The organism is Variovorax beijingensis, from assembly GCF_003951285.1.
Lineage (GTDB): Bacteria > Pseudomonadota > Gammaproteobacteria > Burkholderiales > Burkholderiaceae_C > Variovorax > Variovorax beijingensis.
Genome location: NZ_RXFQ01000018.1, coordinates 1 through 56,061, shown reverse-complemented (window position 1 = coordinate 56,061; position 56,061 = coordinate 1). Strand labels below are relative to the sequence as shown.

The 56,061-nt window shown below is 68.8% G+C and carries 51 protein-coding genes and 2 pseudogenes (1 of these 53 only partly in view); 24 read left to right on the top strand and 29 right to left on the bottom strand.

Annotated features, from left to right (window positions below; translation table 11 throughout):
• The 3 genes from EJO66_RS25440 to EJO66_RS25430 form a co-directional block, all read right to left on the bottom strand.
• Positions 1-528, bottom strand: partial view of a carboxymuconolactone decarboxylase family protein gene (locus EJO66_RS25440; protein ID WP_124960644.1) — the 5' portion only. The gene continues 48 nt to the left of window position 1, outside the view; only the first 528 of its 576 coding nucleotides appear in the window; its start codon is at positions 526-528; its stop codon lies off the left edge, out of view.
• Positions 529-553: 25 nt separating this feature from the next.
• Complete coding sequence (locus EJO66_RS25435; protein WP_125966462.1) at positions 554-1,435, bottom strand: alpha/beta fold hydrolase; 882 nt, start codon at positions 1,433-1,435, stop codon at positions 554-556.
• A gap of 148 nt (positions 1,436-1,583) precedes the next feature.
• The gene (locus EJO66_RS25430) at positions 1,584-2,555 is read right to left on the bottom strand and encodes a LysR family transcriptional regulator (protein WP_124960642.1); all 972 of its coding nucleotides are present in this window, start codon (positions 2,553-2,555) and stop codon (positions 1,584-1,586) included.
• A 194-nt stretch (positions 2,556-2,749) separates the two neighbouring features.
• Here EJO66_RS25430 and EJO66_RS25425 point away from each other — a divergent pair, with 194 nt between their 5' ends.
• Together EJO66_RS25425 and EJO66_RS25420 are read left to right on the top strand one after the other, a co-directional pair.
• A complete protein-coding gene (locus EJO66_RS25425) occupies positions 2,750-3,430 on the top strand; it encodes a Crp/Fnr family transcriptional regulator (RefSeq protein WP_124960641.1) in 681 nt (226 codons plus the stop codon).
• Positions 3,431-3,596: 166 nt separating this feature from the next.
• Positions 3,597-5,237, top strand: a complete 1,641-nt coding sequence (locus EJO66_RS25420; RefSeq protein ID WP_125966461.1) for a tannase/feruloyl esterase family alpha/beta hydrolase — start codon at positions 3,597-3,599, stop codon at positions 5,235-5,237.
• On the opposite strand, the gene EJO66_RS25415 is transcribed toward EJO66_RS25420, so the two are convergent.
• The 15 genes from EJO66_RS25415 to EJO66_RS25345 all read right to left on the bottom strand — a co-directional run bounded on the left by EJO66_RS25415 (position 5,219) and on the right by EJO66_RS25345 (position 21,576).
• A complete protein-coding gene (locus EJO66_RS25415) occupies positions 5,219-6,241 on the bottom strand; it encodes a branched-chain amino acid ABC transporter permease (protein ID WP_240648770.1) in 1,023 nt (340 codons plus the stop codon). The genes EJO66_RS25420 and EJO66_RS25415 overlap by 19 nt on opposite strands.
• A gap of 14 nt (positions 6,242-6,255) precedes the next feature.
• Positions 6,256-7,128: a branched-chain amino acid ABC transporter permease gene (locus EJO66_RS25410; protein ID WP_124960638.1), complete on the bottom strand. Its 873-nt coding sequence runs from the start codon at positions 7,126-7,128 to the stop codon at positions 6,256-6,258.
• The gene (locus EJO66_RS25405; RefSeq protein ID WP_124960637.1) at positions 7,121-7,837 is read right to left on the bottom strand and encodes an ABC transporter ATP-binding protein; all 717 of its coding nucleotides are present in this window, start codon (positions 7,835-7,837) and stop codon (positions 7,121-7,123) included. Before EJO66_RS25405 ends, EJO66_RS25410 begins: the two co-directional genes overlap by 8 nt.
• Entirely contained in the window at positions 7,834-8,553 is a 720-nt protein-coding gene (locus EJO66_RS25400; RefSeq protein ID WP_124960636.1) for an ABC transporter ATP-binding protein, read from the bottom strand. The genes EJO66_RS25405 and EJO66_RS25400 overlap by 4 nt, the downstream gene beginning before the upstream one ends.
• An 8-nt stretch (positions 8,554-8,561) precedes the next feature.
• On the bottom strand, positions 8,562-9,815 hold the full coding sequence (locus EJO66_RS25395) for an ABC transporter substrate-binding protein (protein WP_125966459.1): 1,254 nt from the start codon (positions 9,813-9,815) through the stop codon (positions 8,562-8,564).
• Between the two features lie 55 nt (positions 9,816-9,870).
• The gene (locus EJO66_RS25390) at positions 9,871-10,938 is read right to left on the bottom strand and encodes a maleylacetate reductase (protein WP_125966458.1); all 1,068 of its coding nucleotides are present in this window, start codon (positions 10,936-10,938) and stop codon (positions 9,871-9,873) included.
• A gap of 20 nt (positions 10,939-10,958) precedes the next feature.
• Complete coding sequence (locus EJO66_RS25385) at positions 10,959-11,936, bottom strand: tripartite tricarboxylate transporter substrate binding protein (protein WP_240648767.1); 978 nt, start codon at positions 11,934-11,936, stop codon at positions 10,959-10,961.
• A gap of 32 nt (positions 11,937-11,968) precedes the next feature.
• Positions 11,969-13,432 (bottom strand): aldehyde dehydrogenase family protein, encoded by a 1,464-nt coding sequence (locus tag EJO66_RS25380; RefSeq protein ID WP_124960672.1) that lies wholly within the window; start codon positions 13,430-13,432, stop codon positions 11,969-11,971.
• A 131-nt stretch (positions 13,433-13,563) separates the two neighbouring features.
• Positions 13,564-14,571 (bottom strand): hydroxyquinol 1,2-dioxygenase, encoded by a 1,008-nt coding sequence (locus EJO66_RS25375; RefSeq protein ID WP_125966456.1) that lies wholly within the window; start codon positions 14,569-14,571, stop codon positions 13,564-13,566.
• Between the two features lie 23 nt (positions 14,572-14,594).
• A complete protein-coding gene (locus EJO66_RS25370; RefSeq protein WP_125966455.1) occupies positions 14,595-15,104 on the bottom strand; it encodes a cupin domain-containing protein in 510 nt (169 codons plus the stop codon).
• 157 nt (positions 15,105-15,261) lie between these two features.
• Positions 15,262-16,212, bottom strand: coding sequence for a LysR family transcriptional regulator (locus tag EJO66_RS25365; protein WP_124960630.1), 951 nt, complete (start codon positions 16,210-16,212; stop codon positions 15,262-15,264).
• 88 nt (positions 16,213-16,300) lie between these two features.
• Entirely contained in the window at positions 16,301-17,638 is a 1,338-nt protein-coding gene (locus EJO66_RS25360) for an MmgE/PrpD family protein (RefSeq protein ID WP_125966454.1), read from the bottom strand.
• A 29-nt stretch (positions 17,639-17,667) separates the two neighbouring features.
• Positions 17,668-19,761, bottom strand: coding sequence for an acetate--CoA ligase family protein (locus EJO66_RS25355; RefSeq protein ID WP_125966453.1), 2,094 nt, complete (start codon positions 19,759-19,761; stop codon positions 17,668-17,670).
• Positions 19,758-20,564, bottom strand: coding sequence for an enoyl-CoA hydratase/isomerase family protein (locus EJO66_RS25350; protein WP_125966452.1), 807 nt, complete (start codon positions 20,562-20,564; stop codon positions 19,758-19,760). The genes EJO66_RS25355 and EJO66_RS25350 overlap by 4 nt, the downstream gene beginning before the upstream one ends.
• 13 nt (positions 20,565-20,577) lie before the next feature.
• Positions 20,578-21,576, bottom strand: coding sequence for a Bug family tripartite tricarboxylate transporter substrate binding protein (locus tag EJO66_RS25345; RefSeq protein ID WP_125966451.1), 999 nt, complete (start codon positions 21,574-21,576; stop codon positions 20,578-20,580).
• A gap of 168 nt (positions 21,577-21,744) precedes the next feature.
• Here EJO66_RS25345 and EJO66_RS25340 point away from each other — a divergent pair, with 168 nt between their 5' ends.
• Entirely contained in the window at positions 21,745-22,563 is an 819-nt protein-coding gene (locus EJO66_RS25340) for an IclR family transcriptional regulator (protein ID WP_125966450.1), read from the top strand.
• On the opposite strand, the gene EJO66_RS25335 is transcribed toward EJO66_RS25340, so the two are convergent.
• The 3 genes from EJO66_RS25335 to EJO66_RS25325 form a co-directional block, all read right to left on the bottom strand.
• Positions 22,560-23,540, bottom strand: coding sequence for a Bug family tripartite tricarboxylate transporter substrate binding protein (locus EJO66_RS25335; RefSeq protein ID WP_240648763.1), 981 nt, complete (start codon positions 23,538-23,540; stop codon positions 22,560-22,562). The genes EJO66_RS25340 and EJO66_RS25335 overlap by 4 nt on opposite strands.
• A 29-nt stretch (positions 23,541-23,569) precedes the next feature.
• Complete coding sequence (locus tag EJO66_RS25330; protein WP_125966449.1) at positions 23,570-24,418, bottom strand: alpha/beta fold hydrolase; 849 nt, start codon at positions 24,416-24,418, stop codon at positions 23,570-23,572.
• A 69-nt stretch (positions 24,419-24,487) separates the two neighbouring features.
• On the bottom strand, positions 24,488-25,381 hold the full coding sequence (locus EJO66_RS25325; protein ID WP_125966448.1) for a LysR substrate-binding domain-containing protein: 894 nt from the start codon (positions 25,379-25,381) through the stop codon (positions 24,488-24,490).
• Positions 25,382-25,451: 70 nt separating this feature from the next.
• On the opposite strand from EJO66_RS25325, the gene EJO66_RS25320 reads away from it, so the two are divergent.
• Genes EJO66_RS25320 through EJO66_RS25300 form a run of 5 tightly spaced genes read left to right on the top strand, consistent with a single transcriptional unit; the run spans position 25,452 to position 29,162 of the window.
• Complete coding sequence (locus EJO66_RS25320) at positions 25,452-26,291, top strand: amidohydrolase family protein (protein ID WP_125966447.1); 840 nt, start codon at positions 25,452-25,454, stop codon at positions 26,289-26,291.
• Entirely contained in the window at positions 26,288-27,088 is an 801-nt protein-coding gene (locus EJO66_RS25315) for an SDR family NAD(P)-dependent oxidoreductase (RefSeq protein WP_125966446.1), read from the top strand. The genes EJO66_RS25320 and EJO66_RS25315 overlap by 4 nt, the downstream gene beginning before the upstream one ends.
• Positions 27,089-27,123: 35 nt before the next feature.
• Positions 27,124-28,080: a Bug family tripartite tricarboxylate transporter substrate binding protein gene (locus EJO66_RS25310; protein WP_125966445.1), complete on the top strand. Its 957-nt coding sequence runs from the start codon at positions 27,124-27,126 to the stop codon at positions 28,078-28,080.
• Positions 28,077-28,616, top strand: coding sequence for a carboxymuconolactone decarboxylase family protein (locus EJO66_RS25305; RefSeq protein WP_240648761.1), 540 nt, complete (start codon positions 28,077-28,079; stop codon positions 28,614-28,616). Before EJO66_RS25310 ends, EJO66_RS25305 begins: the two co-directional genes overlap by 4 nt.
• A gap of 15 nt (positions 28,617-28,631) precedes the next feature.
• On the top strand, positions 28,632-29,162 hold the full coding sequence (locus tag EJO66_RS25300) for a DUF4286 family protein (protein WP_125966444.1): 531 nt from the start codon (positions 28,632-28,634) through the stop codon (positions 29,160-29,162).
• Between the two features lie 94 nt (positions 29,163-29,256).
• On the opposite strand, the gene EJO66_RS25295 is transcribed toward EJO66_RS25300, so the two are convergent.
• A complete protein-coding gene (locus tag EJO66_RS25295) occupies positions 29,257-29,559 on the bottom strand; it encodes a DUF5676 family membrane protein (RefSeq protein WP_125966443.1) in 303 nt (100 codons plus the stop codon).
• 133 nt (positions 29,560-29,692) lie between these two features.
• On the opposite strand from EJO66_RS25295, the gene EJO66_RS25290 reads away from it, so the two are divergent.
• Positions 29,693-29,947: a DUF2933 domain-containing protein gene (locus EJO66_RS25290; protein ID WP_125966442.1), complete on the top strand. Its 255-nt coding sequence runs from the start codon at positions 29,693-29,695 to the stop codon at positions 29,945-29,947.
• Complete coding sequence (locus EJO66_RS25285; RefSeq protein ID WP_125966441.1) at positions 29,928-30,593, top strand: methyltransferase family protein; 666 nt, start codon at positions 29,928-29,930, stop codon at positions 30,591-30,593. Before EJO66_RS25290 ends, EJO66_RS25285 begins: the two co-directional genes overlap by 20 nt.
• Before the next feature lie 24 nt (positions 30,594-30,617).
• On the opposite strand, the gene EJO66_RS25280 is transcribed toward EJO66_RS25285, so the two are convergent.
• Both EJO66_RS25280 and EJO66_RS25275 read right to left on the bottom strand, forming a co-directional pair.
• Positions 30,618-32,228 carry a phospholipase D family protein gene (locus tag EJO66_RS25280; RefSeq protein ID WP_164547898.1) on the bottom strand — a complete coding sequence of 537 codons (1,611 nt, stop codon included), beginning with the start codon at positions 32,226-32,228 and terminating at the stop codon, positions 30,618-30,620.
• Positions 32,221-33,942, bottom strand: a complete 1,722-nt coding sequence (locus EJO66_RS25275; RefSeq protein WP_240648757.1) for a hypothetical protein — start codon at positions 33,940-33,942, stop codon at positions 32,221-32,223. Before EJO66_RS25275 ends, EJO66_RS25280 begins: the two co-directional genes overlap by 8 nt.
• A gap of 497 nt (positions 33,943-34,439) precedes the next feature.
• Between EJO66_RS25275 and EJO66_RS33090 the strand changes: the two genes are divergently transcribed.
• Positions 34,440-34,790, top strand: coding sequence for a DUF3606 domain-containing protein (locus EJO66_RS33090; RefSeq protein ID WP_240648751.1), 351 nt, complete (start codon positions 34,440-34,442; stop codon positions 34,788-34,790).
• Positions 34,791-35,066: 276 nt separating this feature from the next.
• Here the strand turns inward: EJO66_RS33090 and EJO66_RS25265 are convergent, their stop codons facing one another.
• Positions 35,067-36,467 (bottom strand): MmgE/PrpD family protein, encoded by a 1,401-nt coding sequence (locus EJO66_RS25265; RefSeq protein WP_125966439.1) that lies wholly within the window; start codon positions 36,465-36,467, stop codon positions 35,067-35,069.
• 72 nt (positions 36,468-36,539) lie between these two features.
• On the opposite strand from EJO66_RS25265, the gene EJO66_RS25260 reads away from it, so the two are divergent.
• Positions 36,540-37,412: an MBL fold metallo-hydrolase gene (locus tag EJO66_RS25260; protein ID WP_125966438.1), complete on the top strand. Its 873-nt coding sequence runs from the start codon at positions 36,540-36,542 to the stop codon at positions 37,410-37,412.
• Positions 37,413-37,433: 21 nt separating this feature from the next.
• On the opposite strand, the gene EJO66_RS25255 is transcribed toward EJO66_RS25260, so the two are convergent.
• Complete coding sequence (locus tag EJO66_RS25255) at positions 37,434-38,255, bottom strand: IclR family transcriptional regulator (protein ID WP_240648748.1); 822 nt, start codon at positions 38,253-38,255, stop codon at positions 37,434-37,436.
• 174 nt (positions 38,256-38,429) lie between these two features.
• Here EJO66_RS25255 and EJO66_RS25250 point away from each other — a divergent pair, with 174 nt between their 5' ends.
• The 9 genes from EJO66_RS25250 (at position 38,430) to EJO66_RS25210 (ending at position 51,585) form a co-directional block, all read left to right on the top strand.
• Positions 38,430-39,911, top strand: a complete 1,482-nt coding sequence (locus EJO66_RS25250) for an FAD-binding oxidoreductase (protein WP_125966437.1) — start codon at positions 38,430-38,432, stop codon at positions 39,909-39,911.
• A 15-nt stretch (positions 39,912-39,926) separates the two neighbouring features.
• The gene (gene purB / locus EJO66_RS25245) at positions 39,927-41,285 is read left to right on the top strand and encodes an adenylosuccinate lyase (RefSeq protein ID WP_124960611.1); all 1,359 of its coding nucleotides are present in this window, start codon (positions 39,927-39,929) and stop codon (positions 41,283-41,285) included.
• Between the two features lie 71 nt (positions 41,286-41,356).
• The gene (locus EJO66_RS25240; protein ID WP_125966436.1) at positions 41,357-42,361 is read left to right on the top strand and encodes a Bug family tripartite tricarboxylate transporter substrate binding protein; all 1,005 of its coding nucleotides are present in this window, start codon (positions 41,357-41,359) and stop codon (positions 42,359-42,361) included.
• Positions 42,358-43,227, top strand: coding sequence for a sulfurtransferase (locus EJO66_RS25235; RefSeq protein WP_125966435.1), 870 nt, complete (start codon positions 42,358-42,360; stop codon positions 43,225-43,227). Before EJO66_RS25240 ends, EJO66_RS25235 begins: the two co-directional genes overlap by 4 nt.
• 35 nt (positions 43,228-43,262) lie before the next feature.
• Positions 43,263-45,605: a molybdopterin guanine dinucleotide-containing S/N-oxide reductase gene (locus EJO66_RS25230; RefSeq protein WP_125966434.1), complete on the top strand. Its 2,343-nt coding sequence runs from the start codon at positions 43,263-43,265 to the stop codon at positions 45,603-45,605.
• Between the two features lie 184 nt (positions 45,606-45,789).
• Entirely contained in the window at positions 45,790-47,637 is a 1,848-nt protein-coding gene (locus EJO66_RS25225) for an ATP-binding response regulator (RefSeq protein WP_125966433.1), read from the top strand.
• A gap of 185 nt (positions 47,638-47,822) precedes the next feature.
• Positions 47,823-48,536, top strand: a complete 714-nt coding sequence (locus EJO66_RS25220) for a response regulator (protein WP_125966432.1) — start codon at positions 47,823-47,825, stop codon at positions 48,534-48,536.
• A gap of 55 nt (positions 48,537-48,591) precedes the next feature.
• Entirely contained in the window at positions 48,592-50,415 is a 1,824-nt protein-coding gene (locus EJO66_RS25215; protein ID WP_125966431.1) for an ATP-binding response regulator, read from the top strand.
• A gap of 231 nt (positions 50,416-50,646) precedes the next feature.
• Positions 50,647-51,585, top strand: coding sequence for a peptidoglycan-binding protein (locus tag EJO66_RS25210; protein WP_240648742.1), 939 nt, complete (start codon positions 50,647-50,649; stop codon positions 51,583-51,585).
• On the opposite strand, the gene EJO66_RS25205 is transcribed toward EJO66_RS25210, so the two are convergent.
• On the bottom strand, positions 51,565-52,317 hold the full coding sequence (locus EJO66_RS25205) for a hypothetical protein (RefSeq protein ID WP_125966430.1): 753 nt from the start codon (positions 52,315-52,317) through the stop codon (positions 51,565-51,567). The genes EJO66_RS25210 and EJO66_RS25205 overlap by 21 nt on opposite strands.
• 211 nt (positions 52,318-52,528) lie before the next feature.
• Between EJO66_RS25205 and EJO66_RS25200 the strand changes: the two genes are divergently transcribed.
• On the top strand, positions 52,529-53,563 hold the full coding sequence (locus tag EJO66_RS25200) for a porin (RefSeq protein WP_125966429.1): 1,035 nt from the start codon (positions 52,529-52,531) through the stop codon (positions 53,561-53,563).
• Positions 53,564-53,602: 39 nt separating this feature from the next.
• A complete protein-coding gene (locus EJO66_RS25195; protein WP_164547897.1) occupies positions 53,603-54,598 on the top strand; it encodes a tripartite tricarboxylate transporter substrate binding protein in 996 nt (331 codons plus the stop codon).
• Positions 54,599-54,754: 156 nt separating this feature from the next.
• Here EJO66_RS25195 and EJO66_RS25190 read toward each other — a convergent pair.
• Positions 54,755-55,075, bottom strand: a pseudogene (locus EJO66_RS25190) (TolC family protein); the annotation flags it as partial.
• Between the two features lie 225 nt (positions 55,076-55,300).
• On the opposite strand from EJO66_RS25190, the gene EJO66_RS25185 reads away from it, so the two are divergent.
• On the top strand, positions 55,301-55,411 hold the full coding sequence (locus EJO66_RS25185; RefSeq protein WP_223262379.1) for an SDR family oxidoreductase: 111 nt from the start codon (positions 55,301-55,303) through the stop codon (positions 55,409-55,411).
• Positions 55,412-55,427: 16 nt separating this feature from the next.
• Here EJO66_RS25185 and EJO66_RS25180 read toward each other — a convergent pair.
• A pseudogene (locus EJO66_RS25180) lies at positions 55,428-56,061 on the bottom strand (hypothetical protein); the annotation flags it as partial.

The window sequence follows — 56,061 nt, the reverse complement described above, 5'->3', positions numbered from 1 at the left end:
GCCTTCGGGCAGCGGAATCTCGTGGCAGTTGAGCGTCATCGCGACCATGGTGTAGTAGCCGACCAGCGCCGTCAGCTCCACCACGGTGCGCGCGCCAAGGCGCACCAGTGCCATGTTGTACGTGGCATCCGAGACCGAGTTGTGGCGGTTGAGTTCGACGGCGTAGCGGTAGACGGCGGCATCGTCCGCCGACAGGCCGGGCGGCTCGCTGCCGGCCAGGATGGCTTCGATGACGGGCTGCTCGATGCCCGCCTTCTCGGCCTCCGCGCGGTGCGCATACCACTCGAAGGGCGAGTTGCAGGCGCGTCCGGTGACCAGGATCGCGATCTCCGACAGCCGCGGCGGCAGGCTTGTGCCGTAGCGCAGCAGCGCGCCGAGCGCCTGCCACTTGTCGGCCAGCTCCGGGTTGTGCAGCGCGGCCCGCAGCGGGCCCTGGATCCTGCCGCGCGGGCCGGAGACGATCCTGTCGTGGACCGCGCGCTGCTCGGGGCTCATGGTGTCGGTCGGAAAAAGAGGTATGCGTGGCATGGGTGCTTCCTTGAAGGGGTACGGTTCAGGGCGGCAGCGTGCCGATCCAGTCGGCAATCGCCTGGGCCACCGCCGCCGGCTGTTCGGGGATCAGTGCATGGCTGGCGCGCGGCACGATCTTCACCTGCACCTTGTCGCCCAGCACGTCCTTGAGTTCGTTGCGCGTGGCCGGCGGGCGCCACGGGTCCTCGGCGCCTTGCAGATCGAGGATCGGCGCGTTGCTCACCGGCCACCATACCTCCTTGGCCGGCGTGCGGCCGGCGCGGCTGTAGACCTCGCGCAAGGCCGGATGCCAGCCCTCGAGCCAGGGCGTGGGGTCGTTGCCGGGCGCGAAGAAGCCTTCGCGCAGGCCGCGCAGCCGCGTGTCGCGCGCCTGGGCCGGATCGCTGGCGACCGCGAGCGACCGGGGCACGCCGGGCGGGAAGGTACGCGCCGCGCCGGCCGCGACAACCACGCCGCGCACGAGGCCCGGATGGTCGAGGTCCGCGACCCGCGCCACGAAGTGGCCATAGGCGTGGCCGACCAGCACGGCGCGGCCGCCGCCGAGTTGCCGCACCGTCGTCGCGACGTCGCCGGCAAGCACATGCAACGTGAGATCGTTCATCGGCCCGGCCGATGCGCCCATGCCGCGTGGCTGCGGACGCAGCACCCTGAAGCCGAAGGCGGCCAGGCGTTCGGCAAGGTCGTCGAAATCTTCCGAATCGCGCTGCGAGGACGGCAGCAGCACCAGGGCAGGCCCCTGGCCCTCGACGATGACATCGATGCGGACGGCGCCTTCGCTCAGCAGCACGCGCCGGCGCGCGGTGGGCGCCGGTGCGAAAGGCGCGCAGGCGCCCACTGCGAAGGCGCCGGCCAGCGCGCCCAGGGCGGTGCGGCGCCGGCACGATGCGGGCAGATCAAATGGCATGGCCTGTGGTCTCCTCGGCCGCTCGCCTCCAGCCCTCCACGCGGGGCTGCGGCGCGGCCTGTGCATGGAGGGTAGGCCAGGATGCGCGTGCGACCTATGCCCCGGCAAGGAAGGCTGGTATGCACGCCAGCGCACGGCCGGTGGTTCTTCAGGCGCTCTCCGCGCCCGGGCGCCAGAGCCCCTGCCGCGTGCTTTCTTCCACCGCCTGCACGATCTGCGCGGCCACGGACTGGACCGCCTTGCCGGGCCCCTTGCTGCGCGCGAGGATCATCGAGACGATGCGCTGCAGGCCGGGCGAGACGATCTTCGCCGCCTGCAGGCGTCCCTCCTTCACCTCAGCCCAGACCGCGTGCAGCGGCAGCACCGTGTAGAGCCGCTCCTGCGCCACGACCGAACGCATCAGCGGCAGCGAGTCGGCTTCGAGCACGGGCGACAGGGCGATGTGCTGCTGGCGGGCAAGCGCGTCGAGCGCGCTGCGCAGTCCGTTGGGTGCGCTCGGAAGGATGAACGGGAGCCCGTCGAGTGCGCTGAAGGGCAGCTCCGGCTTGGCGGTCAGGCGGTCGCCCGCGGCGCCGACCAGGTAGCTGTCCACCGTGGCGAGCGCCTGCTCCTGCTCCGGCAGCGCGGCGCCGTAGCGATAGAGGATGGCGATGTCCACCCGCGCGTCCGCCAGCCACTCTTCCACCTGCCCGCTCGATCCCTCGAGGATCTTGAGCTGGATGCCGGGATGGCGCGCCTGCAGCCGATTGAACAGCTTGCCGACGATCGGATTGGTGACCGAAGGCAGCGAGCCGATGGTGACGCGGCCGGCCGGCTCGCGCGCCTCGCCGCGAATCTCCAGCTGGAGCTGCTCGGCATCCGAGAGCAGCGCCTTGACATGCGGAAAGAGCCGCTGGCCCACCTCCGACAGCTGCACGCCGCGGCCCGTGCGATTGAACAGGCGCGCGTTGCATTCGCGTTCCAGGGCGTTGAGGTGGCGGCTCAGCAGCGACTGGCTGCTGTCCAGGAACAGCGCGGCGCGCGTCAGGCTTCCCAGTTCGGCAATGGCGAGGAAGGCGCGCCACTTTTGCAGGTCCGAGGCAATGTCGAGCTGGATGTTCGTGGCTTTGCTGGGCTGCATCTCGGCATTCTGCCTTTGCCTGCCCGCCCCAGGGTTTGTCCCGACGATGCAGGAACGCAAATGTCGTCCGCGCTACAAACTCCACAAGCCCCTGTGCCATAGGATTCGCCAGCCCAAGGAAATTCGCCATGCGCGCTCGATCCGGTTTGTTCTTCGCCCGCGCCGAGGCCTCCAACCCATTACGGCGCTGACGCATGCTGCCCCTCAAGGATCTCAACGCCTTCTTCGAGCGCTGCATCTGGCCGCGCGCGCTGACGCAGGCCGAGCGAACGAAGGCGTTCGAAGCCCTGTACGTTCGCCGCCATGAAGCGCACTCCTATGTATGCCAGCGCGACGAGATCGCCGACAGCTGGATCGGCGTGCTGGAAGGTTTTCTGCGTGTGCAGGACACCACGGTGGACGGCCGCCTGATCATGTTCACCGGGGTTGCGTCCAGCGGATGGATCGGCGAGGGATCGCTGCTCAAGCCCGAGCAGCGCAGGTACGAGGTCATGGCGACGCGGCCCACCGTCACGGTGCATCTGCCGAGGGCCACGTTCTCCTGGCTGCTCGATCGAAGCATTCCGTTCAACCACTTCATGCTCTCCCATCTGAACGAGCGCCTCGGGCAGTTCATCGCCATGGTGAAGTTCGACCGGCTGCTCGAACCGACGGCGCGCGTGGCGCGGGGGATCTCCAGCCTCTTCCATCCGGTGCTCTATCCGAACACCGACTCCACGCTGCGGATCAACCAGGAAGAGATCGGTTCGCTCGTCGGCATCTCGCGCCAGCGCGTCAACGCCGCGCTGACCGAACTGGAAACCGCCGGCCTCATCCGGCGGGGCTACGGCTACATCACGGTGATGGATCGGCAGGCACTTGCCAGGTATCCCTGACCCGCCTGCCGTGCATCGAAGGAAACCGAAGGGTTTCTCCTTAGAAATCAGTGACCCGAATGTCCGTCCCGGAACAGTTGCCCGAGGTCTCGCCTTTCAGAATCGTGCAGGCATCGCTCCATGTCGTTGCGGTGCAGAGGCTGACAACCGACAAAGGAATCGAGACATGCACTTCTTCTCCTCCTCCAAGGATTCACGGGCCCGCACCAAGCTCCACGCCGTTGCCGTGGCTGCTGCCGGCGCAGCGATGCTGGCGGCTTGCGGCGGCGGCTCCGATCACCACGGCGCGGTCCCTGTGCTGCTTCCGGTCCCGCCTGCCGCGCAGCCCGAAACCCCGCCACCCGCACCGGCCGTGACGGCCCAAAAGGCCTGCGGCGAGCTGAACGGAAAAACCGTGGCGGGCGCTGCGCTCACGGCCGCCATGCAGGACGCGGCCGCCAGCGTGCCCGCCCACTGCAAGGTCACCGGCACGATCGCGCCGGCGCTCAACTTCCAGGTCTCCCTGCCGGAGGCATGGAACGGAAAGCTCTACTACCAGGGCGGCGGCGGCTACAACGGCGCGATCTCGCCGCCTTCGGTGCCGGCACTGGACCAGGGCTACGCCGTGGTCGCAAGCGACTCGGGACACCAGGGCAATGTCCTGAGCGCGGACTTCGCGTTGACCGACACTTTTGCCGCCCAGCTGTTCGGCAGCCTCTCGGTGCCCACCGTGATGTCGACGGCGACCGAGACCCTGGCGGCGGCCTATGGGGCCCTGCCGGCCAAGTCGTACTTCGAAGGCTGCTCGAACGGCGGCCGCGAAGCCTTGATGGCGGTGCAGCGCTCGCCGAACCTCTTCGATGGCGTGATCGCGCGCGCCCCTGCCTACAACTGGGTCGGTTTCATGGGCGCGTTCAACCGGAACTCCAGGGCACTGGCCGCGCCCGGCGGTGCCTTCAGCGCCGCGAAGACGGCCCTCCTGAGCAAGCATGTGCGGGACGCCTGCGATGGGCTCGACGGGCTTGTCGACGGCGTGGTGTCGAACCAGGCCGCCTGCACGCCGGCGCTCGCCGACGTGGCCGTCCTTCGCTGCGCCGGGGGAACCGACACCGGCGACACGTGCCTGTCGGACGCGCAGCTCGACGTGGTCGCGTCCTGGACCACGCAGGCCGCCTTCACGGGCAGCCCCACCTTCCGCAACGCGGGCTGGAACCTGACAGGCAACGAGGACGATCCCGGCGCCTGGAGGACCTGGGTCACGGGCGACGGCAATGTCTCCACGGCGCTGCAGTTCCTGTTCCAGGACACGACGGTCAAGAACTACCTGGCCCGCGACAGGACCGCGGACTCGCTGGCCTACACGCCCTGGGACCAGAACCAGAATGCCCTCTATGCCATGGCCGCGCTCAATGACGCGACCAACGCCGACATCCGCCCGTTCATCCACAGCGGCGGCAAGCTGATCCTGTGGCACGGCGGGAATGATTCCGCGCTCAGCGCGAGATCGACCGTCGAGTACCACGGAAACATGCGAAGCGCCATCGGCGCCGCAACCGCGGACGCATCGACGCGCTTTTATGTCGCGCCGGGCGTGAACCACTGCGCCGGAGGACCGGGCGCCGATTCATCGGATCTGCTGACGGCCCTGGACCAGTGGGTGACCAGGAGCGAGGCACCTGCCACGCTGCTCGCGCAGAAGCGCGATGCGCAAGGCGCGGTGCTGCTGAGCCGGCCGCTGTGCCAGTACCCGCAATATCCGCGCTACACCGGCCCGGCCAACGATGCGGAGGCTTCGAAGCTGGCTGCCAACTACGCCTGCAGCTCCTGAGTCGATTGCGGCGCAGCCAGCAGCCGCCGCTGCGTCGGGAACAGGGACCAGGCCCAGCGCTGCTGCGCCCAGCCCCACAGCCCCTGCTTGAAGAAGAGCGTGACACCGATGGCCAGCAGCCCGAGCCCGAGCAGGTACCAGGTGCCATAGTCGCTGAAGAACTTGTTCAGGGCCCAGAAGACGAGTGCACCCACCAGCGGCCCCTCGATGCGGCCGATGCCGCCGATCACCACCATGAAGATGGCGAACGCCGTCCAGTTGACGCTGAAGGCCGCGTCGGGGCTGATGCGCAGGTTGCCGACGAAGTACAGCGCGCCCGCGAGCCCCGCACCGAAGGCCGCGACCACGTACACCGCAAGCTTCATGCGCGCCACCGGAATGCCCTGCGACTCCGCGGCCACCTCGTTGTCGCGGATCGCCAGCAGCGCGAGCCCGCGCTTGCTGCGCAGGAACAGGTAGACCAGCGCAATGGCCGCGGCCACGCAGGCCAGCGCCATCCAGTAGGTGGTTCTTTCGCGCGTGGCGCGCTCGATGCCGCGCAGCGCCGTGAGCGTGGTGCCCGAGCCGCCGCCCACTGCCGACACGTTGGCGAAGCTCAGGCGGAACACCTCGGCGATCACCCAGGTGCCGATGGCGAAGTAGCCGCCCGACAGACGGAACGCGACGAAGGACACGGGCACGGCGATGAGCCCGGCCGCCAGCGCGCCCAGCGGCACCGCCACGAAGGGGTTGATGTCCGCGAAGTTGCCGAGCATCAGCATCACGTAGCCGCCGAAGCCGAAGAAGGCCTGCTGCCCGATGCTCACCATGCCGCCATAGCCCGCGAGCAGGTTCCACATCATCGCGAAGATGAAGTAGCAGGCGATCTCGACGAACTCTCGCATCCAGCTCGGCTCGCCCCAGAAGGGCAGGCTGGCGGCGATCAGCACGAGCGCGATGCCGAAAGCGAGCGCGACACGGCTCGCGGCGGTGGCGCGCTCGACGGCGATGAGTGGTGGGGGCATGTTCGTCATCCGCTTCATCCACGTGTCTTCGGAAAAAGGCCTTGCGGCCGCAGCACCAGCACGATCAGGAACACGATGTGGCCGAACCAGATGCCCCAGCCCGGATCGAGCCGGAAGCCGATCTGCTGCGTGATGCCCAGGATCATCGCGCCGGACAGCGTGCCCCAGAACGAGCCCATGCCGCCGATGATCACGGCCTCGAAGGCGAACAGCAGCAGCAGCGGACCGTCCGACGGCGACACCGTGGTGCGCATGCCCTGCAGCGCACCGGCAATGGCGATCAGCACGAAGGCGATGGCGGTCGCGAATGCGTAGACCTTCTTCGCGTCCAGGCCCATGAGTTCTGCGATCTCGCGGTCGTCGGACACTGCGCGGAAGGAGCGGCCCAGCGCCGTGCGCGCGAAGAGCCATTGCAGCGCGGCGGTCGCAACGAGCGCGACGGCCAGCACGATCAGCGGCAGCACGCCGAGCGAGAGCGTGTCGCCCAGCGCCACGCCCTGCGTGCTGAGCCCGCCGGTCTCGATGGCGCGCGGGTCGGCCGAGAACAGTTCGAGCAGCAGGTTCTGGATGACGATCGACAAGCCGAAGGTGACGACGAGCGAGGGCAGCGGGTCCTTGCCGAGCGTGCCGTTGAGCACGTAGCGCTGCAGCGCATAGCCGAACACGAAGGCCACGGGCAGCACCGCGAGCGCGACCATGGCAACGAGCCCCGGCGTGGCATCGCCCGCCACCGACACACCCGCGATGACGGCGAAGGCGCCGAGGATGATGAAGTCGCCCTGCGCCGTGTTGGTGAGCCGCATGACGCCGAACATCAGCGACTGGCCGAGCGCGAACAGCGTGTAGAGGCCGCCGAGCAGCACGCCCTGGATGACGGTCTCAAGCATGGGCGGCCTCGATGCCGAAGTAGGCCTGCGAGATCTGCTCGCGCGTGAGTTCGCCCGACTTTCCTTCGAGCGACACGCGGCCTTCCTGGAAGCAGTAGATGCGCTGCGAGACCTGCCGCGCCATCGTCACGTCCTGCTCGACGATGACGACGGTCATGCCCTCGCCCGTGATGGTGGGCATGGCCGCATAGATCTCGCGAATGACAATGGGCGCGAGGCCGAGCGAGAGTTCGTCGCACAGCAGCACCTCGGGGTTGCTCATGAGCGCGCGGCCGAGCGCGACCATCTGCTGCTGGCCGCCGGACAGCGAGGTGCCGGGCGCATGGCGCTTCTCGGCGAGGATGGGAAACAGGGCGTACAGGCGCTGCAGGCTCCACGGACCCTTGCGGGCCGCGGTGGCGCCCATGAGCAGGTTCTCCTCGACGCTCAGGCTCGGAAAGAGGCGGCGGCCCTCCGGAACCATGGCAAGGCCACGCCGCACGATCTCGCCGGGAGGAAGCCCGCCGACAGGTTCGCCCTTGAATCGAATCGCGTCGCGCGGCGCACGCACCAGGCCGGCGAGGCTCTTGAGGAAGGTGGATTTGCCCGCGCCGTTGGCGCCGATGATGGCGACGAGCTCGCCGGCGGCCAGCGAGAAGTCGATGCCGAACAGGGCCTGGGCGTCGCCGTAGAAGGCCTTCAATGCGCGGGTTTCGAGCAGGGCGTTCATGCTTCCATCCCCATGTACACCCGACGCACCTCGGCATCGTTCATCACCGCGAGGGGCGCCCCTTCCGCCAGCTTCTGCCCGAAGTTGATGACGAACAGCCGGTCCGCCAGCGACAGCAGCGCATGCACCACGTGCTCGATCCAGATCATGGTCACGCCGCGCGCCTTGATGCGCTTGAGTTCCGCCACCAGCACCGCGGCCTCGGGCTCGGTGAGCCCGCCCGCGATCTCGTCGAGCAGCAGCAGGCGCGGCTTCGTCGCGAGTGCACGCGCGAGCTCCAGCCGCTTGCGGTCGAGCAGCGTGAGCCCGCCCGCCGGCTTGTTCGCATGCGGCATCAGCCCCGTCTGCGCCAGCACCTCCTGCGCCGTGCGCCACGCCTCGCGCTCGGTCTGCTGCCCGCCGAAGCAGGCCGCGGTCACGAGGTTCTCGAACACGCTCATGTTGCCGAAGGGCTGCGGCACCTGGTAGCTGCGCCCGATGCCTGCATGGCAGCGCTGGTGCGGCTTGAGCCGCGTCACATCGCGCCCCGCGTATTCCACGCGCCCCGCATCGACGCGCGCGTCGCCCGAGATCAGGTTGAACAGCGTGGTCTTGCCCGCGCCGTTGGGGCCGAGAATGCCCAGCGTCTCGCCCTCGGCCACTTCGAGCGAGATGCCGTCGGTGACCCGCAGCGCACCGTACGACTTGCTCACCGCATGCAATGCCAGCAATGCCATGGCGTTCTTCAGAGCAGCCGCAACGCGCCGCCGGCGGGAATGCCCTTGGCCGCTTCGTTGTTCACGATGCCGAGCTCGTACCTGTACTTCTTGCCCTTGCCCCACTGGCCAAGCACCAGCGGCGTCTTGCTGACGTTCCTGAACGGGCCCTGCCCGCCCCACTTCACCGGACCGACCACGGAATCGATGGAGGTCGATGCGACCGCATCGCGCACGTCGGTCGCCTTCAGCGACTTCGACCGCGACAGGGCATTGGCCGCCACCTCGAACAGCGCATGCGCGAAACCGATGGGCTGCGTCCACTGCTTCTTCGCGCCGGCCTCGTAGGCCTCGGCCAGCGCCTTCGCGCTTTGCCGGGTGAGGCTCGACGTGAACGGATGCGACGGACTCCACCACACCTCGGTCGACAGGCCGTCGCCCAGGTCGCCCAGCGCCTCGATCGCGCCGGGGAACAGCAGCGCCTTGCCCAGCGTGATCACCTTGGGCCGGAAGCCCTGCTGCCGCGCCTGTGTGAGGAAGGTCTTGGCATCGGGCGGGATCACCACGCCGGTGACGATCTCGACGTTGTCGCGCTTGAAGGCGGCGATCTGCGCGCTGAAGTCCTGCGTGCCGTTCTGGAAGCGGCCGGGGTCGGTGAGCGTGAAGCCCATCTGCGCGAGCGGCTTCGGAAAGCCCAGCTCCCTGTCACCCCAGGCGTTGCCGTCGCCGTCGTTGGGGAACAGGCCGCCGACCTTCCTGTTGGTGGCCACGGTCTTCCAGCCGCTGGTGAAGTTGGCGATGACGTCCTCCAGCCCCCAGAACAGGTGGTAGGTCCAGTCGAAGCCCTTCGCGGGATCGCCCTTGCGGCCGAAGAACCAGGGCTGCCACGGCACCACGCTGGAGATGCACGGCACTTCGTTGAGTTCGCAGGCGTCGCTCACCGGGTTGGCGGTCTCGGGCGTGCCGGCGGTGAGCACGAGCGCGACCTTGTCCTTCAGGATCAGGTCGTTGGCGACCTCGCCCGCGCGGTTGGGGTTCGACTGGCTGTCCTTGAGCACGATCTGCACGGCGTATTTCCTGCCGCCGACGGCAAGGCCGTCCTTGAAGGCGGCCTTCATCTGCTCGATCACCCACTTGTCGGCCTCGCCGAAGGGCGCGAGCGGCCCGGTCTGGGGCGACACGTAGCCGATCTTGAGCGTGTCGGCGGCGAACACCCGTGGCGTGGCGCCCGTGGCGGCAAGTGCGGCGGCGGCCTGCGTGAACTGTCTGCGGTTGAATGTCATGGCTGTCTCCTTCGTTGTTCGTCTGTGTCTGTGCCTGCCCGTGCGTGCGCCGCGTCTATCCCGGCGGCTCGCCGTCGAAGGCGCGCTGCAGCAGTGCGCGGATCTCGCCGCGTTCGGCCGGGCCGAAGGGCCGCGGGTTCCAGTACGGGTTGGCGACGGCGATGTCGGCCGCGCGGTCGAGGTCGGCGGCGCGCATGCCGATGTCCTTGAGCGCCACCGGCGCGCCGTTGCCCTGCGCCAGCGCGTAGACCGCCGCCGGCGCCGACACACCGCCGAGTGCGCGCGCGATGCGCGCCATGGCGCGCGGCGCGGCCTGCGCGTTGAATGCGAGCGCGTGCGGCAGCACCACCGTGTGCACTTCGGCATGCGGCAGGTTGAAGCTGCCGCCCAGCGTGTGGCACAGCTTGTGGTGCAGGGCCATGCCCACCGCGCCGAGCACGCTGCCGCAGAGCCAGGCGCCGTAGAGCGCGTCCGAGCGCGCGGCCAGGTCGTCGGGCTGCACGCGGATCGCCGGCAGCGCGCGCGCCAGCGCGGCGATGCCCTCCTCGGCCATCAGGTCCATCACCGGATTGCCGTCCTGCGCGTAGAGGCCTTCGGCCGCGTGCGCGATGGCGTTGATGCCGCTGGTCACGCTCAGGCCCACGGGCAGCGTGCGCGACAGCTCGGGGTCGTAGATCACGGTGCGCGGCAGCACCCGCGGGTCCTTGCCGGTCTTCTTCAGGCCGTTCTCGGTGAGGCCGTAGATCGGCGTCATCTCGCTGCCCGCGTAGGTGGTGGGAATCGCGACGATCGGCAGCCCGGACTCCAGCGCGATGGCCTTGCCCAGCCCGGTGGTGGAGCCGCCGCCGAGCGCCACGGCGCAGTCGGCGCCGAGCCGGCGCGCCAGCTCGCGCGCCTCGCGCGCGGTCTCGACGGGCACATGCATCACGGCGCGGTCGAACAGGCCGGCCGCCTGCGTGCCGAGCGAGGCCGCCACGCGCTCGGCCTGCGGCCGCTGCTCGGGCGTGCAGAGCACCAGCGCCCTCTTCGCGCCCAGTGCATCGATCTCGCGCGCCAGGTGGCGCAGCGAACCGGCGCCGAACACCACGCGCTGCGGATGGGTGGTGTGGGTGAAGTCGTGCATGGCGCGCTCCTGCCGTCCGTCTATTCCAGGCTCAGGCGGCGCTCGCGCACCAGGCGGGCCCACTTGTCCTGCTCGGTGCGCAGCACGGCGGCGAACTGCTCGGGCGTGTTGGCGATGCCCGTCAGGCCCTGTTCGCGCAGCCGCTGCTGGAAGGCCGGCTCGGTCACCGCCTTGCGCACCTCGGCCTGCAGCCGGTCGACCACGGCGCGCGGCGTGCCGGCCGGGGCGAGCAGGCCGACCCAGGAGTTCACCTCGAAGCCCGGATAGCCGCTCTCGGCCACGGTCGGCACCTCGGCATAGGCGGGCGCGCGCTGGGCGCCGGTCTGCGCCAGGGCGCGCAGCCGGCCGGCGTTGACGTGCGGCTGGGCCAGCACGGCCGAAAGGAACATCATCTCGACCTGTCCGCCCAGCAGGTCCTGCTGGGCCGGGCCGCCGCCGCGGTAGGGAATGTGCGTGACGAAGGTGCCGCTCACGGCCTTGAAGTATTCGGCCGTGAGATGGTTGCTCGACCCGGGGCCGACGCTGGCGTAGTTGAGGCCGCCCGGCTGCGCCTTGAGCAGGCCGACGAAGCGCTGGAAATCCTTGGCCTGCACCTTCGGGTTGACCACCAGCACCAGCGGGTTGCTCGCGACCTGGGTCACGGGCTGCAGGTCCTTCGCGATGTCGAAGCTCAGCTTCGGATAGACCAGCGGATAGGTGGCGTAGTTGTCGAACACCATCAGCAGCGTGTGGCCGTCGGGTGCCGCGCGCGCCACCTCGGCCGCCGCCAGCGTGCCGCCGGCGCCGCTGCGGTTGTCGACGATCACGGTCTGGCCGAGCGCGGCCTGCAGGCGCGGCTGCAGCTGGCGCGCGACGGTGTCGACGATGCCGCCCGGCGGGAAGCCCACGACCAGCCGCACGGGCTTGGCGGGCCAGGCCGACGCCTGGGCCTGGGCCGCGGCGCCGAGCAGCAGCAGCATGCAGGCGGCCAGCGCCCGGGAAAGGATCGGAAAGGACATCGTGTGCATCCGGTGGGTTGAAAGGAAAGAAGTCAGCGCACGAAGTGCGGCGGGATCTGCGCGTCGACGTTGACCCACACGCTCTTGACCTGCGTGTATTCGCGCATCGCGTCGAAGCCCATCTCGCGGCCGTAGCCGCTCTGGCCCACGCCGCCGAAGGGCGAGCCGGGGTTCACGCGCTTGTAGCTGTTGATCCAGACCATGCCGGCGTGCAGGTCGCGCGCCACCTTGTGGGCGCGCTGCAGGTCGCGGGTCCACAGGCCGCTGCCCAGGCCGTAGTCGGTGCCGTTGGCGATCTGCATCGCCTCCTCGTCGCTCTTGAAGGTGAGCACGGTGACGAAGGGGCCGAACACCTCCTCCTGCGCCACGCGGTCCTGGTACGACCGGGCGTGCACCACGGTCGGCTGCACATAACAGCCCTGCGCCAGGTCGCCGCCGGGCGAGCCGCCGCCCGCCAGCACTTCGCCGCCCTGCGCCTGCGCGACCTCGACGTAGCTCAGCACGCGGTCGCGGTGCTGGGCGCTGGTGAGCGGGCCCATCTCGGTCTGCTCGTCGAGCGGATTGCCCAGGCGGATCGATCTGGCGAGCGGAATGAACTGTTCGAGGAAAGCGTCGGCGATCTTCTCGTGCAGCATCAGCCGCGAGCCCGCGATGCAGGCCTGCCCCTGGTTGTGGAAGATGGCCCAGGCGCTGCCGTTCACGGCGGCCTGCAGGTTCGCATCCTCGAACACGATGTTGGGGCCCTTGCCGCCCAGCTCGAGCTGCACCTTCTTGAGGTTGCCGGCGCTCGCCTGCACGATGCGCCGGCCGGTGGCGGTGCTGCCGGTGAAGGCGATCTTGGCGATCTCGGGGTGCTCGGCGATGTACTGGCCCGCCACGCTGCCCAGGCCCGGCAGCATGTTGACCACGCCCGGCGGCAAGCCGGCCTCGGCCATCAGCTCGGCGATGCGCAGCGAGCTGAGCGGCGTGATCTCGGCCGGCTTCATCACGATGCAGTTGCCGGCCGCGAGCGCGGGCGCCATCTTCCAGCTCGTGAACATGAGCGGGAAGTTCCACGGCACCACCTGCCCGACGATGCCGACCGGCTCGCGCAGCGTGTAGTTGAGGAAGCCCTCTTCCACCGGAATCGTCTCGCCCTGGAACTTGTCGGCCATGCCGCCGAAGTAGCGAAAGCACGCGGCGGTGCGAGGCACGTCGAGGCGGCGCGAATCGCGGATCGGGTGGCCGGTGTCGAGCGACTCGAGCCGCGCGAGCTCTTCGCCGTTGGCCTCGATCAGGTCGGCGAGCTTCAGCAGGATGCGGCCGCGGTCGGCGGCGGCCATGCGGCGCCACGCCGGGAACGCACGCTTGGCGGCGGCCACGGCCTTGTCGACATCGGCCTTGCCGGCCAGCGCGACATGGGCGATGGGCGTGTTGTCGTGCGGGTTGAGCGTGGCCAGGGTCTCGCCGGATTCGGCGTCGACGAAGCGGCCGTCGATGAAGAGCTGGTGGCGGATGGAAGAAAAAGGCATGGGCATTCCTCTCCCTCCCCTTTCGGGGAGGGTTGGGGTGGGGGCATCTTCGAAGAGGGCGCGGGCTCGGAGAGTCCCCACCCCGGCCCTCCCCGGAAGGGGAGGGAGAAGTCAGTTCAGAACTCGACCGGAATCTCGGGGCTCTCGCCCTTCTGGATCTCGTAGACCAGGCTCGGCGAGCCGTTCTCCCACACCAGCAGCATCGAGCGCTTCGGGCTGAAGCCCTGGTGGCGGCAGTACGCGGGCATGGCGGCCATGTCGCCGGCCTTCATGATCACGCGGGCCATGGGACGGCCGGTGTTCTTGTCGCCGCAGTCCCAGTGGATCTCGTCGGTCATCTGGAAGAACCACTCGACGCGGTCGTTGCCGTGGATGATCGGCAGGATGTGCTCCTCGGTCGTCGGACACATGTAGCTGTGCTTGACCACCGAGGTGAAGCTCGGGTTCCACGTCACCTGCGAGCGGCTCAGGAAGCCGAAGAGGTTGAAGGCGTGCACCTCGTTCTCGAAGCCGGGCTCGGGGTGCAGCTCGGGCTGCGCCTGGGGCACGTCGGCGAAGGCGCGGTTGACCGGTGCGCCGCGCGCGTCGCTGCGCAAATCGAGGTCGCCCTTCAGGCCCACGCAGCGCTTGGCCAGCTCGCGTGCCCGCGTGATCTTGGCGGTGTTGTTGCCGCTCTTGCGACCATAGGGCGAGCCGGTTTCCTGCGGCGCGGCGAAGGGGTCGAAGCTCTCGTTGGTCCAGTCGTCGAGCATGGCCTCGAAGGTGGCGCGGATCTGCGCCGTGGGGAAGTTCTCGAGCAGGTCGATGCCCGCGTCCTTCATCGTGCCGTTGAAGCTGCCGGCGTACAGGTCGACCGAGTCGTAGTGGTTGATGGTGCCGAACACGTCGTCGAAGTTGACCCAGCCGTAGAAGAAGCCCCAGGCCACGTCGCGCATCAGCGCACGCAGGTAGCTGCCGGCGTCCATGGTGTGGCTCATGGGGCGTCCGTCGCGCGTCTTCCAGGTGATGTGGGCGAAGTACTCGTCCCGGCGGAAGCCGAAGCTGCCGAGCGAAAAATCCTTGTAGCCGAGCGTGGCGCCGGGCTGCGACGCGATGACCTTGGCGAGTTCTGCGGGTGCGTTCATGGTGTGGCTCCTGGATGGCTTGTTCAGTGCGTCTGGCAGATGTCGGCCCACTTCTCCACGGAGAGGTCGCCCTTGCAGGTCTGCAGCACGATCACGCCCGGGTCGCCGGCGACGCGGAACTGGTAGGCCGCGTTCTTCGGCAGCAGGCCCTGGTGGCCGCGCGAGAGCTTCATCCAGCCCATCTTCCTGCCCTTGGGCTCGCCCTGCACGAGCACGGCGCCGTTCTTCTCGGTGTCGGCCACCGTCTGGGCCGCATCGAGCTGCACGAGGTGCACCTCGACCTCGCCGTCCATCACCAGCGCGAATTCGTCGTGCGCGCTGGTGTACCAGGGCGAGGTGCCCTCGGCGCGCAGCGTCTCCAGCACGTAGATCTGGTTCTGGCCGAACACGACCTTCTCGTAGGGCCGGCTGATGCTGGCGATCTCGAAGCAGTTGGAGAACGCGTAGTGGCGCACGTCGTCGTCGATCGGCTCGACGTGGCCCTTCTCGAAGTGCTTGAGCGACCCGAAGCGGGTCTGGTAGGCAACGGTCATGGATGTCTCCTCTGGTGCGGGGCGATGCAGCGTGACGCTGCGATGTACGCACTGTAGGAAACGCGCGGCACCGGCGGTAGGCCCGAAACGCGGGCCGCATTGTTCGGCAAATCCGTTCAATGCGCAGGGTTTACCCCTGGAACAGGCCGCGCTCGCCTCAGGCGTCCCAGATCAGGCCGGGCGGCAGCAGGCCCCGTTCGATCATGGCCGCGTCCCATGGCGGCACCCTGGAGAAGGCGTGGGTCAGGTGCTCGATGAAGAGCCGCAGCTTGAACGCATTGCGCGAGGTGCCCGCATACACCGCGCTCAGCGAGAACGACGAGAGCTGGTGCGCCGGCAGCACCACTTCCAGGTCGCCGCGCAGGATCGCCTCGCCGGCCACCAGCGTCGGCAGGCAGACGATGCCGGCATGCTCCATGGCGTATTCGCGCAGCAGGTGGACGCTGTTCGTGAGCAGCGCGGCGCTCATGTACATCGTCACCTGCTCGCCGCCGTGGTGGAAGGTCCAGCGGTCGCGCGTCGGGTAGCCCGAGTACAGGCCCAGCGTGTGCTTGTGCAGCTCGCGCGGGCTCGCGGGCCTGCCGTGCGCGCGCAGGTAGTCGGGCGTGGCGCAGAACACCCGGCGCACCGGAAACAGCGGCCGCGAGACCAGCTCGGTCGACGCCGCCGGAAAGATCTGCAGCGCGCAGTCCACCCCCGCCTTCACCGGATCGACCACCGCATCGCTCACGATGAGTTCGAGGTGGATGTCGGGAAAGCTCGACTGGAAGGCCCGCAGCAGCGTGGCGAAATGGCCGAGCACGAAGCCGGTGAGCGCATGCACGCGCAAGGTGCCGGTGGGCCCGTCCTTGGCATCGCGCATCTGGTCCAGGATGTCGTTGGCGCGGCCGACCAGCTCGACGCAGTCGCGCAGGAAGGCCTGCCCGACATCGCTGAGCCGCACCACGCGCGTGCTGCGGTGGAACAGCGGCGCGCCGACGTGGTCTTCCAGCTGCTTCACGCGGCTGGTCACCACGGATTTCGACAGTCGCAGCTGGCGCGCGGCCTCGGCGAAGCTCTGGGTCTGCGCGACCCGTACGAAGGTCTCAATGTTTTCGAGGCGGTCCATGGCGCATGCAATGTAGCGCTTCTGCGGCGAGGCCGGCGCCTTCGTCCCATGCGTGCAAGCGCGGCGGGGCCCGTGCGCAAGTACGGACTCAGGCGCCCAGTCCCTGCAGGTCGCCAGCCTGGTCCAGGCCCCACAGGCGCTGCAGCAGCCCCTGTGCGCGCCCGGCGCCGATCACCGGCGACGCCAGTTCCAGGAACTTGTCCTCCAGTTCGGCGTCCGACAGCGGCAGCTCGGGATCGCCCTTGCGGTCGGGCTGCAGCCAGGCGTGGCGACGGCCGTCGGCGGTCTCGATCTCCACGCGGGCCGAGCGGCGGCCCGGAAAAGCCGCATCGAGCTGCGGATCGACCACGGCCGTGATGCGGGCCATCATGGCGCGCGTGTCGGCATCGGCCAGCCGCTCGGGCGTGTAGGCCGTCAAGCGCACACTGCCATGCACCAGTGCCGTGGCCACGACGAAGCGCAGGCTGAAGCGGGCTTCGTTCACGGTGCGCGGATCTTCGTAGCAGGCGATGTCGAGCGCGGGGCCGTAGGTCGCCACGTGGACATGGCGGATGTCCGACGCGCGCAGGCCGTGCCGGCGCACCAGTTCGAGGGCGCCGTCGATGGCGGCAAAGGTGTGGCCGCAGCCGACGTGGTTCTTGAAAGTCAGCCGCGTGATGTGGAAGTCGCGCCCCAGCGTGTCGCCCACCTTCGACCAGTCCGGCCCGTCGCCCATGGCGCGGCCGAAGCCGGCTTCGCCGTCGAGCACGTCCAGCGAGCCCGTCACGCCCCGCGCCGCCAGCTGGGCGGCGAGCACGCCGCTCTCCGCGGCGCGGCCCGCATGCAGCGGCTTGGACATCGAGTCCATGCGGAAGGCCTGTTGCAGGCCGGCAGCGAAGGTCGCGGCCGTGGCCAGCGCATGGGCGAAGGACTCCCCTTGCAGTCCCAGCAGTCCCGCAGCGGCGCTGGCGGCCCCGAAGGTGCCCACCGTGCCCGTGTTGTGCCAGTGGCGGTAGTGCGGCCGCCCCATCACCACGCCGATGCGGGTCGAGACCTCGTAGCCGAGCACCACGCCGCGCAGGAAGTCCAGGCCGCTCGCGCGGCCGTCCTGTGCGATCGCCAGCGCCGCCGCCACGGTGGCCGCACCCGGGTGGTACATGGCCTCGCGGAAGCTGTCATCCACCTCGGCTGCATGGGCTGCCGTGCCGTTGAGCAGTGCGGCGGCGCGAGGCGCCGCGCAACGGCCGTCGGGCAGGCGCGCACGGCCGCGGTCCAGATCGTCCGCCAGCAGGGCGCGAAGCTGCGGCATCGGCGCCACCGACAGGCCCGGGAACAGCGCGGCGTACCAGTCGATCACGGCGCGTTTCGCGTGATGCAGTACTTCGTCATCCAGCCGGGCCTGGCGGAATTCGGTGGCATGGCCGGCAAACACTTCAGTGGCATGCATGACAGGTCCGATCAATTCAGCTTCAACATTCAGGCAAGCACGACGACGCCGTCAGCGGCACGCACGCCCTGCCCCTTCGGCAACACGAAAACCGGATTGATCTCGGCCTCGAGCAGGCGCTCGCCGAGCCGCGCCACCATGTCCGAGAAGGCGACGATGGCATCGACCAGCGCCTCGACGTCGGCCTTGGGGCGACCACGGAAGCCGTCCAGCAGCGGCCAGGTCTTGAGCTCGCGCGCCATGGAGAGCGCATCCTCGCGGCCCAGGCCGCCCTGGAGCGGCAGCAGCCGCATCGTGGTGTCCTTGAGCAATTCGGCCGTGATGCCGCCCATGCCCAGCAGGATGGCGGTTCCCAGCGGGTCGCGGTGCATGCCCAGGATCAGCTCGGTGCCGCCGCCCACCATTTCCTGCACCAGGAAGCGCCGGGGCCGCATGCCGGCCTTGCTCTCGACCTCCGAGGCCATCGCCTGCAGGCGCGCGCCCACCGTCTCGGCCGTCAGGTTCACCGCGACGCCGCCGACATCGCTCTTGTGCGTGATCTCGGCCGACAGGATCTTGAGCACGACGCGTCCGCCCAGTTCGCGCGCCGCGGCCTCGGCCTGGGCCGGCGTGGCCACCACCACCTCGCGCGCGCACGGTACGCCGAAGCGGGTGAACAGCTGCTTGGCCTGGGCTTCGTCCAGGGAGCCTGTCGGCAGGTCGTCGATGGGCACGGCGGCGACAGGCGCGCTGGACGGCCTGGGCTCTTGCCAGCGGCCGGCATTGAGCATGGCGCCCAGTGCGCTGGTGCAGCTCTCGGCCGCGGCAAAGGCGGGCACGCCGCGCTGCGTGAGCAAGGCCGCGACTTCGGGCGCGTGCGGGCTCACGTAGGCGATCACCGGCTTGTCCGAGCGGGGCAGGCAGTCCTGGATGGCGCCTGCCATCAGCTCCGGCATGGCCAGGCTGGACGAGCCGACGATGATCGCCAGCGCGTCGTAGCTGGGGCTCCCGAGCAGGATGTCGATGGCGCCGCGCAGCAGGTCGGGCTGCAGGCCCGCCAGGGTCACGTCGATGGGATTGCGGTCGAGCACCGCGTGATCGCCGGTCTGCAGCGCGCGCAAAGCTTCGGCCGTCGCAGCATCCGGCGCCGGCGTCTCGAATCCCTGCATGCCCAGGTCGTCCGACACCAGCGTGCCGGCGCCGCCCGTCGAGGTCAGGATGGCCACGCGCTTGCCGCGCAGCCTGCGGCCCGTGGCCAGTGCGACCGGAATGTCGAGCAGGTCGCCAAAGGTCTGGGCGCGAATCACGCCGACCTGCCTGAACAGCGCGTCGTACATGCGGTCGGCGCCCGCCAATGCACCGGTGTGCGACACGGCCGCCTTCGCGCCGGCTTCCGAGCGGCCGATCTTGAACGCGACGACCGGCTTGCCCGCGCGCGCCGCCTTCAGCGCGGCAGCGCGAAACTTCCCGGGATTGCGCACGCTCTCCACGTAGAGCGCGATGACCTTGGTGTCCGCGTCGTCAGCCAGATGATCGACAAAATCCGCCAGGTCCAGGTCCACTTCGTTGCTGGTCGAGATCAGCTTCGACAGGCCGATGCCGCGCGCCGCGGCGCGCGACAGCAGCGCACCGAGGATGCCCCCGCTCTGCGAGACCACGCCGATCCCGCCGACCGGAAAGTGCTCCATCTCGAGTGCCCCGCTGGCGGAGAGCACGATGTTGTCGCTCAGGTTGACAAGCCCGATCGTGTTGGGGCCGAGGATCCGCATGCGGCCGGCCGCCTCGACGAGCTGCTGCTGGCGGCGCGCGCCTTCCTCTCCGGTCTCCGTGTAGCCGCTGGCGAGCACGATCGCCGCAGCGGTCCCCTTGGCCGCGAGTTCGCGCACGGCCTGGTGCGCACGCTCGGCGCCCAGCAGCACGATGCCCACATCGGGCGTGCCGGGAATCGAGGCGATGTCCGGATAGCAGGCCAGTCCGCCGATGGCATCGACACGCGGATTGACCGGGTAGATCTCGCCCGTGAATCCGTGCTTGCGCAGGTAGGCCACGGGCCGGCCGGCCGTCTTGGCCGCATCGGCCGAAGCGCCGATCACCGCGACGCTGCGCGGCTTGAGCAGCCTGGCGATGGCGTTCATTTCGGTCATTTCGTCGTCCCGTTCTTCGTGCTGCCCTTGGCCAGGAAGGCCATCACCGACTCGCGATGCTCGGTGCTGGTGTAGCAGATGCCCTGCGCCTGGCTGCCCTGCGCGAACACCTGGTGCGCGGACAGCTCGAAGCTCTGGTTGAGGATCGTCTTGCCAAGGGCCAATGCGGTGGCCGAACCCTGGCTCATCTCGGCCGCCCAGCGTTGCGCATCGGCAACCAGGCTCCCGGCATCCGACCGGCGATCGGCAATGCCCAGGCGCAGGGCCTCTTCGAGCTCGACCTTGCGGCCGCTGAAGATCAGCTCCTTGGCCCTGGAGAGTCCGACCCGGCGCGGCAGGAAGTACATGCCGCCGCCATCGGGAACGATGCCGCGATGGATGTAGGACCAGGTGAAGCTCGCGGCATCCGAAGCGATGATGAAGTCGCAGGCCAGCGCCGTGTCGGCCCCCAGGCCCGAGGCGGCGCCATTGACGGCAGCGATCGTCGGCTTGGGCATGGTGTGCAGCAGCGATTGGGTGTGGTGCACGCGCTGCTGGCGGCTCCAGCCGTTGAAGCCGACCTCGCCCGCGGGCGCCTGCATCCGCCGTTCCATGCCGGCGACATCGCCGCCGGCGCAGAAACCCTTGCCGCGCCCGGTGAGCACCAATGCGCGGATCGCCTTGTCGTTGGCCACATGCTCCAGCGCGGCGATGAATTCAGTGCGCATGTCGTCGCTCATCGCGTTGCGCTTTTCGGGGCGGTTCAGCCACAAGGTGGCGATGCCGTCCGCGACTTCCAGTTCGATCAGGCTGCTGCTGTTCATTCGATTTCTCCGTTCATTCGGCCGTGATGTTGTTTTCCTTGACCACCTTGCGCCAGCGCGCCTCCTCACCCTTGGCGTACCTGTCGAAGTCCTGCGGCGAGCCGCCGTTGATCACGAGGCCCTCGGACTCCACCCGCTTGCGGAAGGCATCCGTCTGCACGGCCTTCTTCGCCGCGGCATTCAGGCGCGCAATCGCGTCGGCCGGGGTGCCGGCGGGCGCGTACAGGCCATACCAGCTGTCGGCGACATAGCCCGGCACGCCGCTCTCCGCGATCGTCGGCACCTTCGCCAGCGAGTGGGCTGCGGACCGCGTGGCGGTCGTCACGGCCAGCGCACGCAGCTTGCCGCTTTCGACGAAGCTGCCCACCGCCGCGGCCGTCGCGAACATCACGTCGACCTGTCCGCCCAGCAGGTCGGTGATGGCGGGGCCGGCACCGCGGTAGGGGATGTGGGTGAGCTGGGTCTTGGTCAGGTTCTTGAAGAGCTCGCCGGCCAGGTGGGCCGAGGTGCCCGCGCCCTGCGACGCGAAGGACAGCTTGCCCGGGTTGGCCCTGGCTGCGTCGATCAGGTCCTTCACCGACTTGAGCGGGCTGTCGGCGCGAACCACCAGCACGTTCGGCGAAATGCCCACCAGCATGACCGGCGAAAAGGCCTTGTCGTGGTTGTACGGAAGCTTGGGCTGGATGCTCGGGTTCACGACATGCGCCACGGTTGCCATCACCATCGTGTAGCCATCGGGTGCGCTCTTGGCCACCGCGTCCGTGCCGATGATCGTGCCCGCGCCGGGCTTGTTGTCGATGATCACGGGCTGTCCCAGTTCCTGCCCCATCGTGATGGCCATGGTGCGGGCCACCAGGTCGGTGCCGCCGCCGGGTGCGAACGGCACCACGAGCTTGATCGGCTTGTCGGGAAACGCGGCGCGCGCCGGCATCGCAACGAGTCCGCCGACCGCGCAGGCCAGCGAAAGAAGGATGGCATGCCTGGCGCGTGCCAGCGTCATGGGGTTCTGCATGGTTTGTCTCCGTCAAAAGGGAATGTGAGAAAGCAGGCATCGAGGGCGGCGCGGCGGCTCTTCTCGTCGACGGGTCCAAGCTTAGGGACACGGGCCCCGCCGCGCATCCCCATATTTCCATTGGCTGGAATTTGGGATAGGCTTTGCCGGCACACCTCCCCACACTCCATGCACGCTCCTGCCGACCCCGCGCCACGGCGCCAGCACCACGAAGACCCGCTGCTGAACCGATCGCTGGCCCGGGGCATCGAGATCCTGAGGGCCTTCCGGCCCGGTGCCGACCTGCTGGGCAACGGCGAGATCGCGGAGCGCACCGGCCTCTCGCGCGCGACGGTCAGCCGCCTCGCGCAAACGCTGGTCGAGACGGGCCTGCTCGAACACGACCGCAGCCGACGGGCCTACCGGCTGGCAGCGCCGGTGCTGAGCCTGGGCCACGCCATGCGCTCGGGCTCGCCCGTGCTGAACGCGGTGGCGCCGCTGATGCGGGCGCTGGCGGAAAAGATGCGCATCAACGTCGGCCTGGCCGCGCCGGACCGCGACGAGATGGTCTACCTGGAGTCCGTGCGCTACAACCGGAAAGTCGCACTGCGCAACGTGGTCGCGGGCCAGCGCGTGCCGATGGAGCTCACCTCGCTCGGCAGGGCCTACCTGGCCGTGGCGCCGCAGGAAGAGCGCCGTGCGCTGCTGGCAAGGTTCAGGGCGGGTCGGCGTTCCGAATGGGGCCGGATACGCGACGAGATCAGGGCCGCGATCTCGAGTGTCGAACGGCGCGGCTATTGCGTGGCGTCATGGCAGCCGGAAGTCGTCGCCATGGCGGCGCCGCTTGTCATGGCGCAGCGGCCCATCTATGTCTTCAATGTCAGCGTCACCACGGCGGCCAGCATCCAGGACACCGAAGCGGAATTGAAAGGGCCGCTGCTGGCCCTGCGCGACAGGGCAAGGGCGGTGCTGCTCGCAGCCGAGCCGCCACCCTCGCGCGCCGGCTAGAAGTCGATCCGGATGTTGGCTTCCTTGACCGCCTTGCCGATCTTCGACAGGTCCTCGCGGATCAGCTGGCGAAACTGCGCGGGATCCGACCTGGCCGGAATGAAGGACAGCTCGGCAAACCTCGCCTTGAGCGCCGGCGCGTCGACGGCCTTGGCAATCTCCGCGTTCAGGCGGTCGGTCACGGCCGCAGGCATGTCGGCGGGCCCCCAGATGCCGTACCACGAGAGAAGCTCGAAGCCCGGGATGCCGCTTTCCGCGACCGTCGGAACCTCGGGCATGCCGGGCACCCGCGTCTTGCTCGTGACAGCCAGTGCGCGCAGGCGGCCGGCCTGCACGAAGGGGTGGACGCCGGGCATCGGAGACACCGCCGCCGAGACGTGCCCGCCGACGACGTCGGTCAGCTGCGGCACGGCGCCCTTGTACGCAATGATCTCCATCTTGAGCTTCAGCGCGCGATTGATCATTTCCTCGCTGAGATGGCTCGTGGTCCCGAGGCCCGAAGTCGCCCAGGTGTACTTGTCGGGGTTCGCCTTGGCCAGCGCCGCGAATTCGGCCAGGTTCTTCGCCGGAACATCGTTGTTGACCGCCACCACCAGCGGCACGTAGCCGATCTGCCCTACCGGGGTGAAGTCCTTCTCCGCGTCATAGCTCTTCCTGGCCAGCACGAGCGGCAGGTACACCTGGCTCGATGCATTGAACAGCAAGGTGTAGCCATCGGCCTTGGCCTTCCTGACGTTCAGCGACCCGAGCACCCCGGAGGCGCCGGGCGTGTTCTCGATGATGATGGGCTGGCCCAGCTGCCGCTGCAGCTGGTCGGCCACCATGCGGCCCACGGTGTCGATCGAGCCTCCCGGCGTGTAGGGAATGACCATCCGGATGGGCTTGCTCGGATAGTCGTCCGCACTGCTGAGTTGGGCGCCGGCGACGGCAGCGCCCAGCAGCGCGAATCTGGACAGCGAGATGATCTTCTTCAGCACGTTGTGTCTCCTTGGGTTTTTGTAGATTTCTAGAGGCCGCGCGCGAACTCGGCGATCGCCGCGCTCATGGCTTGCGGCTGCTCGGGCGCCATCGCGTGCCCCGCGTCGCGGATGACCCGGACCGTGACCCGCCGCTCGCCCAACAGGGGCTGCATGACGTTGGGGATGACCACGGCGTCGTGCTCGGCCTGCAGGTCCAGGATCGGCGCCGTCTTTCCACCCGAGAAATAGTCGTCGATCGGCGTGTTCTCGCGCGCGCGGCCCTGCGCTTCGTGCGCGGCCGGAAACCAGCCGTCGAGCCACACACTGGGGTCGTGCCCCGGCGCGAAGAAGGCCTTGCGCAGGCACGCGAGGCGTTCGGCCTGCGACAGGGACGGATCCCCGGCGCCGTCGATCGCGTCGCGCAGGCGGCTGTACGGCTTCTCGGTGGAGCCCGGCGGAAGCTTCCCCGCCGACGCCGCGGCCATGACGATGCCGCGCACCAGGTCCGGACGATCGGCGGCCAGCGCACGCGCCGGCTGGCTGCCCCAGGCATGGCCGACGATGACGACGGGCCCGGTGTGCTCGTGGTCGAGAACGGCGGCCACGTCGGCCGCGAAATCGTGCATGTCGAGGTTCTCCATCGGCCCGCGGCTGCGGCCGACGCCCCTCGGCTCGGGCCGCAGCACACGGAAGCCGGCCTCGCACAGCAGCTTCGCGACCACGTCGTAGTCCCTCCCCGAGCGCGCGAGCGAAGGCAGGATGCAGATGACCGGGCCTGCGCCCTGGTCGTGGAACTCGATCTGCACCGTCCCGTTCGAATCTCGGGGCCGGTACGAGAGCAGCTTGCTTGCCGGCGGCTCGCGCCTGGCGGGATGGGGAGGGGCGTCGGTGGGCATGGCCGGGAGTCTCGGCGGGGCCGTCTCAGCCCGTAAGCGGCCCGTTCCTATACCAGCTATGCCTGTTGGCTATTCGACGTGGGGGCGCCGGAAATCCAGTTCCTGGAGAAGCTGCGCCGTGCCGCGCACGAGCCGGGTGGCCGGGCGCGCCGTGGGCGTCGCGAGGACCAGCGCATTCCAGATGGCGGGCGGCCCGATCGGCGCGCGCGGCAGTGCCTCGTCGTCGTCGGCGCCCAATGCGCTCTCCGGAAGGATCGTGCACCCGACGCCGGTCGCGACAAGCGCCAGGACGGTGCGCACCGCACCGACCTCCGCGAGCACCTGGAGCTCGATGCGGCGCGGACCCAGCACCGAGTCGAGCAGATGCCGGATCGCGTTCGGCGCACTGGGCAGCACCATGGGGTAGCTGGCGAGCGCCGGCAAGCCGACGCGGGCCGGCAGCTTGCTCCTGGGCGGCGCCACCAGCAGGAGCTTCTCGCGCATCAGCGGCTGGAACGAAAGCTGGGCCGAGGGTGCGGGATCGAAGAGCAGCGCCAGGTCCAGCCGCCCGGCGACGAGCGATTCGCGCAGCGCGACGCTCAGGCCTTCGAGCACGGTGATGACGGCGCGTGGAAACCTCTGCCTGAACCGCCGGATGAGGGGCGCGCTCAAGCCCAGGGCCACCCGCGGCGGCATGCCGACCACGATCCGGCCGCCAGGGCTTTCCTCCATCTCGCCCAGTTCGTCGCGCGCGCGGCGGGAAATCTCGAGCATGGCGCGCGCATGGACCAGCAGGGCATCCCCCGCATCCGTGGTGGCCACGCCGCGCCCGGTTCTCACCAGCAGCCGTTGCCCGAGGTCCGCCTCCAGCAGCGCGATCTGCCTGCTCAGGCTGGGCTGCGCCAGGTCGAGCACCACGGCCGCGCGGCTGAAGCTCCCCGCATCGACCACCGCGACGAAATACTGAAGCTGGCGAAGTTCCATAGCCAGGCAGCATAGCTGATATAGGAAGGGTGTCCTTACATACGCCGCGCGCGGCCGGGAAACTGCATGCATGACTTCCACCCTCCCCCCCGGAGCCTGCAATGCCCATTGCCATGTGTTCGGGCCCCGCACGCGCTTTCCCTACGCCGACGGCGCCAGCTTCGTTCCCGAGGCCGACGCGCCGAAGGAAGCCCTCTACGCGCTGAACGACCGGCTCGGCCTGCAGCGCTGCGTGGTCGTGCAATCGGCCTGCCACGGCTTCGACAACCGCGCCGCCGAGGATGCCGTCGCATCGCGGCCTTCGAGCTACCGCGGCATCGCGCTGCTGCCGACCCACGTCGGCGACGCGGAACTCCGGCGCCTGGATGCCGCGGGCTTTCGCGGCGTCCGGTTCAACTTCATGGGCCACCTTGGCCGGCACACCCCCATCGAGGAGGTGCTGTCGCTCGCGGGCCGCTTTGCGCCGCTCGGCTGGCATCTGCAGATCCACGGCGATCCGGCCCTGCTCACGGACCTGGCGCCCGCGCTGCGCCGTTCGCCGACGCCGGTGGTGATCGACCACATCGGGCGCATCGATGCGTCGCAGGGCCTGGACCAGCCCGACTTCCGCGCGCTGCTCGGGCTGATGGCGCACGAGCGCTTCTGGGTCAAGGTGAGCGGCATGGACCGCATCACGCGGCAAGGACCGCCCTATGCGGATGCCCAGCCCTTCGCGCGGAAGCTGGTCGCGGAATTCGGTGACCGGGTGGTGTGGGGCAACGACTGGCCGCATCCCAACCATGCAGGCCCCGTGCCCGACGAGCAGCAGCTCGTCGACCTCATTGCCGAGATGGCCCCGGGCGAGTCCGCGCGCCATGCACTGCTGGTCGGCAACCCGCAACGCCTTTACCGATTTGGAGACCAGCCATGAGCCCGCGCTTCGAGAACAAGGTGGCCATCGTGACCGGTGCCGGCTGCGTCGGTGCCGGCTGGGGGAATGGCCGCGCGATTGCCGTGCGCCTTGCCGAGGAAGGCGCCAGGGTGCTGGCGGTGGACCGCGACCGCGCCCGGCTCGAGGAAACGCTCGAGCTGGCCGGCGAGGCCCGCGCATCGATCACGCCGTGGCTGTGCGACGTCACGGGCAGCGAGAGCGTCGCGGCCATGGCGGCCGCCTGCCTGGAAACCTACGGAACCATCGACATCCTCGTCAACAACGTGGGCGGGTCGGCCGCGGGCGGACCGGTGGAACTGGCCGAGGAGACATGGAACCTGCAGGTCGACGTGAACCTCAAGAGCGTGTTCCTCACCTGCAAGCATGTGCTTCCCACGATGCTTGCGAAGGGCGCGGGGGCGATCGTCAACATCTCCTCGACCTCGGGCCTGCGCTGGACCGGCAGTGCGCAGGTGGCCTACGCGGCAACCAAGGCCGGCGTCATCCAGATGTCGCGGGTGATGGCGGTCCAGCATGCGGCGCAGGGCGTGCGGGTCAACAGCGTCGTGCCGGGGCAGCTGCACACGCCGATGGTCGAGACGCGGCTGGCGAAGCAGCGCGCCGGCGGCAACGTGGACGCCCTGCTGGCCCAGCGCCAGAAGCGCATTCCGCTCGGTTTCATGGGCGACGGCCGCGACACGGCAAGCGCGGTGCTGTTCCTCGCGAGCGACGAGGCCCGGTTCATCACCGGCACCGAACTGATCGTCGACGGCGGCATGACCGCGCGCTGCGACTGAAATTCGAGAATCCATACAAGAAGACGGAGACATCCATGATCAAGCGCTACCTGCTCGCGGCCGCATTCGCCGCGCTGCTGATGCCCGCCGTGCACGCACAGCCGAAGACGACGCGGATCGTCGTTTCCTTCACTTCGGGCGGCCCCGTCGACGCGGTTGCACGGACCCTGTCCGAACCGCTCGGCAAGGAACTGGGCCGCACGGTCATCATCGACAACAAGCCGGGCGCCAATGGCGCGATCGGCGCCGTCGATGTCATGAAATCGGCCCCGGACGGCAGCACGCTGTGGTTCACCAGCGTGGGTGCGGCGGCGATCAACTCCTCGCTCTACGAGAAACTCCCCTACGACATGCAGCGCGACTTCGTGCCGGTCTCGCTGGTGGTCAACAACGTCGAGCTGCTGGTGGCGCAGCAGGGCAACCCGGCCCGGGACGCGGCCGAGTTCGTGGCGGCAACGAAGAAGCAGGCCGAGCCCACGCCGATGGGCTCCTCCGGCACCGGGAGCATTCCGCACCTGGCGATCGAGCAATTGGCCGACTCGAGCGGCGCCAAGCTGCTTCATGTGCCCTACAAGGGCGCCGCTCCCGCCATCACGGACCTGATGGGCGGCCAGATCAGCGGCTTCTTCGGCGATGTGCCGGGGCTGCTCGGGCACCTGCAGGGCGGACGGCTCAAGGCGCTCGGCGTGGCGTCGGTCAAGCGGCATCCTTCGCTGCCCGACGTCAAGACACTGGAAGAGCAAGGCATCAGGGGCGTCGACACCAACAACTGGTATGCGCTGTTCGCGCCTGCGAAGACGCCGCCCGAGACCGTCGCGGCCATCAACAAGGCCCTGCGCAGCACGCTGGCCGATCCGGCGGTGCGCGAGAAGCTGCTGAAGACCGGCACGGAGCCGGTCGGCTCCACCCCGCAGGAACTCGCAGCCATCCAGAAGCGCGACACCGAGAAGTGGGCGAAACTGATCCGCGCCAAGAACATCAGGGCCGAATGATGACGACGACCATCACCCCATCCATCCGCGTTCCCCTCGTGCAGCCCGGCACCCATCCGGAGCTGGCCGAGGTCGAGTCCCGCATCATGGCCGAGCGCGGCCGCGTGTCGCTGCTCTACCAGGTGCTGCTGAACAGCGGGCCGATCGCATCGGGCTGGGAACGCATGCTCACGGCGGTGCGCAACCAGACCGGCGTCCCTGCCGACCTGCGCGAACTGATGATCCTGCGGGTCGCGGTGCTCAACGGCGCAAGCTTCGAGTACGACGCGCACGTGCCCCATGCGCAGAAGGCGGGCGTGAGCGCCGGGAAGATCGACGCGGTGCGCCAGGACGTGCTGTCCGGCGTGTTCGCGCCGCTCGAGCGCCTGGTGCTGGAGCTGACCGATGCCATGACCCGCCAGATCGTGGTGCCGGACGAACTCATGGGCCGCGTCCAGCAGCACTTCGACCCCAAGGGCGTGGTGGAAGTGGTGGCGACCGTGGCGGCCTACAACATGGTCTCGCGCCTGCTTGTCGCGCTGAATGTCGCGCATTGAACGAGGTCCCCTGAAATGCAAGACCTCTGGCTTCTCAAGCACGACGCATCCGTGGCGGGCCCGCTGGCAGGTCCGTGGCTGCGCGAAGCGCGATCGTGGCAGGCCGTGGAGGGGGCGCTGGCTTACTTCTACGTGTCGAGCTCCACGCCGCCTGCCGAAGAAGGTGCTGCCGGCGAATGGCGGCGGCTCGCCTGCCTGCAGGAGGTGCCGGGTGCGTCGGCCGGCCGCGTCGCAACGCACCACTACGTCGTGGAGACGGACGTGCTGCCCGGCTTCGAGGACGAGCTCAACGCCTGGTATGCGCGGGAGCATCTGCCCGGCCTCGCCGCCGTGCCGGGGACCGTCCGGGCCGCGCGCTACATCGACCTCGCCGGATCGCCGCGCTACTACGCCTGCTACGACCTCGCGGATCCCCAAGCCCTGGGCAGCCCCGAGTGGCTGGCCGTGCGCGCCACAGCCTGGAGCGCGCGCGTGCGGCCCGCATTTCGCAACACGAGGCGGACCATGTTCGCCTCGTGGCACGCGCGGCCCCGTCCACGCCCCTGAGAACAAACTCGCTGATCGTGTGGAACAGCGAGGCCTCGACCCGCCGGCGTGTCACTGTCCGTCACGGAACCGGGTCGCCAGCCCGAAGAGGGACTCAGCGGCCAAGACGCCAGCGCAGCCACCCAAAGAACGAGCCCGCGAGAAACGCCCAGACGCTCAACACGACCATCGCTTCGAGGAAGCCGGCCCAGGAAAACGGTGCAGGTCGCATGAGCGCGCTGAAGTCCATGCCGTGGAACAGGCCGTTCATGAAGTTCAGGAATGCGCCGGGCACTGCCAGCCAGACCACTGCGCACAGCGTGTAGAAGAGCGCAACGGTCATGGCCAAGGCCATCCCCGTGCGCAGAGCCCTGGGAGCGGAGTCCGGGTTCCGGACTGGAAGCGATGTCGTGCTCATGAGGTTCTCCTGATGCACTCCAAATCCTGGCGCGATGGGGCCGGGCTGGATTGACGCACATCAAGCCACGCGCCCAAATACGTGCGACGCTCGTGCAACGACAGGGGGTCCGGCAACCAAAGGAGCACGCCCCATGGACCACGATCATTCCGAGTCGCCGCCGTTCTGGCGCTCCCCCGCGGGCCTGACGCTGCTCGCGGCCGCCGCGGTCGGCGGCTTCTACCTCGTCACCGAGCACACTGCACACCTGTTCGGCGCCCTGCCCTACCTGATCATCCTGGCCTGTCCATTGATGCACATCTTCATGCACCACGGCCATGGCCACGGCGGCCATGGGCACCCACACGGACAGCCCCCGAGGAACGACCATGAGCGGCGCGCCGAGTGACTACGGCCTCTGGGGCCTGGTGCTCCTGAACTCCGTCATCTTCGTGGGGTTCGCATACAGCTTCTTCAAACCGGCGAACCTGCGGGACTGGCGCAGCTTCGGTGCGTACGGCGCCTTCATCGTGGCCCTGTTCGCGGAGATGTACGGCTTCCCGCTGACCATCTACCTGCTCTCCGGCTGGCTCGGCACGAAGTTTCCGGGCGTCAACCTGCTCGAGCACGACACCGGCCATCTGTGGTGGCTCGTCACGGGCCGGCATGGCAATCCGCACTTCGGCGCGCTGCACATCCTGAGCTTCGTCTTCATCTTTGCCGGGTTCATGCTGCTGTCCAAGGCGTGGCACGTGCTGTACCACGCCCAGCGACGGCACGAACTGGCCAAGGCAGGCCCCTACCGGCTGGTTCGACATCCCCAGTACATCGGCTTCGTGGCCATCATGTTCGGTTTCCTCCTTCAGTGGCCCACGATGCTGACGCTCGGAATGTTCCCCGTGCTGTTGGTGATGTACGTGCGGTTGGCCATCTCGGAGGAGCATGATTCCGAGCAGGCCTTCGGCGAGGCCTGGCGCGAATACGCGAAGGCCACGCCTCGGTTCGTCCCGAATCTGTTCAAGGCTTCGCACGCACGCCAAGCCAGCGGACACTGAGGTCGATCCACCGGCAGGGGCACGCTACAGCAGCGCTTCCGGCGCCAGTTCCCCCAGAAAGCGGGCCATCCAGACGCGCCATGCGCTCGCGAGCGGGTCGCTCGAATAGCGCACCGGCCGATCGTCTTCCAGGGACTGCCAATGCAGCGACGAAGCGGCGTTGCCGGGCTCGTCGAGTTCGACCTCGAAGACCTGGTCGAGCGTGGTGGCCTCGCCGAACAGCACGGTCAGCTGCCGCCCGAGCTCCTGGCTCTCGATCCGCAGCGCCACCTCGGTGTTGATCTTGCTGGAGCGCGGATCGAGGTTCATCGACCCGATGAACACCGCCTCGCCATCGACGACGACGGCCTTGGCATGAAGGCTGGCGCCCGACGACAGCCCCAGGCGCGGGCTCCTGGCGCCGGGTCCGCCAGGCCGCAGCTCATACAGTGCCACGCCGCATGCAAGCATCTGCGGGCGATAGCGCGCGTATCCGGCATGCACCACCGGCACATCGGTCGAGGCCAGTGAGTTGGTGAGGATCCGCACTCGCACGCCGCGGCGGGCCAGAGCGCAAAGCACCTGCACGCCGGTTGCACCCGGAACCAGATAGGGCGACACCAGAATCACTTCATGCCTGGCTTTTTCGACCGCCTTTCGCAGCACCGGGAAGATCGCGCTGGTGGTCTCGAGCGAACCGGCGAACGGATCCACAGGCACGTCGGACAGGGCCTCGGCGGGTGCGACGACCAGCGGCACCTGCCCGGTGCGAACAAGGGCCCCGAATGCTGTCTTGCGCAGCGAGCGCACATAGCCGCTCTCCCGGAAATCCGCAGCCTGCGCGGCGATGCCGGCCCGCGCCTGCCGAAGCTCCGCCGGGGACGGCGCAGGGCCGGCGATCGCAGCAATCGGCACCGCCCCGCGGCTGTTCCAGTACCGGTCGAAGCTGCGTGACACGTCGGCCACCACGGGACCGGCGGCCAGCACGTCGAGATCGGCAAAGTCGCGCTCCTGGGACACATTGAAATAGGCATTGCCCAGGTTGCGGCCACCCATCACGGCCACGGCGCCGTCGGCGATCCACAGCTTGTTGTGCATTCGCCGATTCAGGCGCTCGCCGTCGCCGAGCAGTTCGAGCACCTGCGCCAGGCCGAAACTGCCGCGCTGCGAGAACGGGTTGAACAACCTCACCTCCATGTTCGGATGGGCAGCGAGGATGGCCAGGCGAGATTCGCGATCGCCCACATTCAGGTCGTCCACCAGCAGCCGCACGCGAACGCCCCGCTGCGCGGCCCGTATCGCGCCGTCCAGCAAAAGGGTCGCCGTCGAATCGTCGGCGACGCTGTAGTACTGCAGGTCGAGGCTTCGCTCCGCCGCTTCGGCGAGAGCGCCGCGGGCAGCAAACGCTTCCGGTCCGGAGACCAGCAGATGAAACCCCGATTGGCCCGGTGCCGACGCGAGTTGCGGGAAGTAGGTGCGGCCAAGCGATGTCAGCAGGGGCTGGTCGAACGCATGGGACGGCACGCGCGGCACGTCGAGAGCAAGCGACGTACAGGCAGCGAGCAGCGCCGCGGCCACGGCGAGCATGCATCGGCCAACCATCCCGCTGCAGCGGCGTTCGGTGCGGGCCGGCGAAAGATCGGGCCGGTCACGCATCGCGCAGCGCCTCGGCCGCCTCGAAAAGCATGGCATGCATGCGTTCCCGTTCCTCCACCGTCGGCCAGCCGGCATCGGCGGGGGCGCCCACCGACTCGATGTGGCCGTGCGCGTCGACATGGGCCAGGCCATAGGTCTCGTTGACGATGACGTCGGGCTCGCCGTCCTTCAGCCGCACGTACCAGTCGGCCAGGCGCAGCTTCTGGCCGGCCCATGCGGGCGCCGCGGCTTCGCGCCGCGCGAGCGCCACGTACAGCGCATGCGGGACCGCGTGCACGCCGCCGGCCTCGTCGAGCAGGAACACATACGAGGCATGGTCGCCAGCCGCATGGCGCAGTGCGCGGCCCGACGCATCGACCGTGCTGTACACCGGCGCGAAGCCACCACCGGGCGTGCGGAAGTTGGTGGTCTGCCCCTGGTACATGCGCGCCGCCACCCACTGCGCATCGCCGTCGTAAGCGTAGGCGCGCAGGTCGAACTTCATGGCATGGGCGGCGTCCCCGTCGATCAGGCGTTCGCCCGGCGGCACGATGGCCTGCGCCACGTAGTCGCCAGCGAGGATCTCCTGCCACACCCGCCGCGTGAGCTTGTCGCCGCGGTAGGCGGCGCGGCCGCCAAAGCCGGCGACGGGCTTGAAGAAAAGCCCGCGGCGTGCGGCCCACAGGCGCTCGGCATCGGCCGCATTCACGACCTCGGTGTGCGGAACCGCGTCCAGCAGCACCTGCCGGGTGGCTTCGGGCACACCCAGCGCCTGCAGCCGCACGCCATCACTGAAGAGGGCCAGTTGTCGCTTGTCGGCGTACAGCGCATGGGCTTGCGGATGCGGCGTCAGCACGACGCCCTGATGCACGTACGCCTCGCGCAGGGCGGCGCTTTCCGGCTGCTCGAGATAGAAGTCTGTCAGGCGGTTGTAGACCAGGTCGATGGCCACGTCGCCATGCCATAGCGCACCGTTTCGCCATTCGAGGGCCGACGGGTCGGCAATGACGGCGCGCAGGCCGTGCCGCTCGAAGAGCTGCTGGAACAGCAGGAACTCCGCGTAGAGGTATTGCTCCGGCGGCGCCGTGTCCACGATGGCGATGCTGGCCAGCGGCCGCGAGCGGCCCGCAAGCCGCCATTCCCGGCGGAACATGTCGACGATGCGCTGCTCGAAGGCGTCCGCACCGGCCTGCGTGGGCGCCATCGAATCCATCGCCTCGCAGCAGGCGCGCTGGGCGCGCGCCAGCACCGCGTTGAGCATGGCTCCGCCGGCGTTGGTGTTGATCTCGATAAGGCCGAGGCGGTCCTGCTCGAGATGGAAGTCGTAGCCGAAGAACACGCCGCGCGGGCCTGTGTTGCCCAGGCGGGCAATCGCGGGAGCAGCGGCCAGCGTCTGCTCGCGGTAGGCCGGCAGCGCCACCACCGACTCGACGGCCCGCACCACCTGCGCCATGCGCCGTATCCGCGGCGCGGCAACGAACACCGGCTGGGCCGCGAACATGAACGGGCAGCGTTCGCGCACCAGCTCGGACAGGCCCGGCTGCCCCAGCTCGGCGTCGAGTGCGCGTGCGAGCGCGTCCCGGTCGAGGCTGAGACAGAAGCACTCGCGGTTGAGCTGCTCGATCCTGGCAGCGGGTGCCAAGGTCGACACGGTGGCCGCAAAGGATTCGGCGCGCTCGTCCGAAGGCAGCGCGGCAGGGTCGTTGCGGAAGAGGTGCGGAACGGGTCTGGGCATGCAGGCAAGAGGATGCACCGATGGAGCGGCAGGTGCTTGAGCAAGATCAAGCCAGGTAGCTCAGACCCGGGAAGCCGCGGCGCTATGGCGCTATTCTTCACGGCAGCACCCGCACTACGCCGCGAACCGGCGCCGAACGAAGTTCACGCGGTCCGTGCCAGGCCAAAGGTCCCACTCAGAAGGTGACGGTCACGACGATAGCGTCGGCGTAGGTGCCGGGCACTACCGTGGCCTGGCTTGCGGGAATGCGACTTTCGCCTTGCACCTCGCGATCAGTTCGTCGCGATTGTTGAGAAGGAATCGGTGCATAAAACCTCCTGGGTCAGGCACGAAAGCGGCAGGACAGGCCAGCAGCTCGTGCTTCGGAGGCTCGGCGATCACTATAGGTGCTTGGGGCTGGGGAGGTCGAGGAAACTTCAGCACAAAGTGAAGCTGGACGCGACGCCCCGTCTGCATTCGCTGGCTTCAGTCCTCCGGGCGCCATGTCTTGTAGGTGAGTGATCGTCACCAAGCATCCCACCTTCCTACAAGGAGGCTGTCAGCAAGATGCGCCAATTGCCTGCATGGAACGGCCAATTACCCGGTTGCAGTTGATTCAGGAGTTGTCCGCCGAGGAGCGGCGCTGGCAGCCCGATCCCGCAGATTGGCTCAAGGAACAAGACAACATGGCGGACGACAAGACCAATGTGAGCGTCCAGGGCCGCGGTCGCATCAACCTCAATGAGGCGCGGGAGGTCAAAGACTGGACCCACGCGCTCGGTGTGAGCGAGCAAGAACTGCGAAATGCGGTCGCTGTCGTGGGCGATCAGGCAGAGAGGGTGCGGGAATTCCTCACCAGGCGGTCCTGAGAGGTGAAACGGGCGGCCGACGGTCTCGTCGACGCGAACTCTCTCACCCGGAAAACGGAGGCGCAAAGAAGCCCCGTCATCTACGGCACGACGGCCCGAACGAGGTCACACGATCCGTGTCGGGCCGAAGGCGATGCCGATGAGGTCGCTTCTGGATGAGAACCGCGGCGCGCTCGTGCTTCCGTCATGAGCGGGGATTCTTGTCCCGCAGTCCTCTTTGACCAAAAAAGGCGCTTCGAAGGAAGCGCCCCAAAGGTTGTTTTGACCAGGGCAACGCTAGGTCGCACCGAACAACCCACCGGCCGGCGCGCAGGGCAATGCATCCTGCGCCGCATCCGTGAATCCCTCGCACCACGTGGCCAGTAAGGCAGCCTGCGCATGGTCCATGGCGGGCACGAAGGTGCGCATGCGCTGTTGCAAGCCTTGCCAGGTGTACGGGTCCTCGGGGTCGCCGCGGCGCAGATCGCGGTAGGCGCTGATCTGCCTTCCATCGCGCAGCCTGATGGTCACGCGGCTCGGGCGGCGCTGCGGGAAGGCTTGCTGGAACTCCTCGTTCGGCAGCACCTGCATGCGTGCGGCCAGGGCGCGCAGGCGCGGGTTGCCGAGATCGGGTGCCTCGGTGTCGGCGATGTCGAGCACGCCGCCCTTCTCCAGCAGCACCGCGAGCACGTAGCGCAGGCAGAAGCTGGCCTCGGCCGGCTTGGCGGGCCACTGCACGCCCGCGATCTTGAGCGCATGCGGGAAGATCTCGATCTCCATCGCCTGCACGTCGGCGGCGCCGATGCGGTGTTCCTCGATCAATGCGCATGTCGCATCGAGCGGCGTGAACAGCATCGCGCAGGCCGGCCAGGCCTTGATGGTGGTGGTGTGCAGCCGCTCAGGCGCCTCCAGCGCGCCATCGAGCGCGGCCGATGGTCCGTCGCCGGCCAGCGCGGCGTACATGCCGCGCTGTCCGGTGAAGAAGGCGCGCGCCCCGGGCAGGCCGGCACGCGCGGCAAACGCTGCCGTCATGCCGTTGCGCACCGCGAACGCGGGATGCAGCGACTTGGATTCGTGCGCGTCATCGTCCACCAGCTGCCAGAGGCCGGCCGCCTGCGTCGCGGCGATGCCCAGCGCATGGTGCAGCCGCGGCGCATCGAGCCCCAGCGCCATGCCGGCCGCGGCGGCCGCGCCCACGGCCCCGGCCGTGGCGGTGGCGTGGAACAGGCCCGCGTGGCGCGCGCCCAGCGCTTCGCCCAGGCGCAGCGCGACTTCGTAGCCGGCCACGATGGCGCGCGCGGCGCGTTCGCGCGTCAGCCCGCATGAGGACGCCAGTGCGAGCACCGGCGTGATGGCGACCACGCCCGGATGCAGCATCGCCGCGCGGTGCGCGTCGTCGATCTCGCGAAGATGCGCGATGCCTGCATTGGCGAAGCCGGCTGCCAGCGGCGTGGTGCGTGAAGATCTGCCACCGAACAGCGCCGCCTCGCCCGCACCTGGCATCAACGCCTGTCCCAGCTCGCGCAGCACGCCAGCCGCGGGCACGTCCTTGGCCGACCAGCCGGCCGTGAACCAGTCCAGCAGCGCCTGCGCGAGCCGTGCGCGCGTGGCGGCCGTCAGTGGCTGCGCTGCCTGATGGAACAGATGCGCCACCAGCGTGGATTCGGGCAAGGTCGCGGAAACAGGCGTCGAGCTCACTGCAGTCTCATTTTATTGAATGAAATTTATATCATTATATAAAATGACCGCGACTTGCGAGGAGTTTGCCCGATGCGCCTTTCCATCCGTTCCTTCTTCGATGCAGCCACCGCCACGTTCTCCCATGTGATCGACGACGGCGCCGGCGTCTGCGCGGTGGTCGACCCGGTGCTGGGCTTCGACGCGCGTTCCGGCCGCACCGATGCGCGTCCGGCCGAGGCCGTGGCCGCGCACATCGAGGCCGAGGGCCTGCGGGTGCAATGGCTGCTGGAGACGCATGCGCATGCGGACCACCTGTCCGGCGCGCCCTGGCTGCAGCAGCGCTTCGGCGGCACGCTGGCGATCGGTGCGGGCATCACCGACGTGCAGCGTGAATTCCGCGGCATCTTCAATGCAGGCGACATGGCGGTGGACGGTTCGCAGTTCAACCGGCTGTTCGCCGATGGCGAGGCCTTCGCCATCGGCCGGCTGCAGGCGCAGGCGCTGCATGTGCCCGGCCACACGCCGGCGGACCTGGCCTACCGCATCGCCGACCCGGCGGGCGGCCCGGACGCGGTGTTCGTCGGCGACACCCTGTTCATGCCCGACCTGGGCACCGCCCGCTGCGACTTCCCGGGCGGCGATGCGCCCACCCTGTTCCATTCGATCCGCCGCCTGCTCGCCCTGCCGCCCGAGACCATGCTGTACCTGTGCCACGACTACCCGCCCGCGGATCGCGAGGCCGCCTGCAGCACCACGGTGGCCGCGCAGCGCGCGGGCAACATCCACGTGCGCGACGGCGTGCCCGAGGCCGACTTCGTTGCACGCCGCCAGGCGCGCGACGCCACGCTGGCGCTGCCGGCGCTGATGCTGCCGGCGGTGCAGGTCAACATGCGCGCGGGCCGCATGCCGCCGCCCGATGCCAACGGCACCGCCTACCTGAAGATTCCCGTCGACCGGCTGTGAATTGCCCCCGGCCTGCGCGCGCTACCGGCGCCAGTCGCGCGGCGGACGGCTGCTGAAGCCCTGCTGCACCAGCGCCTTCTGCGCCACCTGCACGGCCTTGCGCTGGGCCGTGGCGCTCTGCCGCTGTGCGAGGCCGATCACCACCAGCGCGCCCTGGAAGGCGCCGTCGCTGTCGAACACCGGCACCGCCACCGATGCGATCTGCGGCACCCGCTCCTCGCGCGTGATGGCGAAACCGTCGCGCGCAATGGCCTCCGCATGCGGCGTGCTGCCGCCCGTGAAATAGCGCAGCACGTGCGAGGACGAGCCGCCGGCCGAGAGCTTGAGCCGCGCGCCCACTTCCACATGGTGGCGCACCTCGTTGCTGCTGTTCTCGCGGTAGAGGCAGACGCGCTCGTCGCCGTCGCGCACGTAGAAGGCCACCGTCTCGCCGGTCTGCCGCATCACGTCCTGCAGCACCGGCTGCAGCCGCGTGCCGATGTCGAAGGTGCGCCGGTAGAGCATGCCCATGTGCAGCAGCGCCGGGCCGGGCGCGTAGGCGCCGTCGTCGAAGCGGTGGACCATGCGCGCGCGCACCAGCACGCCGAGCAGCCGCAGCAGCGTGGCCTTGTCCAGGCCCGTGCAGTCGGCCAGCTCGCGCAACTTCATGCGCAGCCGGTCTTCGGTGAAGCATTCGAGGATCGACAGGCCGCGCTCGAGCACGCCGGAGGGCGGCTGCGGCGCGCTGGCCTCCACCTCGGGGGCCGGCGCCTTGGCGGGCGAGGCCGCGTCCGATGCGCGCCGCGCCGTCTTGCGGGCCGGGACCGCGTCCGATGTCTTCTTCGAAGCTGGGGTAGATCTCATGGGTGCAGATTGTGTGCGATTGCCGCGTCGGGACCGGCCCGGTTGACAGTGCGGTGCACGCCCACCTAGAATTTTGTTTATTGAACTGTATTTCAATGAATGAAATACTGCAAATCGACAAAGAGACATCCCTGCTCTCGTGCCAGCTTGCCGAGAAGCCCACCCGCCTTCTGCATGACCGCGACCATCGACATTTCCGCCGCCCCGGCCACCGACGCGCTCGCCCAGACGCTGTCCGGCATCGTGGGTGCTGCCCACGTGCTGACGGCCGCCGCCGACATGGCCCGCTACGAGGCCGAGTGGCGCCGCACCTATCCCGGCAGCGCGCGCGCCGTGGTGCGCCCGGCCAGCACCGATGAGGTGTCGCGCGTGGTCGCCGCCTGCGCGGCCGCGGGCGTGGCCATCGTGCCGCAGGGCGGCAACACGGGACTGGTTGGCGGCTCCACGCCCGACGACTCGGGGACCGAGATCGTGCTGAGCCTCGACCGCATGCGCGCCGTGCGCCGCGCGGAGCCGCTGGACAACACGCTCACGCTCGAGGCCGGCTGCACCGTGCTCGAGGCGCAGGCCGCGGCCGAGGCGGCGGGCCGCCTGTTCCCGCTCTCGCTGGCCTCCGAAGGCAGCGCCACGGTGGGCGGCGTGGTCTCGACCAACGCGGGCGGCGAGCAGGTGCTGCGCTACGGCAACACGCGCGAGCTGGTGCTGGGCCTGGAGGTGGTGCTGGCCGACGGCCGCGTGCTCGACCTGCTGGGCGCGCTGCGCAAGGACAACACCGGCTACGACCTGAAGCAGCTCTTCATCGGCGGCGAAGGCACGCTGGGCATCGTGACGGCCGCCACCTTCAAGCTCTTTTCAAGGCCGCGCCAGGTGGTCACGGCCTGGGCCGCGGTGCGCGACCCGCAGGCCGCGGTGGAACTGCTGTCGCGCCTGACCGATGCGGTGGGCGAGCGCGTGACCGCCTTCGAGCTGATCGGCAAGGAGCCGCTCGGCCTGGTGCTGCGGCATGGCACGCCCGGCATGCGCGCGCCGCTCGGCGGCGCGAGCCCCTGGTCGGTGCTGCTCGACGTGTCGGAGGTTTCCGCGAGCCTGGACCTGCGGCCCGCGGTGGAGGAGGTGCTGGGCGCGGCGATGGAAGACGGCCTGGTGCCGGATGCCGCGCTCGCCGCGTCCGAGAGCCAGGCCCATGCCTTCTGGGCGCTGCGCGAGCACATCCCCGAGGCCCAGCGGCTCGAAGGCCCGTCGATCAAGCACGACGTCGCCGTCGCCATCTCGCGCATTCCCGATTTCATCGACGAGGCCGGCGCGGCGCTGCAGCAGCTGATGCCCGGCATCCGCATCGTCTGCTTCGGCCACGTGGGCGACGGCAACCTGCACTACAACCAGGGCAAGCCCGCCGGCATGGCCGATGCCGATTTCCGCTCGCACGAGGAGGCGGTGCACGGCGTCGTGCATGCGACCGCCGCGCGCCTGGGCGGCTCCATCTCCGCGGAGCACGGCATCGGGCGGCAGAAGCAGGCAGCCTTCATGCACTACAAGAACCCGGTCGCGCTGGCCGCCATGGCGCAGATCAAGCGCGCGCTGGACCCGGCCAACACCTTCAATCCGGGCCGCATGCTGCCGCGCGCGCTGCTGGACGCCCTTCCCTCCTCCCGCTAACTCACCAGGACCTCCATGCCCGTTTCCGTCTTCGACATGCAATCGCTCCAGCACCTCTGGGGCACCGATGAACTGCGCACCATCTTCGGCGAGGAGAACCGCATCCAGAAGTGGCTCGACTTCGAGGCCGCGCTGGCGTCCGCGCAGGCCGAGCTGGGCCTCATCCCGGCCGCCGCCGCGAAGGAGATCGCGAGCAAGGCCAAGGTCGAGCACATCGACATCGCCGCGATGTCGGCCGAGATCCGCCGCATCAAGCATTCGCTGGTGCCGGCGCTCAAGCAATTGCAGGCCGCCTGCTCCAAGGAAAACGGCGAATGGGTGCACTACGGCGCCACCACGCAGGACGTGGTCGACACCGGCGTGGCGCTGCAGCTCAAGGAATTCCATGCCGTGGCGATGCGCGACCTGCAGGCCGTGGCCAAGGAGCTCGCGCGCCTGGCCGTGGCCCACCGCGACACGCCCATGGCGGGCCGCACGCACGGCGTGCAGGCGCTGCCGATCACCTTCGGCCACAAGTGCGCCGTGTGGCTCGACGAGCTCGGCCGCCACCACGAACGCCTGGTGCAGGCCGCACCGCGCGTGCTGGTCGGCATGCTGGCCGGCGCCGTGGGCAGCCAGGCCTCGCTGGGCCCGAAGGCGATCGAGCTCGAAGCGCTGATGCTGAAGAAGCTCGGCCTGGGCGTGCCCACGATCAGCTGGGCACCGGCGCGCGACCGCTTCACCGAATACACGGGCCTGCTCGCCATGCTGGGCAGCACGCTGTCGAAGATCGGCAACGAGCTCTTCAACATGCAGCGCAACGAGTTCGGCGAGGTCGAGGAAGGTTTCTCCGAAGGCAAGCTGGGCTCGTCCACCATGCCGCACAAGCGCAACCCGACTTCGGCCGAGAACCTGGCCGGCCTCTCGCGCCCGCTGCGCTACAACGCCGCGATGATGGTCGAGGGCATGGTGCAGGAGGGCGAGCGCGACGGCATCGCCTGGAAGATGGAATGGAAGGCGCTGCCCGAGTGCTGCCTGATCGCCGGCGCCATGCTGTTCCAGGCCAGGAACCTGCTCGCGGGCCTGAAGGTGAATGCCGACGCGATGGCCGCCAACCTCGACCGCATGCGCGGCTACCTGCTGTCGGAACGCGTGATGCTGGAACTGTCGGAGCGCGTCGGCAAGCAGACCGCGCACGAATGGATCTACGAGGCCTCGATGCACGGCATCACGCAGAGGCTGAGCTTCGCCGATGCCATGCGCCAGCACGCGGGCCTCGGCCAGCTGCTCGCCGACGACGAGATCCGCGACATGACGGACCCCGCGGCCTATCTGGGCCAGTGCGGCGCCTCGGTGGACCGTGTCGTGGCCGCGCAGGCGGCCTGGCTCGGCTGAATGACGACCCCGCGGGAGTGCGCAGCACGGCAGCTCCCGCTTCACGAACAAATACAGACAGGAGACATGACATGCAGCACACCATCGCCCCGATCCGCCACCATCTGCGTGCCCTCGCCGCCTGCGCATCAGCGGCCATCGGCCTGCTGATCCTGGCCGCACCCGCCGCGCACGCCGCCTACCCCGAGCAGCCCGTCAAGCTCGTGGTCGGTTTTCCGCCCGGCGGCGGCGGCGACCTGTACGGACGGCTGATCGCCAACGCCATGGGCAAGACGCTCGGGCAGACCGTGGTGGTCGACAACCGCGCCGGCGCCGGCGGCAACATCGCCGCCGACATCGTGGCCAAGGCCAAGCCCGACGGCTACACGATCCTGCTGGCCATGAGCGGCAACCTGGCGGTCTCGCCCGCCATGAAGCCGCAGAGCCTTCCCTACAAGGTGCCGGACGACTTCGCCGCCATCGGGCTGATCCTGGAGGCACCGCACGGGCTGTTCGTCAGCCAGGCTTCGCGCTTCAGGACGGCGCGCGAGCTGCTCGATGCCGCGAAGACGCAGAAGCTGAGCTTCGCCTCCACCGGCACCGGCGGCGCCGCGCACATCGGCATGGAGATGGTCAAGCAGAAGGCCGGCGTGGAGATGCTGCACGTGCCCTACAAGGGATCGGGCCCGGCCATCACCGACATGATGGGCGGCCAGGTCGACAGCTTCTTTGCCACCGCCTCGCCGCTGGTCGGCCAGGTGCGCCAGGGCCAGCTGCGGCTGCTCGCGATCACCGGCGAGAAGCGCAACCCGGCGATCCCCGAGGTGCCGACCTTCAAGGAGCTTGGCGTGAACGTACCGGTGACGCAGTGGTACGGCCTGGTGGCGCCCGCCGGCACGCCGCAGGCGGTGGTCAAGCTGCTGTCCGACCACCTCAGCCGCGCACTGGCGACGCCCGAGGTGCGCGAGGCCATCCGCAAGGACGCGGCCACCGAGAACGACCTGCCGATGGAGCGCTTTCGCAGCTTCATCGTCGACGACATCGCCCGCTACAAGGCGGCGGTCACGCCTGCGCTGATGAAGGAAATCGCCCAATGAATCCCGTGACCCACGACACCCTCATCTCTGCCGAGCAACTGGCCGAGGCCCTCCGCAGTGCGCATCCGCCACTGGTGCTGGACTGCAGCTTCGAGCTGACGAACCTCGGCGCCGGCCAGCAGGCCTACGACGCGGGCCACATTCCCGGCGCGCTCTACCTGCACCTGGAGCACGCGCTCTCGGCCGAGAAGACCGGCCGCAACGGCCGCCACCCGCTGCCCACGCGCGAAGCCTTCGCGCGCACCATGGCCGCGCTCGGCGTGAGCAACGACACCCAGGTCGTGGCGTACGACAACGCCGGCGGCATGTACGCCGCGCGCCTGTGGTGGATGCTGCGCTGGACCGGGCACCGCGCAGTGGCCGTGCTCGACGGCGGCATCGCGGCCTGGAAAACCGCGGGCCATGCGGTGTCGGCCGAGGCGCCGCCCGCGCGGCCGCATGGCAACTTCGCGCTGCGCGAACCACTGGTCACGACGCAGTCCTACGAAGAGGTGCGCGCCAACATCGAGGGTGGGCACAAGCTCGTGCTCGATGCCCGCGCACCCGACCGCTTCCGCGGCGAGAACGAAACGATGGACCCGGTCGGCGGCCACATTCCCGGCGCGAGGAACCGCCTGTTCAAGGACAACCTGGCTGCCGACGGCCGCTTCAAGCCCTCACGCCAGCTGCGCGCCGAGTTCGACGCTATCACCGGCGGCCGTCCCGCCACGGAACTGGTGAACCAATGCGGCTCGGGCGTCACCGCCTGCCACAACCTGCTGGCGATGGAAGTCGCGGGCCTGAAGGGCGCGGCGCTGTATCCCGGCTCGTGGAGCGAATGGAGCGCGCAGCCCGGCGCGCCGATCGCCACCGGTCCGGCGGCCTGACGCGAGGCTCCGCAGGAGACACACGCATCCGCACCATGCCGGCCGACAAACCCATCTTCCATCCGCACAGCGCCCACTGGGGCGTGTTCCGTGCCGCCTGGGACGGCCGCACGCTCGCGGTGCAGCCGCACCCCGGCGATCCGGACCCGAACCCGCTGCTCGACAATTTCCCCGATGCACTGCACCACCGCGCGCGCGTGACCACGCCCATGGTGCGCAAGGGCTGGCTGGAGCGCGGCCCCGGGCCCGATCCGTTGCGCGGCCAGGATGCGTACGTGGCCCTGCCCTGGAACGAGGTGCTCGATTTGTTGGCCGCGGAGCTGCGGCGCGTGAAGGAACGGCACGGCGCGGGCGCGGTCTTCGGCGGCTCCTACGGCTGGTCGAGCGCGGGGCGCTTCCACCATGCGCAGAGCCAGGTGCACCGCTTCCTCAACACCGCGCTCGGCGGCTACGTGCGCTCGGTCAACAGCTACAGTGCCGGCGCCTCGGGCCCGATGCTGCCGCACATCCTCGGCTCGATGGAAGAGGTGGCGCGCCGCAACGTGACCTGGGAACAGATCGTCGCGCACACCGACGTGGTGCTGGCCTTCGGCGGCATGGCACTGAAGAATTCGCGCGTGGCCTCGGGCGGCATCAGCCGCCACGTCGAGCGCGGCGCCATGCGCGAAGCGGCGGCGCGCGGCTGCCGCTTCGTCTGCATCAGTCCGCTCAGGAGCGACCTGCCCGACGAAGCGCAGTTCGAATGGCTGCCTGCCAGGCCCAACACCGACACGGCGCTGATGCTGGCCCTGGTGCACCAGATCGTCAGCGACGGTGCGCACGACCGCGAGTTCATCGCCCGCTGCTGCGACGGCTGGGTCGCGTTCGAGGACTACCTGATGGGTCGCAGCGACGGCGTGCCCAAGAGCTGCGCCTGGGCCGCGCCGATCTGCGACCTGCCGGCGCGGCAGCTCGCCGACCTGGCCCGCTCGCTCGTCGGCAAGCGCACGCTGGTGGTGGTGTCGCACTCGCTGCAGCGCGCCGAACACGGCGAGCAGCCGGTCTGGATGGGCGCGGTGCTGGCCGCCGCGCTGGGCCAGTTGGGCCTGCCCGGCGGCGGCTACAACTACGCGCTGGGCACGCTGGCGCACTACGGCAAGCGCAACAATGCCGTGCCGGCGGCCGCGCTGCCCCAGGGCAGCAACGGCGTGAAGGCGTTCATTCCGGTCGCGCGCATCAGCGACATGTTGCTCAACCCGGGCCGACCCTTCGACTACAACGGCCAGCGCCTGCGCTATCCGCACATCCGCCTCGCGTACTGGGCGGGCGGCAATCCGTTCCACCACCACCAGGACCTGGCGCGGCTGGCCGAGGCCTTCCGCACCCTCGACACCTTCGTCGTGCACGAGATCGCCTGGACCGCGACCGCGCGCCATGCCGACATCGTGCTGCCCAGCACCATGACGCTGGAGCGCGAGGACATCGGCGCCACGCCCACCGACCCGATGGTGGTGGCGATGCACCGCATCGCCGAGCCGCACGGCCTGGCGCGCGACGACTACGACATCTTCTGCGCGCTGGCCGAACGGCTCGGCGCGCTCGAGGCCTTCGGCGAGGGCCGCACCACGCGCGAGTGGCTCGCCCACCTGTACGAGCGCACCCGCGCCGGGCTCGAGGCGCTGGGCCTGGAGGCACCGGACTTCGAGACCTTCTGGCAGCGCGGCGAACTCATGCTGCCGCAGCGGGACGACGACGGCGGGATGCTGCGCGCCTTCCGCAGCGACCCCGCCGGCGCGCCGCTGCCCACGCCGAGCGGCAAGGTGCAGGTCAGTTCGCCGACGATCGCCGCCTTCGGCTACGCCGACTGCCCCGGCCACCCGGCCTGGCTTGCGCCGAAGTTCGCGCCGACCGCCGAGCATCCGCTGTGGCTGGTCGCCAACCAGCCGCACACCAAGCTGCACAGCCAGCTCGACTTCGGTGCGCACAGCCAGGCCAGCAAGCGCCGCGGCCGCGAGGTCTGCACGCTGCATCCGGCTGCCGCCGCGGCACGCGGCATCGCGCAGGGCGACATCGTGCGGCTCTTCAACGAGATCGGCGCCTGCCTGGCCAGCGCGCACTTGTGCACCGACATGCGCGAAGACGTGGTGCAGCTGCCCACCGGCGCCTGGTACGACCCGGCAGTGGACGACCAGGGCCGCCCGATGTGCGCGCACGGCAATCCCAACGTGCTGACGCGCGACATCGGCACCTCGTCGCTTGCGCAAGGCTGCGCGGGCCAGCTCAGCACGGTGCAGGTCGAACGCTACGACGGCGCGCTGCCGCCGATCAGGGCGTTCGAGCCGCCGGGCCTGGAATCGATCCGCGAGATGGACGCCGACGTCGCACCCTCCCTTCGATAGTGCGCATCGGTTCGCCTGGGCATGAGAAATAATGCCCACCGAAGCAGCCTGGCGGGCCAGTCATCGGCGGCCCCGGGAATTGCGACCGCAAGCCCGTGGTGCAGTGATGCTCCGGCGCCGGGTTGTCAGTGGCGCGTGAAGAACCGCGCGGCTGCTGCGTGTCAAGGTCAAGGAAACGATCGCTATGAACGACGACGGCGCACCGAAGGATCCGAGCACCGATCCCGTGCTGCAGATGCGCGTGTTGCGCGAGCATGTGGCATCTGTCTACGCGAGCCACACCATGGCCATCTCCGCGCACTTTGCCTGGTCCGTTGCCATCGTCCTGTTCGGCTATCCGAGAGTCGAGCCGGCCCTTCAGGTGTGGGTGCTGCCGTGGCTTGCCCTGCTGACCGCCGTGGATGCCTATGCGCTGCTCGCACCGCGCTGGACGCCCGACGTGCCTTTGGCCGACACCCCTCGCTGGGCGCACAGGTACACCGTTCTCGTGACGCTCGTGAGCGTGACGAATGTTCCGGCAATCTTTCTTCTCATGGTGGTGAACGACCCGGTGGTGACCTCGGTTGCGACGGTGGTGATCATGGGAAGCTGGACTCGCGTAGCGCAGGCCCGCTGGCCCATCCGAGCAGCCGTGCTTGGCTACGGCCTTCCCACGATGTCCGGCCTGATCATTGCCCTTGCATGGCGCGGCGGTGACCTGCATTGGCTCCTCGCGGCGTTCTGCACCGTGAATCTCGTGCTCACTCTGCGCACGGGGGTTCAGCAAAACAAGCGTTTGACCAAATCCCTGATCCTGCAGTTCGAGAACGAATTCCTTGCCAACCGCCTGAAGGAGCAGATCGAGGCCACTCGGCGCGCCAGCGAAGAGAAGACCCGATTTCTTGCCGCCGCCAGCCACGACCTGCGCCAGCCCATGCATGCCATCGCGCTGTTCGGCGCCGTGACGGAACAGGCGTTGAGCGGCCAACCGGAGAAAAAGAATGCCCAGCACCTGTTGCGGTCCGTCGACGCCCTGGGGTCATCGCTCGACGCCATGCTCGATGTTTCGCGCCTGGATGCGGGGACGATGAGCGTCGAGTCCAAGGCCTTCGAACTCGACGTGATCTTGCTGGCACTTGATCGCACGTTCTCCCCTCAGGCTGAACAAAAAGGGCTGGCGTTGCGTGTGCGCACGAGCGGCTTGTGGGTGCGTAGCGACGCACACCTTCTGCATCGCATGCTCTCCAACTTGATTGACAACGCCTTGAAGTACACCCGCCGAGGCGGCGTGATCGTGAGGGCGCGAGCCCTTGGCGATACGGTGCGGGTGGAAGTGCGCGACACCGGTATCGGCATTGCGCCCGACCAGCTCGGGCAGATCTTCGAGGAGTTCTATCAGATCAACAACCCAGGCCGCGACCGCGCGCGCGGCCTGGGTCTTGGCTTGTCGATCGTCAAGCGCCTGTCGCACCTGCTGCGCCATCCGGTGCTGGTGGACTCCCGCCCGAACCGGGGAACGCGACTTCGGGTGATGGTGCAGAAGGCAGAGGCCGTCGTGACGCTGCCGGTCGATCTCTTGCTCAAGGATCTGTCGCCGTCCATGCGCCAGGCGTCCATCGCTCCCCATCTGCCGGAGCGCATCCTGCTGATCGAGGACGAGGCAGAAATCCGCGCGGCCATGATCGAACTGCTGCACGGCCACTCGATCGATGTGGTGGCGGTGGCCAGCAAGACCGAGGCCTTTGAAGTGTTGTCGCGTTCCGAGGCCGCGTCGCGCCCCTTCTCGATGCTCCTGTGCGACTTTCGACTGGCCGACGGTGAGGATGGACTGGAGGTCGGGTTATGTCTTCGCGAGCGCCTGGGCCCGGCCGTGCCCTTGTTGCTGGTCACCGGCGAAACCGCGCCCGAGCGACTGCGGCGCGCACGGGTTGCGGGGGTGCCCATGCTGTTCAAGCCGGTGAGCGCCGCGGCGCTGCTGAAAGCCATCGCCGAACTGACCACGCGCCGGACCTCGCGAAGGTACGGGACGCACACATGCGAGAACAGTGCATAAGGGCATTGCGTGCCACCTGAAGGGAATGGGCTGTTCACTGGCAGTGAGCGGGCAATAGCAAGAAAGTTCTATATAACGGGAAAGAGCCTGGGGTCGTGCCGTTTCATTCGCGTTTGCACGGGGGAGGGAGCGGCAATGACCTTATGCACTTCCCGAGCGGCCCGCGTGCTGCATAGCATCTGGAAATGACCACGACCGAATGGACTTCATCCCTGCCTTTCGAGGCAGCACAGCAAGCCCTCGCCAAGCCGCGCGCCATCCTGGTCGTGGACGATCACGATCTCGTGAGGATGGGTGTGTGCGCCCTGCTGCAGGCCAACGTTTCGGCGACACCCTTCGAAATCTTCGAAGCCGGCGATCTTGCCGAAGCCCTGGCCATCTATGAGGGCAGCCAGGACGCGATCGAACTGGTGCTGCTGGACCTGTACCTGCCGGATACCAAGGGATTGAGCGGCCTCATGGCGTTTCGAGCGCGCTATCCCGGCGCGCGTGTCGTCGTGCTCTCGGAAGCGGGGAGTACGACGCTTGCGCAGGACACGCTCGCCCAGGGAGCCATGACCCTGGGCGCCCTCGCGTTCTTGCCGAAGTCCGCGACACTGAGGGAGGTCGTGAGCTTCATCCGGGCTTGCGGCCTGCTGGGCGGCGATGCTTCGGTGAGCAGCCGTCTCTTTCCCATGCCATCGCCGGGCGATGCTGTACCGCCCTTGTCCAGCAGGGCCAAGCACAAGATGACGAGGCGGCAGCTGCAGGTGCTCAACTGGCTGCTGGAGGGAAGGACCAATCACGAAATTGCCGTACTGGCCGAACTCGGCGAAGGCACGGTCAAGAACTATGTCGCAGGTATTCTCCTGCAGTTCGGCGTGCGCTCGCGCTCACAGCTGATCAGCAGCTTGCGCTGAGTCCCGCCGAAGCATGCAGCAGGGGGCGCAAGGCCGGCCCGCGGGAGGAAACGAAATGAATGACCCGACCACGCCAGGGCGGTTGACTGTCGATGCCACGCTCAGGATGCGGGTGCTGCGCGAGCACGTGGCCTCGGTGTACGCGGAGTACACCACGGCCATCGTCGCGCACATGGGCTTTGCGATCTGCATCGGATGCTTCGGCTATTTCAGTATCGCCCCGGCCTATCGGCTGCTGGTTGTCGCACTGATCGCGATGATCGTCCTGGTGGACCTGTACGCCCTGTTCACGTCGCGCTGGACGCCCCAGGTGCCGTTGTCCGAAAGTCCCTACTGGGCACGGAAATACGCCCGCATCGGCACCCTGATCAGCGCGATGACCGCGCCTTGCAGCCTCTTTCTCGCCGTCATCCAGAACCCGATGCTGACCACATTCGTGACGGTAGTGATCATGGGCAGTTGGACCCGCGCGGTGCAAGCCCGCTGGCCCCTCAAGGCCGCGATGTTCGGCTACGGCATTCCCATGATGAGCGGGCTGATCATCTCGCTGGCCTGGTATGGCGGCGCGCTCAACTGGTTCCTGGCCGGCTTCGCCTTCGTCAACCTGGTGCTGACGCTGAGCGAGGGCGTCAAGCAGAACAAGCGGCTCACGGCTTCGTTGATCCTGCAGTTCGAGAACGAAGCACTCGCTGCCCGGTTGCGCGAGCAGATCGCCGCCACCGAGCGCGCCAGTGCCGAAAAGACCCGGTTCCTGGCCGCGGCCAGCCACGACCTGCGCCAGCCTATGCATGCCATCGCCCTGTTCGGTGCCGCGCTGGGAAATGCGTTGCGCAGGCGCCCCGAGGCCAGGCACGTCGAGCGCCTGATGCGTGCGGTCGATGCCCTCGGGACTTCGTTGGACGCCATGCTCGACATCTCCCGCCTCGACGCAGGCGTCGTGCAACCCGTGCCACACGCGCTGGAACTCGATGCGCTGTTCCTTCTTCTCAACAACACGTTCGCGATGCAGGCTGAGCGCAAGAAGCTGCAGTTGCGCGTGCGGGCCAGCGGCTTGTGGGTGCGCAGCGATTCACAACTGCTGTACCGGATGCTCTGGAACCTCGTCGACAACGCCTTGAAGTACACCCCACAGGGCGGAGTGACCGTGGTCGCGCGCACTCGCGGCGAACGCGTGTGGATCGAAATCCGCGACACCGGCATCGGCATCGCCCCGGAACAGGCGGATCGGATATTCGAAGAGTTCTACCAGGTGAACAACCCCGGGCGCGACCGCTCCCGCGGCCTGGGCATCGGCCTGTCGATCGTGCGGCGCCTTGGCCGCCTGCTCGACCATCCGATCGAACTGCGATCCCACCCCGGACGCGGGACGCGCTTTCGCCTGACGATGCCGCTGGCCGAACCAATGCAGGCATCGCAGGATGGCCTTCCCTTGCAGGAACTCGAATCGCCCGGGCGCCACTACTTCCGGGTGCCGGAACTGGCGGGACGCGTCCTGCTGATCGACGACGAGGAAGACATCCGCGAGGCGATGACCGAGCTCATGCGTACCTATGGATTCGACGTCGTGGCGGTGGCTGGGGAGGCCGAAGCAGTGGAAGTTCTCATGCAGTCCGGCGCGGATGCGCACCCCGTGGCATTGCTGATGTGCGACTACCGCCTGGCGGAAGGCGCCGAGGGACTTCAGGTCGGACAGCGGCTGCGCGAGCGCTTCCGGCTCGATGCGCCAATGCTGTTGATCACCGGCGAGACGGCGCCCGACCGATTGCAGCGTGTGCGCGCGTGCGGTGTGCCCGTGCTGTTCAAACCGGTCAGCGCGGGAATGCTCATGCAGGCCATCGTCGAACTCGTGGATGTCGACGTGCGTCCGGCCGCTCGTTGAGCTTCAGGCGATCAGACTCATCGGGCAGTGTCCAACGCCTGCGTCGCCCGGTACTGCAGACCACCAAGATCGGCGCCTTCGACATCAAGCGAGGTCCCGCGGGCGGCGGCGTGCCGGACAACCCGCGCCGGCGCAAGAAGTGACTTTAGACACTGTGGGCAATCTTGCCTTCCCATTAAATTTGCGCGGGGCCGCATTCCGGCCCTTTCGCAACCAACGGGGGAGGATCGCATGAAGAAGTCCACAGGCAAGCCACGCCAGCAGCGCGCGCTTTCAAGACCGACCATGGCCACGGCAGCCGCGGCAACGCTGCTGGCGATTGCCGGCTGCCAGAACATGCCGTCGCTCGACATGCAGATGGGCAGCCAGTCGGCCAAGACAGTCGCGACGGGCAGCGCTGCGGGCTCGGCCACTTCCGGCCAGAGCAGCGCCCTCGAGCGCTGCGATTCGCCGCTGGGCACCGTCTCGCTGATCGAGAACGTCAATGCCGGCTGGTACACCATCCTCACCGGCGAATACCGCCTGCCGCCCACGGCCAACCTGCTGCGCCTGCTGGTGCAGCAGTCGAACTGCTTCGTGGTGGTCGAGCGCGGCGCGGCCGGCATGAACGCCATGACGCGCGAGCGCGCGCTCATGCAGTCGGGCGAAATGCGCGGCGGCAGCAACTTCGGCCGCGGCCAGATGGTGGCGTCCGACTACGGACTTTCGCCGGAAATCGTGTTCAGCAACAACGACGCGGGCGGGCTCGGTGGCGCCATTGGCGGGCTGGTCGGCGGTGGCCGCGGCCGCGCCATCGCGAGCCTGGGTGCCAGCCTCCAGACCAAGGAAGCCGCTGCGCTGCTGACGCTCATCGACAACCGCTCGGGCGTGCAGGTGGCGGCCTCGGAGGGCAGCGCCTCCAAGACCGACTTCGCGGGCTTCGGCGAACTGAGTGGCCTGCGCGGCGGCGGCAACGTCGGCGGCTACACCCGCACGCCGCAGGGCAAGCTGATCGCGGCGGCCTTCATGGACGCCTTCAACCAGATGGTGCGTTCGCTGCGCAGCTACAAGGCACAGACGGTGCGCGGCCAGGGCCTGGGCGGCGGCGGCCGGCTCGGCGTGGATGGCGGCGCGGCACCTTCGCAGACCTCGGCGCAGCCGGCGGCCGCCTCAGGTCGCAGGAGAAAGTAGCCCGGCCCGCGGCGAAGTCGGTCGGCGCGCCTTGTCGACCTGCCCGGCGCCGCCGTCGGCCAGCAGGTCCGCGCTGCTCAGGCGCTGCGACGCGCCCTGGGTCTCGGGCGCGCCGGCCGCGCGGATCACGCGGCTGCTGCTCGTCAACACCCGCTTCTTGGCCTGCTGCGCGCCTTCGGTCAGGCTGTAGTCGATGCGGTAGTCCCGTGCCGCGATCGGCACCTTGCGCGCGTTGGCAAGGAGGCCGAACAGCCACACCTCGGCCGCTTGATCAGCACCGGCGCCGTCTCCCCGGGGCATCAGCGTGCCGATCGGCATCGATTCGCTGTGCTCGCCGATGCGGTTGTCGCGGTCGTAGAGGATCGCATTGACTTTCGGCCGCTCGATCGCGGTGCCGCGCTCGTTGCGCGCCGTCACCAGCAGCCAGGGCTGCGCCGGACTGCCGCTGCCGGCCAGCACCTGGCGTGCCTCGAGCCGCAGGCCCTCGCTCGGGATCGTGCGCGGCGCCATCGACCGGGCCGCGCTGCGGCCGCGCGCCGATTGTTCGACCGCCAGCCGTCGTCCGGCTTCCTCCTTGACCTGCTCGAGCACCCACTCCAGCCGGTCGGAGACGTTGTCCTCGACGATCGGCACCGAGCCGCAATGCGCGCAAGCGTACTGGTTGAGCCCCGAGCGTTGGAGCGCGCCGCTGCCGCATTCACCGCACTTGAGCGTTTGCAGGTTGATGGTCAAAGCGATGTCCCCGGTGGCAATGGCGTTGGCGACGCAGTCCCGCGCATCTGAGTGGCGAGGAAGACGTGGGCGCCAGGTATGCCGCCGCGACATATCTAAAAGTGGCCGGGCCGGATAGCGAGCCGCCGCCCGAGTGGCGATAGTCCATCACGCCGGAGCCCGACCCAGGACCGCCTCCCGGCGCTTCAAAAAGAAAGATGGAGACAAACGAATGGATATGTGCGCTCGCGCCTGCCTTGCGGCGGGCCTCACGGCAGCTTCGCTCGGAGCCTGCCCGGCCTTGGCACAGGACGCCCCCACGGGGGGCGCAAGCATCTACGGCGTGCTCGACCAATACGTGGGTTCGCTGCGCCGCAGCGACCAGCCAGGCCGCACCAGGGTGCTGAACAGCGGCGGCATGACGACCTCCTTCTGGGGCATGCGGGGCACCGAAGACCTGGGCGGCGGACTGCGGGCATTCTTCGCACTGGAGAGTTTCATCCAGGCCGACAGCGGCACGTTCGGAAGGACATCGGCCGATCCCTACTTCTCGCGCAATTCCTATGTCGGCCTCGGCGGCGCCTACGGCCAGTTGAGCCTGGGCCGGCAGACCAACGCGCTCTATGCGGCCACGGGCAACTTCAATCCGTTTCTCGCTTCCGCCAACCTGAGCCCGGTCATGCTGCAGGTCTGGAACACGGGCTACAACCGCGCGGTGCTGGGCGACAGCGTCTGGGACAACACCATTCAGTACACCTCGCCCGAGATGGCGGGGTTCCGGGTGTCCGCGGCATACGGATTGGGTGAAGTGGCGGACCGGCCCGGCCGGCACAACCTGAACCTGACCGTCAACTACGCGAACGGCCCGTTCGCCGCGGTGATCTCCGCCCAGCAGGTGAAGGTGGGCCCGGGCCTGGCCGCGCCCATCGCGAGCCAGAAGGCGCAGATGGCCGGACTCTCGTACGACTTCAGCCTGGTGAAGGTCTACGGCCAGTACTTTCAAACCGACACACCCGACACCCGCACCCGGACCCGCACTGCCCAGTTCGGCGCCGCGGTGCCCGTGGGCGCGGGCCGGGTGATGGCGTCGGTGGCCCGCACGCAGCGCGACACGCCGCTGGCCGACGCGAGCCGCACCACCGCGGCGCTCGGCTACGACCACTATCTTTCCAAGCGCACCGATCTCTACGCGGTCTATCTCTCGGACCGGCTGACGGGATATGCGCGGCGGGGAAGCCTGGCGCTCGGCGTGCGCCACCGCTTTTGAGATGCCGTGCATGCTTGTCCCACACTGGAGTCGAGGCTCATGAAAAACATCCTGCTCAAGACCACCCGGCATTCGGCGCTCGCCCTGGCTGCACTCTCGTTGCTCTGCGCGGGCGCGAGCGCGCAGCAGCAACAGCCACCATCGTCGACCAAGCCCATCCGCCTCGTCGTGCCCTTCGGCCCCGGCGGCGTGGCCGACCTCACGGCGCGCACCGTCGCGCAGAAGATGTCGGAATCCATGGGCCAGAGCATCATCGTGGACAACAAGCCGGGCGCCGGCGGCGTGGTCGCTTCCGACGCGGTGGCCAAGGCGGCGCCGGATGGGCTCACCATGCTGCTGATGTCCAACGGCAATGCCGTGAGCGCGGGGCTCTTCAAGCGCCTGCCGTTCGACACGGTCCGCGACTTCGCGCCGGTGTCGATGCTCGGCTATTTCGACATGGCCGTGGTGACGGCCGCCGACGCCAGGTTCAAGACGATGCAGGAGCTGCTGGCCTATGCGAAGGCACATCCCGGCACCGTCAACATCGGCACGATCAACGTGGGCAGCACGCAGCACCTGGCGGCCGAGCTCTTCAAGCGCAGCACCGGCATCGACGCGCAGGTGATTCCGTTCAACGGCTCGCCCGCGCTGATCACGGCGCTGCGCGGCGGGCAGATCGACGCCGGCGTCGAGATCCTCGCGCCGATCCTCGGGCAGATCAGCGGCAAGTCGCTGCGTGCCATCGCGGTCATGGGCGCGAAGCGCTCGTTCGCGCTGCCGGACACGCCGACAGTCGCGGAGAGCGGCGCGCCCGGTTTCAGGGTCTCGTCGTGGAACGCCCTTGCCGTGCCCGCGAAGACGCCGCCCGCCGTCATCGCGAGGCTCAACAAGGAGGCCAATGCGGCGCTGGCCGCGCCGGAGGTCAAGGAACGGCTGCGCCAGCTTGGCGTGCAGGCGCAGGGAAGCACGCCGCAGCAGCAGGCGGACCTCCTCCGGGACGAGATTCAGCGCTGGTCGGAAGTGATCCGCCTGGCCGGCATTCCGAAGCAGTGAGCGCCGCGGCGACGGCGCTGCGTCAACGCTGCGCCGGTTGTCGATTCCCAGCTAACTCTGAACTCTTCCCTGTCAGCTTCATTTGACTCTGAATTTTTCGGCAATTGGGCATGCCTGTCTTGGCAGCCTTTGCACCGCCACTGACCGAGCTGAACCTCAGATTCGGTCCGGCCAAATACTCCTCGCCAATGATCGGGAAGCGCCATCCAGCAGCACTCGCACGCGCTCGCGCAGCACCGTGGCTGCCTGGCGCAGAGCCGCCAGATCGGCGGCACGTTCCTCGCGCACTTGCAGCGCCTCATGCAGCGCCAGCCGACCTTCTGCCCCCGCCTGGAAACGGGCCTGAACCAGGGCCACGATGCGTCGGGCATCGCGTTCGCCGGCTTCGGCCATCGCCACGCGGTCGTTGGCGTGGGCGAACTGGAAGTACAGGTCGACGACGCTGGCGACCGGCACCAGCCGTACGACCTGCCTGTCCTGCGCGCTCGCTGTTCATCATCGGCGGGACGACCGTAGCCGCGAAGCCTATCGCGGGCTCTTCTCCGCTATCTTCTCTGACTACCATCTGTTCGATGAGCCGGTCGCGCAGGATGACTTGCACATTCGGTGCCGCCAGCGAACTGATGGACCGGTTGGGGGTCGCGGACAAGGTCCAGCTCGAAACATCAACGGTGGGCGCCTGCGTTTTCTCGAGTCGGCCGGGTGGCCCGGATCGACGAGATCAAGGGCCTGGCCCTGCTGCTGGCTTCGCCCGCTTCCAGCTACCTGACCGGGGCGGTCATCCCGGTCGATGGAGGTGCCTCCGCGCGGTAGCGAAGGCACATGACAGCTACTTCAACGCAGCGCCGCCTCGCGCGAGGTATTGCGCCGAGAGGCGCGCGAACTGCCCGCCATCCGTGTTGATCGAGGTCTGATGGCTCCCGCCTGGGCTGAAGACGATCCCGATGGTGTGCATGTCGCCGTACTCCTGGGTGTTGTTCAGCATGTAGTCGACGTGGTTGTCGCGGTAGTGTTGGTCGGTGCCGCCGGGCGTGTCGGAAGGCACGCCCATGGGCGTCTGCCACCACAGGATCGGCAGGCCGTTGCCCAGGGCCGTGCGGTAGTCCGAATACTGCTTCTGGGAATCGTGGAAGTTCGGGCTGGTCTTGTTGCTTGCGTCCCAATAGAACGGAGCGCTTCCGTTCTGGCATTCCGGGGGTGGTGACGCGGCCTCCCGGCAGCCCGCGTCGCGGTCGCTGGTCTGGGCGACGATGAAATCCGCCTGGTTCGCACCGGCGGCCCGCATCATCGCGGCGATCTCGACGGGCGTGCCGTTCCAGAAGGCAGGCGGGAACCCGATCAGCGCCTTGGGCGCGACCTTGCGGCCCATCTGCACGAAGCACTGTCCGAGGCCTGCGACAGTGTCGGGCAGCGTGCTGCACTCCGGCTGGCCGTTCACGGCGGCGGCCATCTTCGTCAGATCC

Bases quoted from the DNA above. Each gene is read 5' to 3' on its own strand.
- EJO66_RS25435 (WP_125966462.1), bottom strand. From the start codon at position 1,435: ATGCCATTTGATCTGCCCGCATCGTGCCGGCGCCGCACCGCCCTGGGC.
- EJO66_RS25430 (WP_124960642.1), bottom strand. From the start codon at position 2,555: ATGCAGCCCAGCAAAGCCACGAACATCCAGCTCGACATTGCCTCGGAC.
- EJO66_RS25425 (WP_124960641.1), top strand. From the start codon at position 2,750: ATGCTGCCCCTCAAGGATCTCAACGCCTTCTTCGAGCGCTGCATCTGG.
- EJO66_RS25420 (WP_125966461.1), top strand. From the start codon at position 3,597: ATGCACTTCTTCTCCTCCTCCAAGGATTCACGGGCCCGCACCAAGCTC.
- EJO66_RS25415 (WP_240648770.1), bottom strand. From the start codon at position 6,241: ATGCCCCCACCACTCATCGCCGTCGAGCGCGCCACCGCCGCGAGCCGT.
- EJO66_RS25410 (WP_124960638.1), bottom strand. From the start codon at position 7,128: ATGCTTGAGACCGTCATCCAGGGCGTGCTGCTCGGCGGCCTCTACACG.
- EJO66_RS25405 (WP_124960637.1), bottom strand. From the start codon at position 7,837: ATGAACGCCCTGCTCGAAACCCGCGCATTGAAGGCCTTCTACGGCGAC.
- EJO66_RS25400 (WP_124960636.1), bottom strand. From the start codon at position 8,553: ATGGCATTGCTGGCATTGCATGCGGTGAGCAAGTCGTACGGTGCGCTG.
- EJO66_RS25395 (WP_125966459.1), bottom strand. From the start codon at position 9,815: ATGACATTCAACCGCAGACAGTTCACGCAGGCCGCCGCCGCACTTGCC.
- EJO66_RS25390 (WP_125966458.1), bottom strand. From the start codon at position 10,938: ATGCACGACTTCACCCACACCACCCATCCGCAGCGCGTGGTGTTCGGC.
- EJO66_RS25385 (WP_240648767.1), bottom strand. From the start codon at position 11,936: ATGTCCTTTCCGATCCTTTCCCGGGCGCTGGCCGCCTGCATGCTGCTG.
- EJO66_RS25375 (WP_125966456.1), bottom strand. From the start codon at position 14,571: ATGAACGCACCCGCAGAACTCGCCAAGGTCATCGCGTCGCAGCCCGGC.
- EJO66_RS25370 (WP_125966455.1), bottom strand. From the start codon at position 15,104: ATGACCGTTGCCTACCAGACCCGCTTCGGGTCGCTCAAGCACTTCGAG.
- EJO66_RS25365 (WP_124960630.1), bottom strand. From the start codon at position 16,212: ATGGACCGCCTCGAAAACATTGAGACCTTCGTACGGGTCGCGCAGACC.
- EJO66_RS25360 (WP_125966454.1), bottom strand. From the start codon at position 17,638: ATGCATGCCACTGAAGTGTTTGCCGGCCATGCCACCGAATTCCGCCAG.
- EJO66_RS25355 (WP_125966453.1), bottom strand. From the start codon at position 19,761: ATGACCGAAATGAACGCCATCGCCAGGCTGCTCAAGCCGCGCAGCGTC.
- EJO66_RS25350 (WP_125966452.1), bottom strand. From the start codon at position 20,564: ATGAACAGCAGCAGCCTGATCGAACTGGAAGTCGCGGACGGCATCGCC.
- EJO66_RS25345 (WP_125966451.1), bottom strand. From the start codon at position 21,576: ATGCAGAACCCCATGACGCTGGCACGCGCCAGGCATGCCATCCTTCTT.
- EJO66_RS25340 (WP_125966450.1), top strand. From the start codon at position 21,745: ATGCACGCTCCTGCCGACCCCGCGCCACGGCGCCAGCACCACGAAGAC.
- EJO66_RS25330 (WP_125966449.1), bottom strand. From the start codon at position 24,418: ATGCCCACCGACGCCCCTCCCCATCCCGCCAGGCGCGAGCCGCCGGCA.
- EJO66_RS25325 (WP_125966448.1), bottom strand. From the start codon at position 25,381: ATGGAACTTCGCCAGCTTCAGTATTTCGTCGCGGTGGTCGATGCGGGG.
- EJO66_RS25320 (WP_125966447.1), top strand. From the start codon at position 25,452: ATGACTTCCACCCTCCCCCCCGGAGCCTGCAATGCCCATTGCCATGTG.
- EJO66_RS25315 (WP_125966446.1), top strand. From the start codon at position 26,288: ATGAGCCCGCGCTTCGAGAACAAGGTGGCCATCGTGACCGGTGCCGGC.
- EJO66_RS25310 (WP_125966445.1), top strand. From the start codon at position 27,124: ATGATCAAGCGCTACCTGCTCGCGGCCGCATTCGCCGCGCTGCTGATG.
- EJO66_RS25305 (WP_240648761.1), top strand. From the start codon at position 28,077: ATGATGACGACGACCATCACCCCATCCATCCGCGTTCCCCTCGTGCAG.
- EJO66_RS25300 (WP_125966444.1), top strand. From the start codon at position 28,632: ATGCAAGACCTCTGGCTTCTCAAGCACGACGCATCCGTGGCGGGCCCG.
- EJO66_RS25295 (WP_125966443.1), bottom strand. From the start codon at position 29,559: ATGAGCACGACATCGCTTCCAGTCCGGAACCCGGACTCCGCTCCCAGG.
- EJO66_RS25290 (WP_125966442.1), top strand. From the start codon at position 29,693: ATGGACCACGATCATTCCGAGTCGCCGCCGTTCTGGCGCTCCCCCGCG.
- EJO66_RS25285 (WP_125966441.1), top strand. From the start codon at position 29,928: ATGAGCGGCGCGCCGAGTGACTACGGCCTCTGGGGCCTGGTGCTCCTG.
- EJO66_RS25280 (WP_164547898.1), bottom strand. From the start codon at position 32,228: ATGCGTGACCGGCCCGATCTTTCGCCGGCCCGCACCGAACGCCGCTGC.
- EJO66_RS25275 (WP_240648757.1), bottom strand. From the start codon at position 33,942: ATGCCCAGACCCGTTCCGCACCTCTTCCGCAACGACCCTGCCGCGCTG.
- EJO66_RS25260 (WP_125966438.1), top strand. From the start codon at position 36,540: ATGCGCCTTTCCATCCGTTCCTTCTTCGATGCAGCCACCGCCACGTTC.
- EJO66_RS25255 (WP_240648748.1), bottom strand. From the start codon at position 38,255: ATGAGATCTACCCCAGCTTCGAAGAAGACATCGGACGCGGTCCCGGCC.
- EJO66_RS25250 (WP_125966437.1), top strand. From the start codon at position 38,430: ATGACCGCGACCATCGACATTTCCGCCGCCCCGGCCACCGACGCGCTC.
- purB (WP_124960611.1), top strand. From the start codon at position 39,927: ATGCCCGTTTCCGTCTTCGACATGCAATCGCTCCAGCACCTCTGGGGC.
- EJO66_RS25240 (WP_125966436.1), top strand. From the start codon at position 41,357: ATGCAGCACACCATCGCCCCGATCCGCCACCATCTGCGTGCCCTCGCC.
- EJO66_RS25235 (WP_125966435.1), top strand. From the start codon at position 42,358: ATGAATCCCGTGACCCACGACACCCTCATCTCTGCCGAGCAACTGGCC.
- EJO66_RS25230 (WP_125966434.1), top strand. From the start codon at position 43,263: ATGCCGGCCGACAAACCCATCTTCCATCCGCACAGCGCCCACTGGGGC.
- EJO66_RS25225 (WP_125966433.1), top strand. From the start codon at position 45,790: ATGAACGACGACGGCGCACCGAAGGATCCGAGCACCGATCCCGTGCTG.
- EJO66_RS25220 (WP_125966432.1), top strand. From the start codon at position 47,823: ATGACCACGACCGAATGGACTTCATCCCTGCCTTTCGAGGCAGCACAG.
- EJO66_RS25215 (WP_125966431.1), top strand. From the start codon at position 48,592: ATGAATGACCCGACCACGCCAGGGCGGTTGACTGTCGATGCCACGCTC.
- EJO66_RS25210 (WP_240648742.1), top strand. From the start codon at position 50,647: ATGAAGAAGTCCACAGGCAAGCCACGCCAGCAGCGCGCGCTTTCAAGA.
- EJO66_RS25200 (WP_125966429.1), top strand. From the start codon at position 52,529: ATGGATATGTGCGCTCGCGCCTGCCTTGCGGCGGGCCTCACGGCAGCT.
- EJO66_RS25195 (WP_164547897.1), top strand. From the start codon at position 53,603: ATGAAAAACATCCTGCTCAAGACCACCCGGCATTCGGCGCTCGCCCTG.